We start from the raw sequence: 57,671 nt of genomic DNA on the forward strand, positions 1-57,671 counted from the left end.
GGGCCGTCACTAAGCACATCTCCGATTCCTTCAATCTGCCCGGCGGCCTCTCGGGCCTCCGTCCCAGTCCCGTTCGGCCGTTCAGGCGTCTCGTTCGTGGGTGAGGCCAATTATAGAATTTTCAGGGAGAATGTCAAGGGGTTTTTTGAAAAAAAATGAATTTTTTTAATTTTTTTTGAATTGACCGGAAATAATCCACGTTATATCCAGCTTATCAACATATTGTCAACGTTTATCGTTTTTATTCGCATTTTCGCATTATTTGGAAACACGCCCAAACGCCAATATAATGGCATTCACAGCGAACGCAGCGACCATAAGTATATCTCCCGTGTGCGCACCAAGCGTTCCAGGCAGCGCAGGGCACAGTTTTCCGGCCAAAGCAAGCGCGCCGCCAGCGACAATAGCCGCCGCAACGAACCTCGGCTTGGCCCTAAGCCCGAGAAGCCCCCATAATATAGGGACAGTGAACGCGCCCGCATATACAGCAAGCGCAAGCAGCAACGTGCCGATGATGTCGGTAAATACAAGCGCAAGCAACAGCGCCACGATACCGTTCAAAAGAATCACGATGCGCGCACGCGCAACGCCCGCCGAGCGCTTCTCTACGCCGAACAGCCCGCAAATGATTACGGAACTGCTGAGAAGCGTAGTGTCGGCACTGCTCAAGACAACGCTGAGCAAGGCAAGTGCAAACAACGGAATGAGAAACGGCGGCAATACTTTGTCTGCAATAGCAGTGATACGCGCGCCAGACACATCGCCAAGCCCAGCACCATACACAGCCAAGAAGCCAATGACGAACGCAACCGGGATAAGCGTACAAGCCGCAAACGCAATGCCCTTCTTCGCCGTGGCCACGTCCTTCGCGCAGAACATGCGGCTAAAAATGTCGGGACCCGCCGTGTACGTAGTGCCGTAAGTAAGCACCAGCAAGAACAAGTCGAACGGAGAGAAGTTTGTACTAAACGGGAACGCCGGAGCAGAAGAACCGCTCAAGAGACTATCCGCAAAGCCGACCGACGGCCCGCCCACGCCGAACAGCGCAAACCCCGCCACAAGCAACAACCCGGCAATAATCAGGCAAGCCTGGAAAAAGTCTGTACGCAAAATCGAAAGCTGCCCGCCCGCAAGCGTGTAACCCGTAAAGACAGCCGCCGCCACAATCGCCGCAGTAGTGTAGCCCATAGGAGTAAAAGTCATCAGGAGCTTTGCCGCCGCAATAATCTGGGCCGCGACAATGCCCGTCCACGCAACAGGAATCACGACGGAGGCCACCAAACGCGGACCCTTACCGTAGAGATTCTCCACCAAATCCGGAAGCGCATACTTTCCGTGACTATACGCGCGGCCCGCAAAAGGAATCAGAGCCAAGAGCCCGAGCGCCCCCACGAGCATGAACCAGCTGGCAGCCCCGCCAAGCCTTGCGCCGGAATCCACCGCACCGATCACCGCCGACCCGCCGAGAATCGTCGCGACGAGACTCCCCGCCACCGCCTTGGCCGACGCGCCCTTGCGCGCCACGAAGAAATCAGGAACATCCTTGACACGCCGCGCACTGCGAACCGCAATCAATAAAAGGAACACGAGATAGACAATCAAGGCAATAGTCATAAGAATCTCCCTTTTGCAAGAAATATGCAAAAATTCCAGCGCTCCTCGCAAAAAAAGCTATAGATTAATACATAGAAACAATATGAAACGATATATATGCACCACCCTGTTTGCCGCTGCGGCCACCTTCGCACAATCCGCGCAAGGGGCCAGCGACACCGTCTCGTTTGTCGACTTCGAAAACCGCGAAGTCGGCGTGTACGGCAATGCAGAAGCAAAAGAAGACTTCAAGCGCAACGACTACGACAAAAGTTGGTGGTACGCCATGGACAAGAACAATGGCGAAAATTCCAAAATCGTGTACGACGGCGAAGAACACGGCAACGTACTGCAACTCAAGTACCCCAAAGGCTGCGTGGGCCCGAGTGACAACGACACCCCTGCCTGCGCCGCGCAAATCATCCAGCCGCTCGTGAAAACCGCCGATACCATGTGGAGCGCCTACGACATATTCTTCGAAGACGGATTTGAATTCCAGCTGGGCGGCAAACTCCCCGGCCTATGCGGCGGAAAGTGCTACACCGGCAACGCCCTCCCCGAAACCGGCGACGGCTGGAGCGCACGCATCATGTGGCGCAAAGACGGCAACGCCGTGCAGCTCATCTATTTCATGGGGCAAAGCTCCGAATACGGCGACGATTTCAAGTGGGACCTGAACGGCACCATCACGCAAAAGCAGTTCACCACCGGCACGTGGCACCGCATTGTGAACAAGGTAAGCATGAATACCATAACCGCGCCCGGCAACGGCGACAAGAACGGCCGCGTGCAGGCATGGCTCGACGGCGAACCCGTACTCGACGTAGACACGCTCAGGCTCCGCGACTACGACACCGTGAAAGTCGACAAGTTCTACCTCTCCACCTTCCACGGCGGAAGCAGCGCCGAATGGGCCCCCACCCACGACTGCTTTATACGATTCGACAACTTCACCGTTTCGACGGACTCAATTGCTGTTACAGCAAGCGCTGCCGACACCAGCGAGACCTGCGGAGGCGAAAACTGCGGCCAAGGCACGGACCGCATCTGGACGCAACAGCAGGACCACTTTATGCAATGGCAATACCGCGCGGGAATAACGCCGGCAAGAACAGCACCCGCCAAAATGTTCCGCATCAACGGAAGCCGCCTCGGCGAGAAGAAAGCGAATTACGAAGTGAAGGTGGGAAGATAGGACCTAGTTACATTTCAACTGAAGATCCTTTAATTCTTCTTTATATTCCGCACCATCTTGTCGAAATCGGAATCAATCTTTTGCGTACGATTGAAAATATCGTATTCACCAAAAGCCTTTTCATCCGCCTGGTCCCTACTGATCTTCCCGTTGCCATCGAGAATGTCGTATTTTCTGAATTCAAGGAACTCATTCACGCTGGCAGCAAACTGCTGCATGTTGAATGGAATTTCGCGTTCAATCAAGTCTTCGATATAGTCAAAGTAGCCGCTCACCGCCCGCTCTAGCTGGCGAATCTGCTTTTCCGACAGATAATTCTTGGCAATATTCACATCGCTTTTCAGCACACGACCATTCGGCGAATTTTTCCAGGTAGTCAAGCCCATATGGTCTTTTTTATGGTCAGCTCGTTCATACACAATTTCTGCCGCAGTCTGGCCCGTAATTGCGTAATGGAACTTGTTCTGGACGGTAGCAAAAAACTTTTTCGTTATTTCGGAATCCTTACTGTAATCTATAGAGCATTCCGCAAAAATATCCGTTATCTGCTGCCAAATGCGACGTTCGCTCGCACGGATAGAGCGAACCCTTTCCAAAAGTTCCTTGAAATAGTCCTTACCAAAAACCGCCTTGCCTTGCTTAAGCCGTTCGTCATCCAGAACAAAGCCTTTTTTTATGTATTCCTTCAGGATTCCCGTTGCCCAAATGCGGAATTTCGTCGCTTTTGCAGAATTTACGCGGTAGCCCACAGAAATGATCGCATCGAGATTGTAGAAGGATACATTGCGCTTTACAGAACGAGAACCCTCTTTTTGAACTACCGAGATTTCCTCGGTAGTTCGATTTTTTTCCAACTCTCCGCTTTCATAAACATTTTTCAAATGCAATCCAATGTTATCAGCAGAGCAATCAAACAGCTCGCTCATCGCCTTTTGCGTCAGCCAAATGGTTTCGTCCTTGACCAAAGCCATGACCTTGACATCTTCTTCTGGACTGCTATAAAGAATATATGATATTTGTTTGGCCAATTCGTTTGACATTACAAACCCTCTTTTCTCTAAATATACATTCCCGCTAAGACATATTTTGACATTTCGATTTTATTTGGAATGGGAGGAGCCTCTACCCAAACCTCCAGGTACTTTTTCAGCGTAGCAGCGACTCGAAGTTTTTTTGCGTATTCCGTAAGTTTAGGGAGGTTCCTGCCGGGGCGACGTAGATATGTCCTGAGGATTTCGGCACACACGTCCAACCCGATTTTATTGCGGTATTTGATGGCATCGCAAACAGACCGTTCCAAATCAGTGATATGAACATTGTGCCCGTGGACCTCCGCCTGTACAGTTCCAAATTCAAGCAAATGATCCGACCAGTAATACAGCGTTATCGGAGGGAATTCGGGCAGTACAAGTTTGCGCTTGCGAGGAATTGCGACGCAAAACGCATTCGGAACTTGCGTAGAAAGCTCATAATGTTCCCACGCCGAGTACATGCAAACCACACCGCCAGGAATAAGAACATCCATATCGAGCATCGTATCTGCCAACGAGACGGGTTCCGCAAACACACCCGGACGCAGGCGAAGCAGTTCGCCCGCCTGAACCTTTTGCAAGGTTTGGTGATATTGGTAGACGCTCATGTTGTCGCGAAGCATGAACCCTTCCGTGTGGCGAATTTCCTTTCCATCATATTTGGGCATATTCATAATATAACAAATCTACGGCACTTTTGCAAATATGCCGTAGAAAATTACCATTTTATCGATAGCAATGCGTATTGTTGAGATTTAGTCCATTTTCAACATTGCCTTTTGTTGGAAGTGATGTAATAAGGGTATATTTCATATTAAATATGAGGCCGACAATGAAATTGAAGCTCCTGTCCATATTGTTCCTTTTGGGATGTTCACTTTCGTGGGCGTACAGCCTTCAGTACCATCCCCTATTGCTGAAGGTCAGCGACAAGAAGGGCAAGACCCTGGCAAAAGCGCTGGACGAAGTTTACGGGGACAAGATCAAAGTCAAGGACGGACGCTGCTACTTCTTCGAGAAGCAATCCAAAACGGCGAAGAAGCCGGCATCGTGATCCAGGAAAGTGAATCCGGCAAAATCGTCATACAGGAAAGCCGGTAATATGATAACGATTCTCTTCATTTTAGCTGCGATTGTCTTTTGCATGTGGTTCTTCCAGAACCAGATTGTCGGGCATATCGGCGAGAACTATACGGCAAACAACATCAAGTCCGTAAGCAAGGGGATTATCTTTAAAGACGTCTATGTGGACGGGAGTCACGGGGTTCAGCAAATCGACATCATCGCCGTAACCGAGAAGGGCGTCCTCATCGTAGAAAAGAAAACGTACATCGGGCTGATTGTCGGCAGCGCCTACGACAAGCAATGGACAGTAATCGTGAACTGGGGAAAAAAGAAGTTCTCGATGAAAAATCCTCACCACCAGAACTACGGGCACATCCAGGCGTTGTGCGAAAAGTTCCCGAAACTGAAGGACAAGTTCATCGACCTCGTGATTTTCGGGAACAACGCAAAGATGGGCGACAGAATCCCCGAAGGGACCATCCGCGACAAGGATTTTGAGAGGTACTACAAGAGCTTGCCTGCAAGACTAAACCCGACCGAAATAGAAGCGATTGCACGGGATATTGCTTCGCTCAACGCAGACCGAGCAAGGCTAAAGGCGATGCACAAGGAAAAGATTAAGGGGATGAAGAGGGGGTAAAAAGCCCTTCAATGCTATTTTTCACTATTTGTCCCAAAATACTTGACTTTTGTCCCAAGATTATTTATATTGATGAGCAAGGTAGGTCAAGTCCATGAAAAAGAAGAATATTATCAATCTGATTCGCTATTACGCCGAAAAAAACGATCCCGCTTTCCGCGAGGAGGCATACGAAATTGCCCGGGATTTTGATGCTAGCGGCGATTTCCAGCTTTCAGAATACATCATGGCCCTTATGTCGAGCGCGAACGCCTTTGTGCCACAGATGCACGAAGACCAGATGACCTTTTTCAAGAAAATGAGCCCTTCTCAAGAATCGCTCCCACTCCCCACTTCCATCGAAAAAGACATTCTCGGAATCATCAACGCCATCCAGCGGAACATGGGCATCAACAAATTCCTGTTCCAGGGAGCCCCCGGAACGGGCAAGACCGAATCTGTCCGGCAAATCGCTCGCATCTTGGAACGCGACCTGTTCTGCGTGGATTTCGACACCATCATCGACAGCAAACTCGGCCAGACGCAAAAGAACATCGCCGCACTTTTCGACGAGCTGAACCACTTTGCACACCCAGAAAAAATCCTCGTGCTGTTTGACGAAATTGACGCCATCGCACTTGACAGAACCAATTCGCAAGACCTTCGCGAAATGGGCCGCGCCACATCGGCAATCCTCAAAGGCTTCGACAACCTCAACGAGCAAATCACCATCATTGCAACGACAAACCTTTTCAAGCATTTTGACAAGGCGCTCTCCCGCCGTTTCGATTCCATTGTTGATTTCAACCGATACACGCAAGACGACCTGCAAGAAATTGCAGAATCCATTTTGAATAATTTCCTGACCAAGTTCAAGATAGCAGGACGCAACACAAGATTGTTCTTTAAAATCATCAGCAAAAACGGAAGTCTCCCCAATCCCGGCGAACTCAAAAACATCATCAAGACTGCTGTCGCATTCAGCGATGCAAGTATCGAATGCGATTACCTTAGACGCCTGTACGAAAAATTCATTGGGCACATTCCTAGCGACCTGCAACAATTGCAAGAACAAGGCTTCACCGTCCGCGAAATTGAAATACTTTCCGGTGTATCCAAAAGTCAGGTCGCCAGAGCTCTACAAGGAGATAAATAATGAATGATGTTCTCCTTTTAAAAGGGCGATTTGAACACGCTCAAAATCCAACAAAACCAGGGGCTCCAAAGCTCCCCAGTAAAGGTTCTGTTTCGGCAGAGCACGTCGGCTCATTAATCCAAGGACTAAAAATAGAACAATCAAGATGGTTGCATGACTCAACGCTGCCCAAAGCCTTGTTAGACGTTCACTATAATCGTATTATCGCCAAAAGCAACCGTATGCGGAATATTTTCGCATTTGACTGCGACGAACATATTGTGGGCGCAAAATTTGACAAGACAAAGACGAAACACATTATCACCTATTGTTTTGACAAAGACGAATTCACCAAGGCAATAGAACGCCTTGACGATTGCCAAAAAATCATTGAAAATAATTTCGGAGGCGAAGTCACTGCTGAAGATTTAGAGCAATTGTCTACGGGCACTTGGCCAATTAAAGTCATGTCCAAAACGATGTTTATGCAGTGCGTCAAAGACTGCTTTTATATAAGCCACTTCGCAAAGGACAGAGCACCTAAAATATTAGACGAGACATCGCTCATTTCCATCTATGATATAGGCGAAGATACCACTGATTTATTGAGAGGTTTCGGCATTGTTATAACCAATGACAGAATTATCAACGGAACCACACTGCAATTATTGCCACACGAAGTGAATATCTTGAACAACAAAGCACCATACCTTATTGCGATGGTTGTTTCTGATATTTCTAAATACACTAAGGATGACTTTGAGACAACAGAAGGCGTAATGCCCCATATTGCAGAACCGACAAACGAACCGATTATCGGTGTTATCGATACAGTATTCGACACAGGTGCCTATTTTTCGAAATGGGTCGACTATGTCAATATGGTTCCCGACGAAATTGACATCAAGAAAGAAGACTCTGAACACGGAACCACCGTCTCTTCGATTATCGTAGATGGTCCGGCACTCAATCCAGAACTTGATGACGGTTGCGGCCGCTTTCGTGTTAAACATTTTGGTGTTCTTGCCGGGAGTGTCGGCAGTACATTTACCATACTAAAAGCCATCAAGCAGATAGTCTCCGAAAACAAGAACATCAAAGTTTGGAACCTTTCGCTCGGTTCAAAACAAGAAATCCCGGAAAACTACATTTCTCCCGAAGCAGCCATTCTCGATAAAATCCAATACGAAAATGACGTAACATTCATTATCGCAGGAACAAACAAGGATGTCAGCGAACAAGGGGAAAAGCGAATCGGCGCACCGGCGGATTCCATCAATTCTATTGTTGTAAATTCGGTAGACTTTGAAAGAAAACCGGCTTCTTACACGCGTACAGGGCCCGTCCTTTCTTTCTACAATAAACCGGACATATGCTATTACGGTGGCGACTATAAGAAAAAGATTGCCGCGTTCGGCCCCAAGGGCAAAACGCTCGTTTCTGGAACATCTTATGCCGCCCCCTGGATTGCCCGCAAAATGGCCTACCTGATTTATGTCATGGGATTGCGCCGTGAAGTCGCCAAGGCTCTGCTCATTGATTCTGCCGCAGGATGGGATCCAAATGAGGAAACATCAATAAAAATCGGCTATGGATTAGTTCCTAGAAGAATCGAAGACATTATCCGTAGTAAAGATGACGAAATTCGCTTCATTTTAACAGAAAAAACAAAAGAATACTGCACATATAATTATGGCATCCCCATACCTATTGCAAACGGAACACATCCCTTTGTGGCAAAGGCGACTCTCTGCTATTACCCCAATTGCGAACGAAACCAAGGTGTTGATTACACCAACACCGAAATGGAGCTTCGATTTGGGCGAATAAATGACAGAGGCAAAGTTCAAAGTCTCAAGGGCAACAAGGAGGAACCCGAAGAAATCGAGGACTTGTATGATTTTACCGAAGAACATGTTCGTCGGTATTTCCGCAAATGGGATAACATCAAGTACATTTCAGATCACTTGACAAGCCGAAGCAAGCCACGCAAGGTATATGCCAACGCCAATGGGAACTGGGGAATCAAACTCACCACAATGAACCGTTTAAGACAAAACGATGGCGAAGGGCTCCCCTTTGGCGTGGTTATTACACTCAAAGAACTCAGCGGAAGGAACCGCATTGACGAATTTATCCAGCAATGCAGCCTACGCGGCTGGCTTGTGAGTCGCGTAAATGTTCAGAACCTTATGGAAGTTTATAACAAGGCAGAAGAAGAAGTGGAATGGAAATGATTTTAAAATTTTGCTAAAACAATATTCATAAATTAAGTTTGGAGGAAATATGAAAGAACCTGAAAAAAAGAATGTTTTCATTAGTCACTATCATGGTGACGAAGAAAACATAAAAAAATTAAAAAATCTAATCGGAGATAAATACGATCTTCGTAACTACTCAGTCACCTCAGAAAAATTCAATAACGCCAAAGATGACGACTATATCAAAAGTCTATTACGTCCTCTAATTTCTAAAGCAGGTGATTTTATTTGCCTAATTGGTCCACATACACATGATAGCGATTGGGTTAATTGGGAAATTGAACAAGCTATGAAAATGGGGAAAAACATTGTCGGCGTTTTTTGCAACGGGGCCGCAGATTCAGACATTCCTGAAAATTTACAGAAATTCGCAAGTTCAATTGTCGGATGGCGAAGCGATAAAATAATAGACGCATTAAATGGAGTTCCATCCTTTGAAAATGCCGATGGAACACAAAGAGTTAGTCAATCACACAGGGGGGTATGCTAATGAAAAACTCTAATAATGGATACGCATATATCGTTTCACGAGATTACGGTTTTGCCCCTAATCCCTTTTATAATGTTTTAACATTAGCCACATGCAAGCCAGTCATCAGAAAAAATGCAAAAATCGGAGACTTTATTATTGGAAATGCACAAAAGAAAAATAATCACAAACTAATTTACATCGCAAAAGTATCTAAAATATTATCATTCGATGAATACTGGAATTCTCCAGAATACGCCTGTAAAAAGCCCGTAATGAATGGAAGTTTGATGAAATTATATGGAGATAATATTTATCATCATTCAGACTCAGATAGCAGTCAATGGATTCAAGAAGACTCCCACCATTCTTTAGATGACGGCTCTCCCAATCCTAAAAATCTCAATCGAGATACTGGCAAAACTGATCATGTTTTAATATGTACTGAATATTATTATTTGGGAAAATCAATGATTTTATTGCCCGACAAATTTTCAAAATGTATTTGTAAAAACAGAGGACATCAAAAAGTTGATTATGCAGATTGCGAGAAGCTTTGGAATTATATATCAAAAAAATACTCCGAGAATGGCTTAATAGACATCCCCTTGAAATTCAAATTTGAGGATTTTAAACGATATGAAGGCGAAGCGAAGTAGAATTCAGCCAAATGAAGAAATACTTAAATATTACTTTTATTTCATTCAAGAAAGAATGAATGTTTTTTGGCATAAGTTAAATGGCGAATCAAATCTAACAGAAGACCCAATTCTTAAAAAATATAAATTCACTAACGTATATAGAGCTTGCGATAGAACAAGTCAATATCTAATAAAAAATGTAATTTACAAAGATATTTCCGCTTATTCCGCAGAAGATGTTCTATTAAGAATTCTCATTTTCAAAATTTTTAATAAAATTGAAACGTGGGATTATTTGAGCAAAGCCCTTCCTGAGCCCATTACAATAAAAAGCTTTGACCCTCATTTTATTAGTCAGATATTAAGTAAAAGGCAAAAAAATTATCCTATTTTCAACAACGCCTATATGATGACAGGCAGTCACCAACTATATAACTATTTGTCTTCAAAGCACGAAAAATGGTTGACAATGGTGAAAAAAGAATTCATTGATACATCTACTTTTTCTAGAATACTTGAAATATCTTCCTTGGGAAAATTATTTAACCTATTGCGAGCAAAATCTTTCCTTGGAGACTTCCTAGCTTACCAATACTCAATAGATTTCAACTATTCTCCCTTTATTAATTTCAGTGAAAATTCATTTGTCAAAGCCGGCATTGGTGCAATTAGAGGTATAAAAAAATGCTTTAAAAGCAATGGGAATAATTTTGAAGATGCTATAATTTACGTCCATGAAAATTTTGATGACTTACAAAAAAAGTATGGTTATACAGAATTCAAGCCCATCCCTGGACATCTCCCAACCTTAATTGATTTACAAAATTGTTTTTGCGAAACAGACAAATATTTACGAGAAAAGAAACCTGAGTTGGTTGTTGACAATGTGCGAATTAAACAAAAATATACGCCTCAAAAGAAATCATTATGTTTATTCTTTCCGCCTAAATGGAATGTTGGAGACAAAAAATGTATACTGCAGAATTTCCAGGAATAAACACCTTTTTAAGAGACACATGTAGGCTTTTATTAAAAGAAGGCATTCGTCGAGAAACACGTGGGAAAGTATGCTACGAGCTACCTGAGCCCTACATGTTTAAAATAACCAACCCTACTGCTCGCCTGATTACAATTTCAGAAAGACGAAATAGTCTTGTTCTCCCCTATGCAGAATCATTGTGGTTAGCATCAGGACGAAACGACATGGCTTTTGCCAGATTTTATTGCCTAACATTGAATAATTTCTCAGACGATGGATTATTTATGAGGGGAGGGTATGGTCCTAGACTAAGGCACTATAATGGGAGTAATGAGGATTATAAGATTAACAACCATCTCATTACTCAAACCCAAGACATAGATCAATTTCTTTTCGTTTCAAAATGTTTTGAAAGAGATCCAGAAACAAGACAAGCTGTAATAAATATAGGCGACCCAACAAAAGATTGTTTTGAGACAGACAAAACGACAATAAAGCGAACGAAGGATTTTCCATGCACACGGATGCTTCACTTTATAAAAGACGCATCTGAAAATAAATTAAATCTTATTGTTACTATGCGATCAAATGATTTAATTTGGGGTGCTAGTGGCGTTAATATATTCAACTTTACTTTTATGCAAGAATACTTTGCATCTATATTAGGTTTAAAATTAGGGAACTATTATCATACAGCGCACAATATGCATTTCTATGAAGAGAAAAAAGACCTTGTCGAACGAATTGCTGCCATTGAAAATGTGAAAGACGAACCTTTCGAATACAAGACAACATTTTCATCTTTAAACGAGTTTGATGCATTACTTAAAATTTTATCTACAGAAGAAGAAAAAATGCGTCAAAAAGCGCCTGATTACCATTATTACAAATTTGAGGACGATTTCTTTTGTGATTGGTATAATGTATTATATTACCGCCATACAAAGAAAAAAGTAAAATTCATCAATCCCTTTCTTGATGATCGAATAAAAGAATTAAAGAACAGGAATGATCAAGAAACACTTCCTTTTCACGCATCATCCTTATAATCTTTTAGCAAGTCGTTAAAAATTTGATAATACGCAAAGCTTTCTGTCAATTCAATTTCATCTATTTTTTCTCTTTCAAAGACCTCCTTTGAAACTCCTCCAGTACTTGCAAAAGGCAACATTCTTGTTTTAGGAGACATATCTTTAAGCATTTTGTATTCAGTACGAACACCATCTGATCCACCAATAAAAATTGCTGCTATCGTCTCATTTTCACTAAACATTTGCTTTCGCAATTCCCTAATACTATCATTTTTATTATTTCCAATACTTTTAGTCCATACAATATTTTCAAAATAATCAACCTCACGAGGAGTACTGCCCTCAAAAAATCGAGACTGATATATTGTGATAAGAGGTTTTTTTTCTTCGCTAAAATCTTTTGCTACAGACCACACTAAAGGTGTAATTGCAGGCTGTCCACCAAAATAGAAGGGAATACTATATTCTGCACATACTCGTGTAAACGCCATAACAGCTGCAGCCACAGCAGCTCGATTTGTAGTTTTAAAACCTTCTCTGCCTTCGTCAGGAATTCCTGCTGAAAGAAAAATTCTTGTATTCTTATTTAGCATTGAGATCCCTCGTTTGAATTGTATTTGGCATTTGTATATTTAACCATTTTAAATGTTTAAACAAATCTCTTCTACAGAACTGAGCATCATATAGTAAAATCTTATTACACATCAATCCATTTTTAGAACAATAAGCGCTCAAGTCCATTTCATTTTTTTCTAAATCTGTAGATTTCGGGATGTGTACACAAAATGCCGATAATTCGCATCCATCCAATACGAAATTATTTCTCTCTCCAACAATCTTAGCCGCAGGATGTAAAATTCTATACGTATCAATTAAAGCCTTTCTCCTATACTCAAAAAATGCAGCACGTTTTTCTTCGATTTTAGCAATAATATCCATTAACAATTCTTTTCGAATCCCTAGCCTATAATTCATATTTTTCCTAGGTTCTATCACGACTTTTGCACAATTCAATATATTCCATTCTTCTACACACCCATCAAAATCTATTTGAACAATACCCAAATTTAATTTTTGAGCACATTCAATTTCCTCTATGGTAAATTGACTTTTAGGATAATTTTTCGAATTCAAAAAAACAAAAACATCGGAATCAGACAATTCATGTTTTAAGTATTCCTGAAAATCAACACCAGGTTCTATTGAGTACGAATCCAAGAAAGGACGATATCCTAATTTTGTAAGTTCATCAAACAACTGAATCGCAACGCCACTAGTGTCCGAACGCTTATACGAAATAAAAACTTTTCTATTTTGCTCTATTAAACCAAAGTAAGCCAAAATGTGATTTTCTAATTTTTTATCTCCATTAGCATCATATATAAAAGCATGCACACTTTCTAATGCTTTGGGGACAAAATCTCTAAATTTAGCAGCATCTTCTACTATCGGAAGAATTGAGCCAGCACATACCATTTTTCCAAAATCAACGGGTCCGTTATATTGAGAATCGGCGTTACTTGCTCCCCAATACAAATATAGACATGGATAATTACCATCTACATTTGCGTCTTCCACAAAATCAATATTATGGCTAGACAATTCTTTTGGAATGTCTTTCCATTTAGGAGTTCCCAAATTAACAATTTGATATAATACAGATTTCATTCCTATTCTCTCTTATTTTTTTCATTTTTTTGCACAGTATTGAAAAAGTTATCATTCTTACACAACCAATCTTTTAAAGGTACAAATAAATCCCAATTTCCGCGATCTTTATAATATCCAACAAACAAATCGTTTTCATCCGATTCAATGTCTAAAACTTTTTTGTCCCAGATAAACGGATACAATCCAACATACTCATTTTTATCATAAATACCACTTTTGGCAGGATGATCGTTCATTACAAAAAAAGCAAGATGTCCTTTTAAGTTCTTATTATTGGCAATGCCAAGTTCCCAATTACACCATTTCGACTTAAATGAATTCTTTGTACCAACAAAGATGAATCTATCATAGGTTTCTATTTTTTTACTCAATCTTCTAGCAGTATCTGAATTCGTTGATGAAGGCATTAAAGAATCAAGTTCATCAATATAAACATCAACATTGTAGTTCTTTTTCAAATATGAGCCCACACGATATGTATATTCAAAATCTTCATGACTATGCGATAAAAAAACTTTCTTTTTTCTAGAATTATTTGATTCACTAATTATATTCTCCAGTCTATCATTTAGTACTTTATATAATTGTTTATAAAAGTCATTTTTTTCCTCAGAAAAATTTTTATCATAAAACAAGTCGTAATCACAACAATGAATCCGGTAATAATCATAAACATCTTGAATTGAAGAAGAATTTTCTACCCAATTAAAGCGTTCAAGAATTGAATCAATATCCATTATTTTGCTCATAAAGTTCCTTATTATTGTTGTTTAAAAAAGAGGGCGACCACTTAGTGTGCCACCTAATCCAACATTACAAATAGATTCTTCTTCATCTGTTTTGGCACTATCGTATAAGAGTTTAAAACAATCTTCGTTTCTAGAAATACCATCCTGCTGATAATGAGGATGAAAAGCATATTGCAAGTTTGCTAGCGTAACATTTTTCAAATGACTTGTAGTTACATCGCTATAGCCCATGCGTAGTTGAACCGAATCCAACAAGATGTTTGACTTGTTATCCGAAGCTTTTGAGTGAGAATATAGAATATCCGACATAACACGGCTCATGCACAATTCCGAGTAAATCCATGACGAATATGTCCAATCATCGGCAGTCATATGTTTTTTTTCTAAAGAATTATTTGTTTGCAAAAACAAAAAAGCTGTCGCAGACTGCATCGTTTTCATCAGAGCTGAATTTAACATAATATGGACATGAGTCACAATGGCATTATAGAGTCCCTTATCAATTTGTTCTTTCGCTATGTAATACTTTTTCATTTTTTCTATCAATGTATCCGCATAACCCCAAGTACACGAATCCACAAAACATTTCAATTGGAATTTTTCTTGTAAATAATATGAAATCGCAATTGACATTTTTTCGTCATCATCATTATGCGAATGAGAAAGAAAAATATCCCATTTTTCCACAGGAAACCAATCATTCATTACTTTTGACAAATCAACTTCATTTACATTTTCAGGAAATGAATATGCCTTCAATCTTTCTTCTATCTCTTTCTTTTTTTTACGTACCTCCAATAATCCCTGTTGATAAGATTCATCAAAATCAAATGTATAATCAATATTATTCACATTTTCCTTGTCGCCATTACAAGCATCCTCCTTTACCTCAATTTTAAAAACATCACCCGCATCCTCAATCTCTTTTATTTTAAAGAAATACTTAGCCATATTCACTTTCCTTTTTTTATCAAACTTTTAGTCTTTACCGTATCAACAATTTGAATATCCATTCTCTTTAATTCATCAATTTTTAAAATTAACGAATCAATCTTATCTAAATTAACTTTTATTGAATCAAATTCTTTCAACTTTACTTCTAAAGGTATACCATCTTTTTCATTGGTCACTTTTATCTTTTGCGTATCATCTCCATTTATACAAAATGATACTACTGACAAGATTAAAGTACCAACAAGCATGCATCCATAAAAAGGGCCAATACTAGGAGATTTCAAAACTTCTTTGAAAGATTCTTTGTCTTTATAATCTTTTATAGATGTGCTATACAAAGAAACAACTTTTGGCGGTTGATTATCATTCCCTATTTCAACAACATCATTATACAAACGCCGAAAGCGGCGTTCTAGTTGTAAATAGAATACATCTAAGTATCCAAAAAGAATAATAACTAATATCGTAATAGTACATAACCAAGGAATATTCACTGTAAAAGATATTCCAACAACTCCGGAAACCAAAGCAATACACCATTCTTTCATTTGCTTTGAATTTTCACTCATTCTGGTTATGATAGCTTCAACAATATCAATATGTTGTCTTTTTTTTTCTTTTTCACCAAGACTTGTTGTGTCACTCATTATCGACTCCTTTTTTTGACGCTACAATACGCTTTTTATCAACGTAAATATGGATTACATCCTTTAAGCCATTCTTCAAAAATTATATAGTGTCTTTCGTCATTATTCACCCACAGAGCATTTTGGCCTTTATCTGTTTTAGTTTCAGAAATATAAGGATATATCCCTAAATATTCTTGTCCCCGATAAGCATCACTTTCATATACCTCTCTTGTTAAAGGGCATACAGCAACTCTATCTTTTAACCCATCCATTAGTCCCAATTCCCACGGCATCCATTTAGAACTTGGAGCATTTTCGGAAGTTACATAAAAAAGACATTTGCAGTTTTTCATCCGAGTTTTAATAACATTCGCAGTTTCTTTTGTCACACGAGAACGATCTAATGTATTATCTTCAATCCAGTCAACATATATTTCATAACCATATTGCTTTTTCAAATATTTCACCAATCCCGCAACAGCTACTCGATCCTTATAGCTATGCGACAGAAAAATATCATACTTTTTTGAATCATCAAACTGAGAAAAACAATACATCTCAGAATTGAGTCTAGCAGATTCTTGTGCAACACTTTCAACAATTTTACCGCGACTTTCACTTGCAATTTTTTCAAAGCGATTAATATTAAATAAAGCCATTCTTTAACCTCTCGCCTTAACTGCTTGTTCAACCCATTCTTCCAAATGTTCCGCTATATCATTATACGCATCGGACGGATTTGGTCTATAACACGGAACAATAGACGACAACGGTCGCCCATCTTTAAAGAATATTTTATCAAAGGGGTTTTCACCCATGTTTGAATACCCAGAAAAACCTCGCCGACAAAGCAAAGGGTCTTTTATTCGATGAATATATATACCAAAAACACCCATTCCCTTATTCCATGCTTGTCGAATTTCGTAATCAACCCAGGGTCTTTCTGAAGTATGTTCTCCAACAAGAACAATTAAGCAAGATCGGTATTGCAAATTGGAATCAATCCATCGACAAATTGCATCATCTCCACCTTTTTTTACTTCTTCCCAATCATTGTCGGATACAGGAGCATTTCCTTCAATAGCCCCAATATTTCGAATCTGAGCAACTCGACGAGAATCTTGTTTGTAATGGAAACTGTAAAAAACCTGATGTTTCATAAGTCATCCCCTTTGGGTGGAAATTTTTCATAAAGCCAGTTCAATGATTTTTCCCATTTTTTCATTGGGGGATATGTATTGTCTGGTTCAAATAGTCGTTGTAATAAAGAACTATCATGAACATCAGAACAACATGACTTCCAATTTTCAAGATTTTTCTTTGCTAAGGGAACAAGTCGCTCACATGACACTGGATAAAAAACTTTTATTTTTTTCATTCCTTCATCACATTCGAGCCTCCTTGAAGAACAATTCAGCTGCAAATGTTTTGGTATAGAATCTCTATTTTTATTTTTTCGCATTATATCCATCATGGATAATTCATGGAAAATCCATGGAGAAAATGTTCCTTTTTTACCACTTTGATTTGAATATGAATTAGATGATCCCAGAAATATAAAGCACTCAGCTCTATCAATCATATGTGTTAATGCTTGACATAGCATTATATGAACATGCGTAGTACTTTCATATTTATTTGCATTAAAAGGAGTCCCCGAACAACGTGATTTAATGTATTGTTCTAACCATCGCTTACTCGCATTCTCTTTACATTCTTGATCAATTTCCCGTTGTAAATCCGTTATGCACCCCCATAAATCTGAATCAATAAATGAATTTATTTCAAAATTTTTCTTCAACCATTGCGCAAACTGTTCAACTCTACTTTTATCTGAACCTGAATGAGATAAAAAAACAGGACAACATTTAGATGGAAAAAAAAGTTTTATTAATTCATCTCCGTTCAAAAAAGTTGCATTAGCCTTTAAAATATCTTTTAAAGAAGAATTGATTTTTTCTCTATCTACATTATCATAAATGGATTCAATAGATTCATCCGCTATTAAAGAACCTATTTCATCTAAATCTAACGCATAAGCTCCAAACATAAAAATTCTCCATTTATATTACCGTTTCTCCACGGATTCGATTTCTTCGGGATCGGTGATATCGTAGAGTTGATAGACTAGGGTGTTGATTTGTTTTTCGAGGTCAGCGGTGCGATTCTGGATTGTTGCTGACGGCCCTTCGGCAAGCTCAGGGACCTTGTTCTCTTGCGATTCATCACTAGATCCTTCGACTTCGCTGACTCTCCGCTCAGGATGACACGAGGCTTGCTTCTTTGCAGCGATGATTTCATCGGCCAATGTGGCGAGTTGCGAAAGGAGTTCGGGGTTGTCGAGGGGGATGCGGAAGTTTTCGAAATAGACTTTGCGGATTTCGCGGGTGCCGCCCATGAGTTCGGGGCAGTTGTACCATATCCAGAGTTTGGCGAGGTTTGAATTAAGAATTGCGAGGAGGGGTTTCAGGATGGATTGCTTCACCCCTTCGGGGTTCGCAATGACGTTTTCCGTAGCATTCGGCCCTTCGGCAGGCTCAGGGACCTTATTGTTTTCCGTGATGATGAAGGCTTTGTCGTTGCAGAGGGAGCCGATTTCGTCGTAGGTGAATGGGAACACCGAAGTCATATTCGGATAAACAATTTTCGGCTTCGCAAATTCCTTGTAATAATCTGCAGCCCAACGCTGTAAAGCATACCATTCGTAACGAATGCCTGTTTCGGCTTTATTTCGTGCAGAGAGTTTTTCTTTGTGACTCAACAGATGCTTGTAAACAGCAGGATATTCCTTTTCAAATTCTAATTCAGCCTCTTTGGAACACCCGACAATGTTCGGATTCAAATGTAACGGGAAATGCCAAGGAACGAACAAAATATATTGATCTTCTTTTTCCGTACTCCAAGCTTCAATATCTCGCCCTCGTAATAGCGGCTTTATTATTTCAGCACTTTTCGCATCTTCAGATATCAACGCGTCTCTTGTTTTACCATCAATAAAGAAAGCGTCATTATAACCAGTCTTTAAGCCGTAATTAATCGTAATCGGCATATCCTTCAGCGGAGTTCCAACTTGCATTTTCTGCAAAACGGAATCATGGAGTTTATTTCGAATACTCCATTCACTTGCTCCAAAATTATCCGCAGGGAATTCAAATGATGACGCGTTGATTTCCTTCTCAAAATCGCCCTGATAGTTCTTGCTGTTCAACGAACATGCCAATACAGGAGCCTTCTCGTCAGATTTCTGGGCTACGAAAATGCACACATAGATGGTCGCATCCGCAAAGAACTGGATATCGCCAAAGTTGAGGATTTTCTTGAGCGAAACCTGGCTCATGAACTGTCGCAGTTCTTTACCATAATCCACAAGCATCCATTTGTTCGGCATAATGAACGAGAAATGTCCATTCTTTTTCAACAGGCTATGGGCGCGTTCCACAAAAAGGCAATACAAATCTGCCGACTTGTTGTAGCAACTATAATCTCGCTTGCTATAAACATCGCTCATTTCGCCCATGCTCTGAAGCTGCACATACGGCGGGTTACCAATGATAGCGTCAAATCCGGTGAAGCGGCCTTCGTCATCAAGGATTTCCGGGAACTCGAACATCCATTCCAGCGAATTCGAAAAGTCAATGGTTCCGTCAGCCTTGTTGGCATATTCCTCGAACAGTTCAAGGGAGCCGCTTTCTACGATACGGCTCTTGAGGCTCGCAATTTTTTGGCGGAGCATGACCTTGGAATTCTGCGAACCGCCCGACTTGTAATCATATACACATCGCCTGTACTCGGCAAGGGCGTTTTTCAGGCTGTCTTTTTTGCGGTCGCTCTTTTCTTCTGAACTCAGGTAGTCCGCAATCACATGCCCGTTATGCACCGGATACTGCGATAGCAACGAATCGCCGACTTTGATATTGATGTCAATATTCGGGAGTGTTTCAAGTTGCTTGTAGCCACTTTTTTCGGTGTAGTAGGCGTTCTTCAACAATTCAATCCACAGACGCAAACGGCAGATGTTTACAGAATTCGGGTTGATATCCACACCGAAAAGGCAATTCTCGATAATGCGGCGTTTCTCGTTGAAAAGAGCCTCTTGAATGCGCTGGCGTTCCGGGTTTCCGGGGCGGTATTCAAAGGGTTCGCCTTCGTCATCAAGAACAGAGAGTTCATCATTATCGACTTTCAGCACCAAATCGGTGCGGCGAATACGTTTACCATTTACATCGCACAAAATGTTCAGTTCAGACTTGACGGCAAGCAGACGATTCAATGCAGAGACAAGGAAATGCCCCGAACCAACAGCGACATCCGCGACACGGATGGAGTCAAAAATTCGGTTCGCTTCGGCAACCCTGTTCTCACTATCCATATCCGCTATCTTGTCTGCAACGTTCTCAAGATTCTTGCAGTTCCAGCCTTTTTCTTCGTTGAACTTTTGGACCACCGAGCGTTCCAAAACTTCGCGAGCCATGTAGTCGGTGATGAACCCCGGCGTAAAGAAACTGCCGTCTTTGTAGCCGTTGATTTTTTCAAAGATGAGTCCGAGAACCGACGCGTTGATGAGCGTCTTGCTCGTAGAGGTCACGCCGCCTTGGGCATCGCTTGCAAAGTTGTACGCATCGAGGAACTTGAAGATGTAATCCAGATTCGGGAGCGTGCCTTTTGCGCGTTTGCCGCGTTCGTCCTTCAAAACGGTCTTGTTGAAAATTTCCATCTGGGCATCGGGAATGCCGCGGATTTTCAGGTGCTTTTCGTCTTCGGTCGGTTCGAACAGCGAACTATTCAGGTAAGGGACATTCGGGTAACGTTTGAGTATGTCTTCGTCGCGGTCCTCGATTTTCTTGCCGAGCACCTTGAAAAAGAAAATGTTCAGTTCGTCGAAGTTCGCTATTTTGTCTGTACTCATGAACCGATACGATGCATCGCCCTTTTGATACATGAGGATTTGCGATTCGACAAGTTTCAGGAACAGCAGGCGGTTCACCCATGTGATGCAGAGACGGAGTGCCATTGCCTCGCATTCTTCCTTGTTCGGGAAATCGTCTTCGAGCTGGTAGATGGCACTTTCGAGGAGGCTCGCCTTGTCGCGATTTGCGGGTTTCTTGCGTTGAATGACTTTCTTGCCGCCTTTGTCTTCTTTCACTTCTTCGAGGCCAATGATGTGCAAGAGTTCCGCATAAAAATTGCGGTCGAGACTGTTGCTGTCGTTTGCGAAAGGCTTCGCGAGGAGAGTCTCTGGGGAGAGAAATTTGTAGAGAGGGAGGAGCGGTGTGGAGTGCGAAATGTGAGATGTGAAATGGATTGCTTCGTCGCTTGCGCTCCTCGCAATGACGTCTAAATTAAAATGCACAACGTTGATGTCGCAGGAGGCGAGGAAATCGTCGATGGCGGGTTTCGCGATTTCGTTGTAGAAGTCAGATGTCTTGTTGCCGCTCATCTGATTCGCCTTGAATTTTAGGAACTGATCGTATATCGGTTTTGACTTGTTCCCAAAATAGCGGATAAAGTCCTTAACGTCGAAGAAATACCATTCGTCAAAATTTGTGATGGCGAGCCACTTGATTTCGTGATTGCCCGAATGCACGTATTCCAGCATAAAGTAATAGACGAGTTCCTGCAACGATTTTACGTTCGGATGCTCCGCCGAAAACATTTCGGCCGCATTCGTCGGCGACTTCGCTTCGATAATCACTGCCGGCTTTGCACTTGCCGTATTGCCGTTAAAAATCGCAAGGTCTATCGGGCGGTTGACCTGCACCGAATAATCAGGTTCAAAAATCTTGCGTAAAAAGTTCCAGATTTCGCCCTTGTGGTATTCTTCGTCCTGTACCGGATTCCGCTTGCTATAAAGATTCTTGAGCGAAAGCTTGAAATCCTCCATCTTTTCGACAGAAACAGGCAACTTGAGGAACGCGGAATTGACGGACCTTTTCGGCGAAATTAATTTAAATGACATACAAGTGAAATATACCCTAATTTCGTGTCACAAGAATTATTCCATTGGTATTTTTTTGCGATTATTACCCCTTCAAAAAAAATCCAATTCCCTCTCTTGACAAATAGTGCACAAAAGTGTAGTTTTAAGTAGAACCTTTAACAAAATATTCTGCGTCCCCGTCTGTTAAGCCCCATTCGCATGTACGCAGGAAGGAGCACAGAATGTACAGCACTGCCAATGGCGTCGTCACCGATGCCAAATCCGCCGAAAGCGCAACAATCCATCCGCTTGCAGAGTCAAGTGTCGGCAAGCTGATCCAGGTCATCCGCGGCAAGCAAGTCCTGCTCGACCGCGATCTGGCAACACTCTACGGAGTGGAAACAAAGGCACTGAACCAAGCGGTTAAGCGAAATCAAGAACGTTTTCCTGAAAGAAATTGCTTTCAATTGAACAAAAATGAATTGCCAAAATCTCTAAAGTCACAACTTGTGACTTTAAACGAAAGCGGCAATAAACGCGGCCTCCACATCAAAAAAATGCCCTTTGCGTTTACCGAGCAGGGCGTCGCCATGCTAGCCTCCGTTTTGCGCAGTGAGACTGCAATTCGGGTTTCGCTCCAAATCATGGACGCTTTCGTCGAGATGCGACACTATCTGATGCAAAACGGAGGGCTGGTTCACCGTCTTTCCAACATAGAAACAGAGGTTTTAGACCAAAGAGCCAAGCTTGTCGACCACGACCGCAAACTAGACGAAGTCTTCGAGGCGATGGACCGCGGCGAGCTCAAGTCAAAGGGATTGTTCTGTTGGTGCCGACAAAAACGGCTATTGGAAAGTTTCCGCAATTTTGTCCAATTTTTCCATATACCCCTTCGTATAGATTTCGGGCATAATCGCGACACGGTTTGCAAAAGTCGCGAACGAAACACTAACATAGGAGTAAAATCATGGAAAAAGCTATCCTCGGCAACGATATTTTCGAAAAATTCAACGAAGGCGAGCTCAAGCTCCCGGGCAAAACAATCGCTTTTAAGGACATCGCCTGGTCCAAGCACCCGACTTTCGAGGGCGTAGAACTCAAGCATATCATCACCGCGAAAGAAACCGGCGGCATGTTCAGCTATCACTTGGTGAGAATTGCGCCGAACAAGAGCATCAAAACGCACATTCACGAAACCCAGCTCGAAACGCATGAGGTTATCGCAGGCAGCGGCACTTGCATCAATGACGGCGCCAAGCTCGAATACACTCCGGGAGTCATCTCGATTATGCCGGCGAAGGTCCCGCACCAGGTTGATGCAGGCGATCAAGGGCTTTATCTGTTCGCGAAGTTCATGCCGGCCCTGTGCTAGGAGATTGCGTCGCCCCTACGGCCTCGCAATGACGTATTAGTCATCCGTCTTCACGGCACGTTTATATTCCTTCGGAGAAAGGCCGACAACTTTTTTAAAGCAACGATCCATGTGGCTTTGGTCGTAAAATCCGGCGTCATACGTCACCTCGGCCGCGGGCCTTTCTTCGAGCAATCTTTGCGCCTTGCGGACTTTGCACTGCATCTGGAACTGGTGCGGCGTGAGTCCGAAGGCCTTCTTGAATTCGCGTATCATGTGAAACGGGCTGATACACGCGTCATGCGCCATTTGCTCTATCAAATAAATGTTCTCGGGATTTTCGAGAATGCTTTTTTGCAGTTCATCTAACCGCGCGACGGTACTTTCATAATCTCGCGCGCAGCCCTCGGCAACAATCTCGTTGGACTCCAAGGCGATACACAGCACCACCATCGAATAGCATTCATCATCTACGGTCTTGATTTCGTGCAACGTATTCGGCGGAATCTGGAACTGTTCCCCGGCGCCATAAATTTTCGCCTCGCCGTTCAGCACAATGCAAACGCGGCCCTCTTCAATATAGCCCACAGTCATGTGCCCGGTATGCGTGTGCGGCGGGTACGACTTGCGCCAATCCTTGTAACGCACGCATTCAATATGGTCGTTCTTTTTGCTGTACGAAATCTCGCTCATTTTCTATCGCCATAGATAACAAAAAGGCGCCAGGAGAATTTTTCCTGACGCTTATTTATCCTGCTCTGGATCCTTCGCTTAGAACTGCGTGATGAATTCCCAGGCGGTGGGTGTTGTCCACACCTTGCCGTCGTCGTCGCGGGGGTTGTATGAGTGACCGCCGTCGAATGTGCACCACTTCACGGGGAAGCGCGGATCAACGGTCTTGTAGTCGTAACACACGTGCTTGCCACCGGAGTATTCCTCCGCCTTTTCGCCCCTGGCGTCGGTGAAGTTCCCTTCGGCGTCAGGTATTCCGTTGTTCTTCAGGATCCTGTCGCGGGAACTGCGCCCGAGCTCTGGCGTACAAAGTTCGTCGCTCATGCCGACGGTTCCCATCCATGCGATGGGGAGTCCCTTGTTCTTGGGGATGTAAATCACCATGTCCATGGTCGAGAAGACCACCACGCCGCGCAGGCGGTGCTGGAAATCCTGCGCAAGCGCATTGCTGAACATGGCGCCGAAACTGAACCCGACGGAGAACACGCGCGAAGTATCCACGCAGAGGTTCTCGTTCAGGTAGGTAAGGAATTCATCGAAGAAGACGTGGTCCTTGTCGTCGCCGCAACGCCAAGGATTGCTTTTTTCTTTCCCAGATCTATCTGTTTCGGTCGTGTAGCCGTGCGGAGCCACGAAGATGGTGTTCTCCTTGGCGCCTGACTGGTTTCGGAGTCCGTAGTAGGCTTCCCTCTTTGCCACTGCCTCGGCGGAACCGCCCATGTAGTGCATGCCGAACACGAGGCGGTAGGGCTTGTTCTTGTCGTAATTTTCGGGCATGGTGAGGTAAATTTCGTGATCGATGCCCTCGCTGGTGAACGTGAAGTTGTCCTTGAGCGTATTGTCCTTGCCGCAGCCCTTGCTAGGCGTGGGCGCATTGCCCATCGCGTAGCCGAAGGCGTATGTCTGCTCGCCAGGTTCTGTAGAAGCCGCTTTTTTGAGCGTGAGGCTCAATGCGGTGTCGAGGTTGGGCAGGGCAACTTTGAGAGGGGCGAATCCGGAAGCGACAACACTGAGTGTGTCCCCTTCACCGGGTTTCAAAAGGGCCTTGTGGCCGCGTCCCTGATAGGTGGCGGAACTAATGCGAGAGCCGTTCACGGTAAAGCGGACCGTCTCGACGGCGTTCCCTACGCGGACTTTCGCGAAGTATGTACCTCGGGCTGTCACGCCCTGCCTCAAGTCCACCTGGCCCGAACCGAGCAAATCTTGGCGGAGGACAAGGTTGCCCACCATGTCGAAAATACTCACCTGCACGGGAGCGTTGCTGCTCTGCGAAAAGCGGAGCACGCCATCGACAATGTCGATATGGCCGGGCACGAAACCGCCAGAATGCAGGGCCAGCTGATCTTCACTTTTTATCGTGAATTTGCCGTCTTGGTCTGTAGAGGTGGAGTCGCCCTTGGCGAGAAGTTTGACGAGTGCGCCCGAAATAGGGCCTCCGGCTTCGTCGTTTACGGTTCCGGTCAGCGTAAATGCTGATGCCGTAGTGAATGCTGTCGCCAGCGCAATAGGAAATACGAAAAAGATTACCCTTTTCATTTTATACTCCTTAGCCATACCGCCATTTTGCCATCGATTTTATTCGATAGTTATTACAAATAAATATAATGCCCAAAGAAGGGGAAAGTACAACGTAAACAAAATTTTTTATAAAATCATGCCGCAGCGCAGTTGCTGCACGCGCTCGCCCAAGATTTCGCGCAATATTGCGTAGGCGCGGTCACCGGTACAATGCCCGGTGTAAATCCTCTGCACATCCAGTTCGCGCAGCCTTTCTGCGAAGGCGCGCACTTCCGCATCTTTATAGCGAAACAGGTGAAAACCGCCCAAAATGGCGTAAATTCGCTTGTCAGGGAATGTCATCTCGATTTCTTTCACAATGTTATCTGCACCGGCATGGCTGCAGCTGTTCATAATGAAGAGTCCCTGCGGCGTGTCGAAGACCAGGCTCTGCTCGTGGTCAAAACTGTCGTAGCGGTACATGCCGTTTTCCTTGACGGAGAGGCCTGCCGCAAGCCCGATGCCGGCGCGGCTTTCCGGATTCATGACGTTATCTTTGTGCGGTACCAGGTAAACATTCGGTGCTATCTGCATGTCGCCTTCGGCATAACGGATGCGGTCGGCAAAGCGTTTGAGCCATCCTTTATGGATTCCGATGTACTCGTGGTAGGTCAGGCGCCCGAACAGTTTATGTGCATGGTAGCAGTTCTCGGCGGCTCCTTTGCGCAAGTAAAAAGGCGCCGTCTTGTTAAGCGAAAAAAATTTGGCAAGTCCGTTCGCGTGGTCGTAATGGGCGTGGCTCAAGATGCCGACATCCACCTTCGAGAGGTCCACCCCCATAACGCCGGCATTTTTTGCAAACAGGTGAGACGCGCCGGTATCTAAAAGATAGTGCTTGCCCTCAAATTCCACATATACGGAAAGCCCCCACTCGCCGAAGAGTTTGCGGGAGCAACAATAGCCTTCGATGTTGTCTATAAGGACGCGGACTTCCATGGCGCTACAAAACTACTCGCAGTTAAGGCAGGTCCATTCCACGATGCCGTCGCAACCTTCCTTGGACCCGGAGAACTTCTCGCAAGTATAGCTTTCGATGTCGATGAGGAAGTCGAGCTGGCCCGCGTTCTGCGTGCAGCATCCGTCGCAGTCGCTGTCGGCGCACTTGTCGTAAACAACGGCGTCGATGGTATGGCCGTTCTGGCGCAGTCTGAACGTTTTCCCGTTGTACTTGTCCCAATCTTTCTCGTGGATGGAGATGATGTTGTGCTCGCTGACCCATTGCTCGGTTTGCTGGCCCTCGATGCCCGCAAAGTAACCCGCCCATTCGCAACCGTTGTACTTGACGCACTCCTCGCTGCCGGGGTCCGGCCAAGAAATGTACCAGGTCAGGTAAGCCTTGTTCCATACGGTGTCGGCGGGAGCTGCTGCTGTGGTGGAACTGCTGGATTCAAGCACTGCAGAGCTTTCGGGAGCCGCAGAAGACGGGTCGACCGTACCCGCAGACGATACGGCGTCACTTGACAAAGCCGTCTCGCTCGATGCCGGCGTATTCCCTGCGTTCACATCAGTCGAGACGCTGCTGGAACTGCTGTCGGCGCAGGCAGCAAAAAAGAACAATGTCGAGAATATACAGACAAGAGAAATTTTTTTCATAAGATACTCCGTATCAGCTATGAGCCTTGAGTTATGGGCAGAAGGTCTTGCCGTCGCTGAAGGCGTTGCCGACTCGGCGTTCCATCACATAGTAGCCGTGCCCTGCTGTGTCGTAGCACACCGGCGCAAGCTTTTCGACGGAGAGTTTTCCATCGCTGTCCAGCACGGATTCGTCGGCAGTCACGTTCACGATTTCGCCGAGCAAAAGTTCGGATTCCTCATCGTAGCTCACCATCTTGCATTCCAGCGCGAGCGGGAGTTCGGCAATCAGCGGGGCATCCACGTTTTCGCTCTTGACGGCGGTGAGGCCCGACTTTGCAAACTTGTCCGCGACCTTGTTGCCGCTGGTGACACCCAGGTAATCAATAGCCTTGATGTTCTTCGCCGTCGCCATGCTCACGGTGAAGGCCTTGCGGGCAAGGATGTTCGGCATGGTCTTGTGACTCTTGGCCACGTAGATGGCAATCTGGTTCGTATCGCTGACGCTGCCCCAGGCGGCCACCATCGCGTTCGGGGTGCCGTCTTCGTTGTATGTCGCGATGACGAGCGTCGGCTGCGGATAAAGGTAAGTCTTGACTCCGAGATTTTTGCGCATGATAAATCCTCCAGTTGGTCAGGATGTTCTATTGACAAGATACAAAAAAAGAATTTAAATGGTCATTTTTTATCAAGAACAAGCACCAAATTGACTGCAATATAGCGTTAAGCATTGTCTTTTTTACATACATCCTATTGACATACAAACTATCAATTTATATTCTTATAAACAGTCCCATGAAAAGGCTATACGTCTTATTTTGATTAACTATTGCTTAAAATATTTTGGAATTTCTTTGTTTTTATATTATGGGATTGCATTCCCTTCAGAAAACAAAAGAGATCCGTCTATCGCGGAATTTTGCGCAAATATTCTGGATGTTAACAAGTATGAACTTGTTTTAACGAAAAATATTGAAATTCCAAAAAATAAAAAATGGAACATTCCAGATTCACTTGATGGAGGTTGCACTTCTTGGGAATACAATTATCTTCTTGAGGCTCCGCAATCCACAAAAGAAGATGATTTCGAGTTGTTCATGCGAAAGGGTGGACATTTCTGTTTTTCAGCGAATTTCCCAAAAAAGCGGAAAGTCGAGCCATTAAAGACAGAGTTGGTAAAAGGAAATTCCTATTTGGGTTATTTCTTGGAAAATGCGAAAGAGTCGTTGAAAAATTATTATGGGAAAAAGATTAAAGGCCAATGGCTTGCTCAGCTTTATAATAGCAAAATAAAGCTGTCTGCCAATTTTACAGCGGTAATTACTGGAGAATGTTCAGAATTTCAAAATATTGAAGAACCCGATAAAAGAAACATTTCTTCCTCAGAAGATGTGTTTGGTGAATATTGCTTCACAGAGGACGATGACAAAACGGATTATTGGGTTTTGGAGAAGTATAAGTCGAATAAACCGTATTTGTTTTCGTATTCCCAATGCTCGTATGATTATCGTCATTCCATACTTCCGGATTATGATTACTTCTTTTCAGGTCCTATATCGATGATTGTGAATTCGCTATTTGACAAGGCAAAACCGGCAAGGTGTATGCCGAGCTATTATTCAGAGAAAATGGTTTATGAATCTTATGAAAAAATTTTATGGTTCTCAAAAAAATATGAACTTGAAACAGACAGCCTATTTGGACACTACTTTAATATAAGATGGAATGTCGATTATGATTCAAGTTATGTTCGGTTAAACGCTTCCGGCTCCGCAAGATTCTACATCTCCGGTTTCTGCACCGAAGAACAGTTGGAAATTATCAGGAAACGGAAAAAAGAAAGTAGCAACTAAATGCAATACGATTAATGGATTAAAATGACTTGTAAACACTTTAGTACCCCACAAAAAAGCAACATTACTCTTTCCTGCTATGCATTAACAAAAAAAATGACAGATTCCATTACCTATAGCGGTCATAAAATTGGTGAGTCAGTTGTTGCCAAAGTACAAAATGCCGATTCTGTATTAAGTCCGTACATATATCTGTCTGACGGCATTACGAATCTTGGAGAAAAAACAATTACAAAACAAATTCCCATTAACCTTGAATCCATGTCTTTTCATTATTTTTCTAAGGATTCTGCATTTGTAAAGAGAATGTTCAACACGCAGCAATATGTTTTGTGGAATTACTATCTCAATACTGATTCATCAAAACAAACCATATCAGGAAAAGAGCCCATTTACATCTCCGGTTTCTGTACTGAAGAACAGCTGGAAATTATCAGGAAACGGAAAAAAGAAAGCAGCAAATTAGAATAAACGGAAAATGCCCTTAAGGGGTAAAATGAATTTATTCTAAAATTTAGATTTCTTCTAAAGGTATTTTTACCGCCCTTCGCGGAGGCGGAAGGCAACGCAGGCGATGTCCACTTCACGCGGCAGGCTCATTTCGCGACTCAGGCCCTGCGGCAAGTTGCGGAACCCGACGTTGCGGATGCTTTCGCACAACTTGCTTGCAGCATCCGAAACCGAATCGCTTGCCATGCTGTCGGCATTGCTCGCCGCGTTCTGCAACAGGTTCAAGAGCAAAAAGCCGGCACCCAGGCGCTGCGACTTGTCCACCAGCGTGTTGAGGCGCGAAGTGTCCGAGACGAGGAAGCCGATTTGCAGCAGGGAATCTCCGGCAAGCTTCACCTTGACCTGGCGCTCCACGGCAGAGGCGGGGCGCACGGATTTTTGCAGGGGCTGCATGTAGTCGGCGAAGGCGCGGGGCGCAGGCAAGTCCACTGAGCTTGCCGAAGCGGACTTGGCTGTTGCGTTCGCTTCGGCGGGCTCAGCGAACTTATTTGCCGAAGCGGACTTGCCTGTTGCGTTCACTTCGGCAAGCTCAGTGAACTTTGCGCATTCGGCCTTGTAGTTCGCCATGACGACGATGTTGTCCGCGAGGTCGAGATAGTCGCCGCAGGCGCCCGCCACCAGGATAAAGCTGTAACCCGCCTGCGCAATGGCGCGGATGCGGTCGGTCAGCGGTATCAGGGGTTCGCGGTCATCGCCCAGGAGTTTGCGGACGCGGATGTCGCGGATGAGGAAGTTCACCGCCGAGGAATCCTCGTCGATGAGGAACGTCCGCGAGCCCGCCTCGATGGCTTCGAGCAGGTTCGCAGCCTCGCTCGTGGAGCCCGAGGCCGAGAGCGTGGTAAAGTCCTTGGTGCTCACGCCACCCGGAAGGTCGCGCACGAATATCGAGAGGTCGGTAGCGCGCACACTGCGCCCGTCCTCGACGCCGACGCGCAGGGCGGTCTCGTCCACGACGATTCCCTCGCGGCCGTCACCCGGCACATGCGGGAACACCGAGCGCGTGAGCGCTTGCAGCAGCGTCGACTTTCCGTGGAAGGCGCCGCCCGTAATGACGGTGACTCCCCTGGGAATGCCCATGCCGCGAATTTCGCGGCCACAAATTTCAAGTGTCACCGCCATTTCCGGCGGCGCCACGAACGGCACCGCGTCCTTGAGCGGGGCCTCGCTCAGGCCCGAAGCCCGCGGCAGAACCGCCCCGTCGGGCACAAATGCACAAAGGCCGCGTTTGTCGAGTTCCGCAAGGATCTCGACGCGATCGGCGAGCACTCCGTAATGCGCTTCCAGTTGTGCCGCCCGCGACGAATCGTTGTACAGGCTCGCCGACACGAGGTCGGGCAGCACCATCGTCAAAATTTCGGCCGCAGCCTCCGATTCTATCTTGCGACCCTCGCCGGGCAAGCGCACCTGCAAGCAGACGCGCAAATCGCCGTTATCGACCCACAGGGAGTTCCGCACCAGCATCTCGGGTCCCGGATTCTCGATGGCCACGGGGGCATTTTTCTCGGGGAAATGCTCTTGCACAACCGCACTCAGGCGGCGTAACAAAAAATCCGAAAGCGCAAGGCGCCGTTCAAAACTGTTCCCCCAAACGGGGGCATACCCGAGTTTTTGCAAACTTATCTTCAGCAGCACCCTGGAGGCAGGAGCAAACGGGTCGCCTTGCACATGCAGGAATTCCAGTACAAAGTCGCCAAAATCCCACGATTTTTCGGCAAGGGACTTGTATAAACCGTAATTTTTTCCGTTTAATGCGCGGATTTTTTGGTAAAGGGCCTTCATGATAAGGAAGATAGTAATTAGGGGTGAGGTGAGTAGGAAGTAGACAGTGATTAGTGGTTGGTGGTTAGGGATTTGTCATTGCGAAGGGCGAAGCCCTGAAGCAATCTCCGTCAGAGAATCTAGGGGCTATGAGATGCGAGGTCGGGGCTAAAGCCCCTCTGAGCAGTCAGCGATGAGTAGTAAAACAAAAATTATACATCACACCTCACTGCTCACCGCTCATAGCTCACTGCTACCCCCCCCTTTTTTCCTTTAGTTACCAAACTTTTGCAAAAAAAAATTATAAATTCGTAGAAAACTTTGTATTTTAAGAACAAACAAACAGGAGCAATCCATGAAGAAACTGTACATTTTTGCCCTTATGGTGGCTTTCCTTGTAACCGCAGCCGTCGCCGACGAAGATCCACCTCCTCGTGGCAAGGCCGCTACCATCACCATCATCACCAACCCGCCTAACAGCGAAGTTTACTTGGGTGGCGAACTCCTGGGCAACAGCCCCATCGAGAACCGCGCCGTCAAGTCGGGCCGCCAGACTCTCGTCGTGATTGACCAGGGTTACGAGCTCGTGAACCAGCGCGTGAACGTTTGGCCGGGCAACGACAAGCGCAACACCTTCGACTATGGTACCAAGATTCCTAAGGGCCATATCAAGGTGACGACCAAGCCGGGCAAGTGCCTCATCTTCGTCGACGGTGAAAACTCCGACAAGACCGATGGTGCTCCGCTTACCATCCACAACCTCGATGCCGGTGACCACGTGGTCCGCGCAGAATGCAGCAACCGCAAGTCTGCCGAAACCCTCGTGACCGTCAAGGGTGAAGAAACTATCGAAATCGAACTTGACGCCACTGCCGGCGGCAAGAAGAAGAAGTAATTTCATCGCCTTTCGGCAAAAAACGGAATTACAGGAGCCCCCCTTCGGGGCTCTTTTTTATATTTAAACCTGTAAAACTTAACCAGGAGAAAAACATGTCCAAATTGTTCAAAGTCTGCCTGTTCGCATCTCTCGCCCTCTTTATCGGCTGTAGCGACAGCGGCAAGAAGGTCACCCGTATCGACACGAACTCCGTGACGGACCTCTCCGGGGCCTGGAACGACACCGACTCCCGCCTCGTCGCCGAGGAAATGATCAACGACTGCCTGGGCCGTCCCTGGTACGACAACATGATCCAAAACAAGGGCGGTGTAGTCCCGACTGTCGTCATCGGCAAGGTCTCGAACAAGAGCCACGAGCACATCAACATCGAAACCTTCATCAAGGACATGGAACGCACGCTCATCAATTCCGGCCGTGTTGACTTCGTCGCTAACGCTCAGGAACGTGCCGAACTCCGCAACGAACTTGCCAGCCAGGCCGGCAACGCCACGGCCGATACCCAAAAGCAGGCCGGCCAGGAAATCGGCGCCGACCTCATGCTCACGGGCACCATCACCTCCATCGTCGACCAGGAAGGCGGCGATCAGGTGGTGTACTACCAGGTTGACCTCGAACTCACCGACATCCAGAGCCACCGCAAGGTCTGGATCGGCGACAAGAAGATCAAGAAGTTCATCTCCAAGAACGGCGTGAAGCTGTAAATTAGTGGTTAGTGGTTGGTGATTAGGAACGTCATGTCCATAAAACGGATTGTTCTTCTAGCTTTCTCGTTGTCACTCCTTGCGGGTTGTGCGAACAAGTCTATGACCCGCTACGAGGAGCTTGCGCAACCCCTCGAAAAGAAGGGTATCGACGCGACAATCGAGAAGATGAAGGAAGACCAGGACGATCTGTACGGATCGAACAGTGAATTCCTCTACTATTTCGACCTCGGTTGCCTTAACCACTACAAGCGCAATTTCAAGGAAAGTGCGGCAAATTTCGCCAAGGCGGAGCAAATCTACGAAGACCTCTACACCAAATCGGTGACGAACGAGGCCGCGGCCATCGTCACGAACGACAACACGCGCCCCTACAGGGCAAGGCCCTTCGAACTTTTGCTCATGTACGAGTTCCAGATACTCAACTATCTCGCCATGATGGACTTGGACGGGGCGATGGTGGAGGTCCGGCGCTCCCAGATAGCGATGAATGCTCTCTATCAAAAGGACCAGAAGAAGGTCAACGATAACGGCCTTTTGCGCTACCTTTCGGCCATGGTTTACGAACTGGATGGGTCACCGGACGATGCGGCTATCGCCTATATCAACACGGTAAAGGCGTACAAAGAAGGCAAGCTCAAGGTACCCAACGAGGTGCTGGAATTTGTTACCGAGGGCTTGCGCAGTGCCGATCGCGAAAACGATCTCGTTGCACTTGGTACACCGGTGCCCGGCATAACGCCCAAGGCTTCCGCTGTCCGCCAAAATGGCCAGGAAATCATCGTCATCGGGTATGCAGGCCATAGCCCCATACTGGGCGAGCTTTACATGTCGGGCACATTCATCAGTGGCGGCGTGATGAACCTCTACTACAAGGACGGCGAGACCGGCGAAAGGAGGACCTTCACGATGGTCGCTCCGCCCGTTTCGGGCGCAGGCACTGGCGAATCCTTCCATGTCGGCTTTGCGCTTCCCGAGATAAAGAAGCTCTACAACAGGGTGGACCATTTCGAGGTATCGTTGGATGGCTCCCCGCGAATCCGCCCTGAGAAGGTGATGGCCGTAGACGAGGAACTCAAGCAGAACATGGAAGACGAGAAGTCCTCGACAATCACGCGCACGGCCGTCCGTGTCATTTTGCGCACCATTGCGGCGCAAAAGGCCAAGCAGGCCATGAAGACGGATAACATTCTCCTGAATTTACTCACAAGTATCGGCACCGACGTGGCACAGAGCCAAATTGAGCAGGCTGACCTCCGCGTGGGGCTCTTTATGCCTCATTCCCTGCACATGACGCGCATTCCTGTTTCCGTCGGCACACACAAGGTCGTCGTTACGGCAAACGGCTCCGCCGGCGAAACGGTTGAGTTGTTCGAATTCGACAAGCTGAACGTCGCCAAGGGGCAGAAAGTCTTCCTCATCATCCCCTCGATACGGTAAGACGCACCAACCAAGCGACCCCACGCCACCCCGAGCGTGGTCCCCTCCCGCATTTTTATAAAAAAAAATAGCCTTTAGGCAACTTTCCACAAAAAAAGAGGTATTTTTAACCCGGCCTGTGTTCCGACCGGCAAATTTTCTTTATTTTTAATTTGAAAATAGGAAAGTATTTAATCAGGAGCGCAACATGAACTTCAAAATTATCGCTACAGCGGCAGCACTGCTTGCAACTCAGTCGTTTGCAATCATTGGCGTCGGCGCGCATTATGCCCCCGGCTTTGGCACAAAAATGAAGGCCGGCCCCAAGGCCCCCGTTAATAAGGAAGGTTCTATCAAATTCAGCCACGAAGGCTTTGACGAGATGATGCAGGGCTTCGGTTTCAAGCTCTGGATAGACCTGCTCCCGATTATCGACATCGAAGGAACCTTCAACATCCAGTTCGGTTCTTACGATGCAAGTCTTTATGTTTTGAACCCGACTTCCGGCGTCGAATCGGAAATCCCTCTCGAAATCGAACTGGGCGGGACCCCGTTCGCCAAGGCCAACCCGAAGTACGTGGCCATGAACGGCGACCTCTCCATCACCTACCCGATTACTTCTCTCCCGATCATCCGTCCCTACATCGGCGGTGGTCTCACTGTGTTTGCCAACAGCTTTGTGTTGAACCAGGCCTACGTTTCCGCCCTGGTTGACGACCCGGCCATCCAGACATTGATTGCAGATGCCGCCGCCGGAGCAACTCCAGAAGCACAAGCTAAACTCCAGGAAGCCGGTGAAGCTCTCAAGCAGCGCGTTCAGGACAAGGCCGCGAAGGAGAGCATCAACACTAGCATCGGCGGTCATGCCCTCGTCGGTTTCCGCCTGAAACTCCCCATTATCCCCATCGCCGCGTACTGTAACTTCAAGTACTACTTCGGCGGTGAATATCCGAAGGAAATTGATGCCGGACACATGACTCTCGAAGTCGGCGGCGGCCTAGCTATTTAGAATTGAGGTCAAATAAAGGAAAAACAATGACACAGAATACGAGCAGCACGAATATTCTCATTATCGAAGACGAAATTGCAATCGCCGAAGGTCTGGTGGACCTTTGCGAATTGAACGGCTACAGCGTCAAGCACGTGGCCGACGGTGAAAGCGGCCTTAACGAAGCCTTGACAGGGCAGTATGGTCTTGTTCTCCTCGACCTCATGCTCCCGGGCATGGACGGCTTTACTGTCTGCGACAAGATTCGCGAAAAAGACAAGAGCCTCCCGATTATCATCCTCTCTGCAAAGAACGCCGATGAGGATATTATCAACGGTCTCAAGTACGGCGCCGACGACTACGTCCCCAAGCCGTTCTCCGTCCCGATGCTGCTCGCCCGCATCGAGGCTGTGCTGCGTCGCAGCCGCCAGACCATGGAAAACGAAGGCAAGCTCGTTGCTGGCAACCTCCGTGTGAACTTCCGCGAATACACCGGTACCCGCGGTACCGAAGAACTCGCGTTCACCCGCAAGGAAATTGAAATTCTCGAATATCTGTGGAACAACCGCGACCACGCCGTTCCTCGTGCCGAACTCCTCAAGAAGGTCTGGGGCTACGAGAATGCCGAATCCGTGGATACACGCACGGTCGACATCCACATCACCAAACTCCGCAAGAAAATCGAAGACGATCCCTCCCACCCGAAACTGCTTGTCACGTTCCGCGGCGAGGGCTACCAGATGCGCTCTACGCCTGAATGCGAAAAATCCACCTAATATTCGTCGCGATATTTGTTGCCATTGCGATACCGGTCATCGTCTTGTTGGCCCATTCGTATTCGCAATTGCAACAGAATGCGCAATACGCCTACAGGGAACATGCCTTCCTGGTTCTGCAGATGCTGAACCAGCGTTTTGTCGATGACATGACCATCGAGGACCAGCGGTCGTATTCCGAATACCGCTTTATCCGCGCGGTCCCCGTGATTGGCGGCGAAGAGATTACGCTCTCGGAACTCGCGAACTTCCCCCTCCGGAGCCACTTCAAGGGAATCGTCGGGCATTTCCAGATGGACCCTGACGGCACACTCCGCACGCCTATCCTCCCCGATGGTGTCCTTGAGAAAATTCCGATGGCCGACCGCAACAAGCGCGAGGCGGTGCTCTACAAGATCCAGACAATCCTCATGAAGCAGAACTTCAGGATTGGCGAAATCAACAACATCAAACCGCAACCCCGCGACTCCATCGAATCCATCCTCGACCAGATTTACAAGCAAGACCTTGGGCTTTCTGCAAGCAAGAACCAGAAGAAACCATACACGCCCAAAAGGGAAAAGCGTTTTGAACAAACTTCCGAAAAGGAATCGTTTGCGTTCAACGTCGAATCGACCCGGATGGACGCTTACGGCCTCTTGCGCACCAATATCGATACGACCCATGTAATGGAAGTAGAAATCGAGCCGTTCCAGGCAACGTTCGATAACACGTACATCATCTTCTACCGTAACGTCAAGCGCGGCTCCGAGATATTTGTGCAAGGCTTCATCGTGGAACTGCGCACCTACCTCACGAACCTCGTCATGAACGAAATCAAGTTCTCCCCTCAAGAACAGAACCTGGTTATCGAGTTCGTAGGCCAAGACAAACCGCTCGTCTCTTACGGCGACCTCAACAAGTCCTCTACACTGTTATTGAGCACACCTCTGCCCTCGCCGCTCGGCAGCATCTCGCTCAACATGTACGTCACGCAAAAGCAGAGCGCACCGGGTAGCGGAATCCTCCTGTTCCTCGGCATCGCCATGTTGGTCGTGTTGGGCGGCGGTCTCATCTGCATCTACAAACTCACGCAGAGCCAGCTCGCTCTTGCTTCCAAGCGCCAGGACTTTGTCTCTGCAGTCAGTCACGAACTCAAGACTCCGCTCACCGCCATCCGCATGTACGCAGAACTCCTGCAGAATTCCTGGGTGGCCAACGAAGACAAGCGGCAGAAGTACTACAACCAGATTGCAAGCGAAACGGAACGCCTCACGCGCCTCATCCAGAACGTGCTGAACCTCTCCAAGCTGGACGGCAACCGCTGGAACGTGCAGCTCCGCAAGGAACGCCCGAAGGGCGTACTCGACGACTTTGTCGCGACATACAGCAAGAACGTGGAAAAGCAAGGCTTCGAGCTCACTGTTTCTTCTGATACCGACGTCAAGGACATCACGCTGATGATGGACCGCGACGCCATCATGCAGATTCTCATGAACCTGGTGGACAACTCGCTCAAGTTCTCGAAGAACGCGGACTACAAGATGATCAACATCGAGTTGCGCCTCAAGGATACGGACCTCTACCTCGCCGTGCGCGACTACGGGCCAGGTATCCCGCAGGCCGAAATGACGAAGGTGTTCCAGGAGTTCTACCGCGTCGAAAACGAGATGACGAGGCAGACGAGCGGTACGGGTATCGGCCTTTCCATGGTCAAGAAACTTTGCACGCTCACCAACATGAAAATCGAGCTTGAGAACGCGAATCCCGGCCTGCGCACGAAGATTCACTTCCCGCCTCTGTCCATCTAGGGCATTGCAGTTCCCGTAACAAAAAAGTTTCACTGGCATGGCAATACAAGCCTGCCAAAAAATTTGTATTTTCATTACGGCTTTCAAGTGCATAGCCAGAGGTATTTATGACACAGGAAGATATTCTGCAGAACCCGGAAAAGTATGACCTTTCTATTGAATCCGTTGGCCAAGGGACGCTTCGCTCGCCCATGAGCGGCGTGCCCTTCGTCTCCGATTCAGACCGCGTCGCGCTCACTACCGACACAAAGAAATTGCAGGATTTTTTCAGCAAAGGTATCGAAGTCCCCTCGCTCGAGACGGCCGGCCCGCGCGAAACCATTTTCCACGACCCGGCATGGACACGTGCCGGCATTGTCACCTGCGGCGGCCTTTGCCCGGGTTTGAACAACGTTATCAAGAGCCTCGTTACCGTGCTCTGGTTCGACTACGGTGTGCGCAACATCTTTGGCATCCCTTACGGCTACCGTGGGCTCAATCCCTCTTACGGCTACCCGCCCATCATGCTCAACCCGGACGTGGTTGACGCCATCCAGGACGACGGCGGCACCATCCTCGGCAGCTCCCGCGGTAACCAGGAACCCTCCGTCATGGTCGACACCCTGATGCGCCTGAACATCAATGTGCTGTTCTGCATCGGCGGCGACGGCACGCTCCGCGGCGCGCACGCCATCGCGCAAGAAGTCAAGAAGCGCAAGCAGCCCATCTCGGTCATCGGCATCCCGAAGACCATCGACAACGATTTGAACCTCATCGACCGCACGTTCGGTTTCGAGACCGCCGTGCTCAGCGCGACCAACGTCATCACGAGCGCCCACAACGAGGCGAACGGCGCCTTCAACGGGCTCGGCCTCGTGAAACTCATGGGCCGCGACTCCGGATTTATCGCCGCCTACGCGGCACTTGCCACCACGGTCGTGAACTTCTGCCTCGTCCCCGAAGTCCCCTTCACGCTTGAAGGCGAAAACGGGCTCTTCAAGGCGCTCGAAAACCGCTACGACTGCGGCAAGACGCATGCCGTGCTCGCCGTCGCCGAAGGCGCAGGCCAGCACCTGTTCGACGGCCAAGAAGAACGCCGCGATGCAAGCGGCAACATCCTCAAGAAAGATATTGGTGAATTCCTGACGCTCAAAATCAAGGAACACTTCGAAAAGGTGGGCAAGGAAATCAACATCAAGTACTTTGACCCGAGCTACACCGTGCGCAGTATCCCCGCCAAGGGCACCGACGCCATCTTCTGCTACCAGCTCGCCGAAAATGCGGTACATGCCGCCATGGCAGGCAAGACGGACATGGTCGTCGGCAGCATGAACGGCACGTTCTCGCATGTGCCCATAGAATACGCCGTGAGCGAACGCCGCAAAATAGACCCCAACGGAGCGCTCTGGCACGCCGTACTCGGCGCAACACGTCAAGTAGACTATTTCACAGGCAAACGCCGCAAAAAATAACCCACTTTTCTGATTGTTTTACTAAGTTGTTTTTATGCTGAAAAAAGAAGAAAGAATCCTCATTCGCACGGCACTTATGGAGTACAGGAAAAACCTGTTCAAGACTTTCCACGGACTTGACGAGGAAAAAAAGACCCTCGCTGGAGTCAACCACATCTTGCAGAACTGGAAGGTCTAGCCCGCAAATGAATGCCCGCATCCATCTTCTTTCACTGATTCTCCTTTGCGCAGGAGTCGCCACGGCAAACGAAGACCTCCGTTTTGCTGATTCCTGTTATGCAGCGAGAGCCGAACGCTCTGTCGAAGACAGGGCGGATGCAGAAAATGCGAAGAAGATGATTGCCGCCTACAAGCGCGCCCAGACAGACCCCGCAGTCGCCGAAGCCGCAACGGCGGGCGTCGTGAGGAGCATTTACTATGCCTTCCGGTTTGTCCCCTTCGAAAAGAAGCAGCGGGCTGCACGTCTCGACACGCTCAAGAACGTTTCCGAGGCCGCTTACGCCAAGTACCCGAAGAACAAGGAAATCGCCCACATCTACGCCTCATCGCTTTCGATGTGGGGGGCAGAACGTGGCCCGCTCATCTCCGTCAAGGAAGGCGTCGCCAACAAGGTCCGCGATATCGCGACTGCGGCAAACAACTACCAGATTCTCGGGCGAGCCCACCAGCTTTTGCCCTACATTCCCATCATCCTCTCGTGGCCCGACAAGGCGCTTGCCGAAAAGTACCTGGTGATGGCACTGGAACAAGATCCCAAAGATTTGTACAACTACTTCTTCCTCGCAGAACTGCGCTTTGACCAGAAGCGCTATGCCGATGCGCTCAACATCATCAACCGCGGGCTTGCCAGAGGAATCCGCACCAGCGACTTCCTCGAAGACAAACGCGGACGCTGGAAGCTCAAAGAACTCCAGAAGAAAATCAACGCAAAGCTAGATAAGAAACAGGCGAAAAACTAGTTCTGGCCGGAGCCAATCACAACGGGTATGTCAGAAGGAAGGCTAGCTTCAAGCAAATTGCAACGAGGCTTTAAAACCTCCACCTTCATCTCGGGGGTGGTGTACTGCTTCTTTTGTTGTAAATCCATGTTCTTAAGAGCATTTTCCATATAAAGCCTCACCTATTCATAAATAAAAATAATAAACAAGTGCGCGGCCATGGCGGGTTCTGACCCGCCATCACCGGCACAAATTTCGCTATTTAGCGCTTTTTCCCGACGTACACGCCCTTTGCCTTGGGCTTTGCGTTCAAGCTGCGGCCCTTGAGGTCGTATGTGCGGGTAACGGGCGTGAACTCACCAGTGCGCGTATTGATGCGGCCAATGACGGTCGTCTTCTTTTCGCTACCCGATTCGCCCGAACCGATACTGGCACGGCTCTTGCCTTCGACAACCACGACCTCGATTTCTTCGGGGAGTTCGTTGCTACGATCACGCCATACGGACACATGGCCTGCTGGGGCGGGCCTCGGCTCTCCATTGGGAGTGCTGTACTTCAGGTAGGCGCGCAACGGGCGGATAAAGGCGCCGGAACCCGCCTTGACAAACTGCCCGATTTCGGCACCGTTTGAGGCTGTCGCGGCAAAACCATAGACACTGCCTAGGTCGGTATCGCCCTCTTCCCATTTCTTGTACGCATAGGTTCCGATGAACTGCCAGTCACCCACCTTGGCCACTGCCGGCTCGGTCTTCTTGATGGTATAAAGCGAACGATTAAAGAAAAGCGTTGTATCGGTCATTTTCAACATGTAGGGCGTATTCGCCTTGATGAGGTTCCCCATGTAAGAACTGCAATCCCTATCGGGCTCACCGTCACGGCACCAAACCCGGTTCATCTCAACCTGCAATTTTCCATTTTCTTCAATCATCTGCGAGAATTCAAGGATATCGTCTAAGCCGCCGACGCTCGCGGGATGGAATCCAAACGGGAAAACAATCGTGGAATACTTGCCCGAATCATTCGCCGTTACCGCAAAATTACGGATAAATTCAATATCGGCAACGTCAATGTCTTCTTCGATATTCACAGTATCCTTGCCATCGTACAAGCCATCGATACGGGCAAGCCTGTTTCCATTAAAGGATTGGTAAATTGCGATAGCAGAGGAACCCGATTTTTTCAAGACATCCACCTGCAAATCCGGATATTCGCCATTTCCTTCACCATTCGATTTCAGCTGGAATGCTAGGCTCCGGCCTGTACTGTATACATTTTCAATGTAACTATTGCTATTAGACATTTTTGCGAGTACTTTTGCATCCGTATTCGCGCCGTCGTAAATGAACAAGGAGTCCTCTCCGTCAGCAAAATATGTGTTGCCTCTTACACGGAGCGAATAACCTTCGGGAGCTGTCAACACGAGGACGCCATCGCTATTGTTGCAATAATCCCAGTTCCCGCAATCTGTACGGACTGTCAATTCTCTGATACCTTCCTCTGGAATATCAATCCAGGACGTATCGGTTGCCGGAATCCACGTCGTGAAGTAACCATATATCAAAGGACTGAAATAGGCATCAATTTCAACATTGCCTTCCGGCATTACAAACTTGGCTTCGTTTCCAGAATACCATGTTCCACCTATCGGAGTAATAGTGGAGTATTTGCCATACACATCCCTCCACCATATAGCGAAATTATCGAGCAAATAGCCGTTATTAGGAGTCGCCACAAGCGTAACAGTATCGCCTACCATAGCCGAAAGCGTGTCAGCAACCATGCTACCGAAGCTCGCATCATTTAAGGTTATAGAATATATCCCGCTCGCATTTACAAGACGTATGTTAGCGTATATACCACGACCATTCCCTTCTCCATCCGATTTGAATTTGAATGTAAGAGTACGGCCCGTACTCCGCAATTCGTCTATTTCACCACCAATCGATACCTTTACGAGTTCTCGCTCGGCATCTATTCCATCTCCATCGTAAATAATCAAGGAGTCGCCTTCATCAGAAAGATCAACTTCCCCGTCAGTAATCATCAATTTATAACCTTCGGGAGCCGTCAAGACGAGTACGCCATCGTTATTATTGTAATAGAAATAATCTTCGCGACTGTAATCATTATAGACCTGAACCGATGCCATTCCTTCCGGAATATCCACCCTAAGTGTATCCGCTCTGGGAATAACCGCATCACCATATTCTGCTTCGAAGATATATACTTTGAGAGAAAGATCTTTTTCCGGCATTACAAACTTAAACTGGTTCTCATACCATGCTGAAAAATTGCAGTTTTCAAATTCATACAATGTCGTTTTCAAATCATATGCTTCAACACAAACATTGTATGATTTTATGTCCGTCGTTATATTCAATGTGACCGTATCACCCGGCGCTGCGCTTTCTGGATAACCGTCAATTGTTCCACCCTGAACTTTGGCAAACTCAATCCTATATTTTTTATTGGGATCAATAATCGTTACAAGCAAATTCATTCTCATATAGGAATCACTAGATTCATAATGGAGTGTCAATGTATCTCCAGAACTATTCAAATAGATATCGTTACCTTGGTCCAGCTCCCAAATTTTTGTCGCACCTGTTCCGGAACCATCAAAAACCGCCATTCCAGCACCGTCGCCATAGGTTTTCACATCTCCAGTCAACTGGAACTTGCGCCCTTCGGGTGCCACCAGCACAAGCGTGCCTTTGCATGCATCATAAACACATTCACCATTAACATTAAACGACTCTACATCCGCAGGAATAGTGGCAAATACAGAATCCCGTTGCGGCATCTCGATAAAGAGCCCTTCGTTAGCCGTCGTCACCTTTTCGACAAATTCAACATTGACCCTGACATCTGCATAAGGCATTGTGAAGGAATAGTCGTTACTTGTATACCATGTACCACCAGTTATAGGGAGAGACCACGATTCATCGTTCAAATCCAAATAAGCCTCCGCATAAATACTGCCTATCATGTAACCTTCGTTAGGTGTCGCCGTCAAATTAATCGTATTCCCCGTCGATGCCGATGAAAGGTCACCTCCAGCATAACCATTCCCGCTATAATGCACATCGACATTGTGCGTAACACTTGCATCGACAAGCCTTACAGGTATAGACATGTCATATTCACCTGTCCCGACATAAACAAGAGTCAGGTCCCGCCCAGTCGTTATTCCCGACATCAATTCAGCACCCGAACCAACAGGGTCCGCGAATTCACCATCGTAAGCGTTAAATCCAGAAGTATATTCATGATTCATATTCTCAACTAGGAACCAATAACCTTCCGGAGCCTTCAATATGAGAGGCTTAGCCGCTTCCCACACGCCAACTCCCTGTCCATTCACGTAAAATTCTTCGAATCTAGCCGGGATTGTTGCCCTAATGGTTTCGTACCGGGACACAGCAATGTTTGGCGTTTCTGATTCGCTTGCAAAGTAAGGCTCAATATTAACATCTTCGCCTGGCATCAAGAACGTCACCTCGTTCCCTTCGGAATACCATGTTCCACCTGTCTTAGAAATCTCCCATCCAGTATTTTCGCCCCAAATTCTCACGTGATGGAGATAATACCCAGGATCAGGCGTCACCGAGAAAGAAACAGGCGTGTTCACCTTGGCAGAAACCGTATTGGGAACGATATTGCCATTACTGTAATCCCAGAAAGAGACTGCATAATCTTTGTTCGGGTCGACAACAAGGAATATCAAAGCTAAACCATTGCGCTTTTGAATAGATTCACCCATTTCTTTATAATGGATTGTCAAATCATTGCTAGAAGCAACCCTGCTGCTAATATAAATCCCGTTAGGTGCCTTCAAGAGTGTATCGCTACTATTGTAGATATACAAGGAATCAGCGGAGCCTCGGCCCGAAAAATCTCCCATCACCTGGAGCACTTTTCCTTCTGGCGCAGTTAATGCAAAATAGGCGTCGATTTTTTCATCTGTATAATCGTCAGAAATCGTGAACGTTTTTATTCCATCCGGAATGGTCATATTTTCTGTTCCCGAATGGTTCATACTTAAATAAAAATGCCCATAAGTAAGATTTTCAAAATGCGGGGTAATGGTTACATCTGTTTGCGGCATCACAAACGAGATTTCATTATTGGAGTACCAACTGGCAGTATGCTCTACATTGCTCAAATATTCATCCCAGACATTTTCATCTTGAACAAGGGCCTTGTCAAGAATATAACCCGCATCGGGAGTTGCCGTCAAGGTCACCACTTCGCCAGGCATCGCCGTTGCCGGAGGATTGACAAAACCGCCATGTTCTGCTGTCTCGATATTGATGGCATGGGGACCATTCGGATCCACAACTGTTACGGTCAAGTCAAGACCATCATAAGTCGTGCCGCCACTCGTTTGGAAACTGAGCATGACATTTTCACCTGTGCTCAATTTTTTCGGAACATTCCAAGTGCCATAAGAATCGGCCGTAAACCATGAGCCCACATTGACATTATCTCCGTCATACGCGGATAATAGTCCCGTCCCAGAAGAGTTATTACCGCTCCGGACTTTTATTGTACCCGACAAGCGAAGCTTTTTCCCGCTGGGAGCAGTCAGCAACAGGTATCCATCACAGTTAGGGCTATACTTACCTGTTTCGCCTCCATTGTCATAGACCTTGATGGTATTGATTCCTTCAGGAATTGCCAGCTCGAAAAATCCATTTTTCAACATGTTGATGCTTGGGCCGTCTTCAATGCGAACAAATACAGGCTTAATCTCTACGGCCGAACCGGGCATTTTGAAGGACATTTCACCGGATTCATACCAAGTGGCATTGCTTACTTCTACTTTCAATCCTTCTGCATCAAAGACTTCGACATAGTCAAGCATATAACCATTGTCCGGCGTCGCAGTCAAGGTGACAGAGGTATTTGCAGTAGCAGAACTGACTGACGGCGAAACCGTTCCTCCTGTGCCATTCGTGACGGTTATATTATTAACTTCATTAGGATCTAGAACGGTCACGCGGAACGCATCACGGGAACGAAAACGTCCATCGGCCCTGTAATGCAGAGTCATAACATTTTGTGTGCTGATAAACCTTCCCATGTCACGAACCGGCACTTTTCCCAAAAGATTCGCATCGTCGTTGATTCCATCGTACACATAAAGAGAGTCGTTGCCACTGTTTGAATTATCTTCGCTCATTATCTGAAGAATTTTTCCTTCAGGGGCGTTCAACGCGATATCAATGTCTTCAGTTCCGTCGCCTTTCGGTTCAATCAAGAACGTACTTACCTCATTTGGAATGATTACAGGAAGCATTCCCGATTCCGGCAAATCGTATTCTGATATTTTGAGATACTTGTCAATTTCTTGAAATCTTAATTCTACCGTAGCATCGGTATTTGACATTGTGAAAGTAGCGGTATTACCAGAATACCATTGACCACCGGTAAATCCTTCTAAGAAACGTCCGTAATCATCGTAAACTAAACTGTTGCCAAGTTCATCCACAACATTTATTGATTGCAAAACGTAACCTTCATTAGGGGTCACGGATAAAGAAATCTGCGTACCACCTACAGCCTCCGTATGTGATGCTGAAACACTCCCGTTCGCTACTTCACCAATTACAATGGCATGGGGTACAGTTAGATCGACTAGTGTTACAGTTAAAAACAAGCCTGCATTTGTGTAATCTGGTAATGTTTCAAAATTAATAAGCATACGCTGTCCAGAACTAAGCGTATTAGGGACATCTTCATATCCGTCTAAATAAGAGATCTTTCGCCGGCTTGCTATATTATCGCCATCATAGGCACTCAAAAATCCGTATGTCGTCCTTATATACCCCGTTAAACGGAGTAGATAATTTTGAGGCGCAACTAATACAAGGTTGGTTTCGTTACTAGAAGAGGGGATGCTGTAATTACCTTCCGCTCCACCATCATCATACACCTTGAACGTCGTCACGCCATCGGGGATTACCAGCGTGTCGGTCCCGGTCGCGGACATGTTGATGTAGTAGCCACCATTGCCATCGTCACTCAGTTCTCTTTGTGCGGCCCATGCGTTTGTTACCGTCATTGTGGCAAATGCTAAAAACAGGATTGCACTCCAAATTCCCGGTCTTGTTTTCACTTTTCTACTCCTTAGAAATGTTTTGTAATAAAATTATATCATCAAAGAAATGTTGTCAATAAAAAAATGACAATAGAGCGAAATTCCTATTGCATACAAAAAAAGCCCGGAACTTTATCCGGACTTCTTTGTGAATTTCTTGGCTTTGCCTGGAATGGCAGCTTGCTTACCCGGCCTGCACGGCGGTGAGCGCAATCGTGTAGACGATGTCTTCAACGAGGGCGCCACGGCTGAGGTCGTTCACGGGCTTGGCGAGGCCCTGGAGCATCGGGCCAATGGCGATGGTGCCATGGGCGCTGCGCTGCACGGCCTTGTAGCCGATGTTACCGGCAGAGAGGCTCGGGAACACGAACACGGTCGCCTTGCCGGCGACGGTGCTGCCGGGGGCCTTCAGGGACCCGACACTGGGCACGGTCGCCGCATCGTACTGGAGCGGGCCGTCCACGAGCATCTCGGGGCGGGCTTCCTTCACAATCTTGGTGGCCTCGCGCACGAGGTCGGCATCGGGACCCTTGCCGCTATTCATGGTGCTGTAGCTCAGCATGGCCACGCGACTCGGCAGGCCAAAGGCCTTGGCCGTGTCGTCGCACTGCATGGCGATTCCTGCAAGTTCTTCGGCGGTGGGGTTCAGGTTGATGGCGCAGTCGCCGTAGATGTACGTCTTACCGGGCATACACATGAAGAACACGGAGCTCACGGACTTCACGCCCGGGGCGCACTTGATCACCTGCAGGGCCGGACGGAGCGTGTCGGCAGTGGAGTGGATAGCGCCGGAGACGAGGCCGTCCACTTCGCCCATCTTAAGCATCATGGTACCAAGCATCACGTTGTCGGCGAGGGCAGCGCGGGCCTGGTCTTCGGTCATGCCCTTGGACTTGCGGAGTTCCACGAGGGTCGGTACGTACTTTTCGGCAAGTTCGGCAGAGGGTTCGATGATTTCGATGTCGGCGGGGAGCTGAACGCCCTGTTCCTTGGCAACGGCGAGGATTTCGTCCTTCTTGCCGATGAGGACCGGCACGGCAATCTTGCGGTCGATCACGAGCTTTGCGGCCTGCACGGTACGCGGTTCGGAGCCTTCGGGGAGCACGATGCGCTTCTTGGCCTTGGAGGCCTTGAGGAGGAGGCCGGCGCGGAACATGGCCTGGCTCGTCTTGCGTTCGGCGGGCTCGGCGGCGAGGTCGGCGGCAAGGCACTTCCCGCACTTGAGCAGGCGGCACGGGCAGAACAGGTCGGCGTCTTCGCTGTCGGAATAGATTTTCGCATCCAAGGCGGTCGCGAGGGAGTCGTTGAAGCTCTGGGCGACCACGTCGCTCATGCCGGTGGCGCCTTCCACCACGACGGCGTCCACGGAATCAAAGCCTTGCTGCAAGAAGTCGGCGCAAATCTTTTCCATGAGGGTGGCAGTCTTGCCGGCCTTGATTTCGGCAGCGGCATCGGCGGCGGCCACGAGGGAAAGCGGATTGTAGGAACCCACCACCAGGCCAGCCTGGGCGGCGGCATCCTTGACTTCTTGGACCTTGGCGGCCATGCTAGAAGCGGCCGTCACGACTAGGTAAACTCGATTCATTTTTAACTCCATTTTTGGAAAAATTGTTTTTTATGTCCAAAAAAGTAGCGAAAAATGGGCAAAAAAGTGTGAAGATATTCACCGAAAAGTGCCCTTTTCCCGACCCCTCCAGGAAGTCCACCCCGTTTCCCTGTTTGTTTTCGCAAAAACGGGTTCTCCCTTGAGGTTTTCTCAACAAGTTTTACCTTAGGCTACTTTTTGTTTGCTTGACTTCGCTATTTCTTGAATATATATTTAATATGTAATTGTATTTGGGTTAATCATTTATCAACGTAATTAGTCGCCCCACTGGTTGGGATTCTAGGAGCGCAATAATGAAGAATAAACTTCTATTCGGTATTGCCCTATGCTTAGGGCTGTGTTCCATGGCCTCCGCGCAATTTGGAGGTCCTGGAGGGCGAAACAACGGGCAGACCACCGAAGAACCGGCGGCCGATCGGGGCGGTGCAGGCACTGAAGCCGACGACCCAGCTGAAACCACCACGCCTACGCGTCCTGGTGGCAACACGGGCCGTCAGACCTCCAATACCGTTACCATCCGTTTCATGACCCCGTGGACGAACTCCTCGGCCATCATGCACGCAGGCAACGCCACCGACTCGATGAAACTCGTCAAGAACTATTGCGGTTGGTTCGAGTCCAAGGTCCCCGCCCCCGGCGAGGGCCAGAGCGCACAGATTTACTTCACCCAGACCCTGGGCGGAACACCCTACGGCGCGGGCGGTCTCAACAACACCGACCCCATCTCGCTCGATAGTATCCTCGCTACCGGTGCAACGACCGTCTGGATTAAGCCGGTCCCGTTCCCGAATGGTACCCCCACCCTCTACAGCGACTTCCCCACTGGCTCCCTGGGTGTTTGCACCAAGAAGCTCCCCGTCATGGTGTTCGACTGGTATCACGGTGAAAATGGCGATGGAGGCGTCAGGACATCAACAAGAACTAATAGAGACTCCACAGTCACAACAACAACAACGTATGGCAATGGCGCCAAGGACCAGGACCCAACCCTCGGCCCCCTCTACGCCACTAGCAATGACTTTGGTTCCGGTGGCTGCGGTCGCCGTACCGCCGGCATGGTCGAACCCGTTCTCGGCCCGAACGGAGTCCCCGTCCGTGCTGCCGTGTTCCCCGAAAGCTGCCAGCTGACCGAACATATCAACAACTGGTTCCTGCCGCAGGTGGTGGCGCACGATGCTGCGGGCAAGGAGTACACGAACGCGACTTGCCGCGAAATCGAACTCGAAATGGACGAAAACGGCATGTGGCTCGGACAGAGAGACAAGAACAGCCCCGCAGGCGGACTCTTCCTGCTCGACGACTTCCAGTTCCTAGACCCAGCTGAAACAGTCAAAAACCCCTTCTACGACAACCTGAGCGGACAAGGCGCCAGGGGCGGCAAGCATAATTTCGGCTTCACCATGAAAATCCAGGCCCAGTTCGAATATGTTCCCGGTCAGTACTTCTCGTTCTTCGGCGATGACGACGTGTGGGTGTTCATCAACAACCGCCTCGTCGTGGATATCGGTGGTCAGCACGCACAAGAAGAAGGTGCAGTCGACCTTGACACCCTAGGCCTCACTCCCGGTGTGACCTACCCGTTCCACATTTTCTATGCTGAACGCCACATTTACGAATCCAACTTCAAGATGCTCACCTCCATCGACCTCCAGACGGAAGCGAGCCTGCTCCTGAACGACCTCTCTACAGACGAACGTAACCTCCAGTACGACATTTGGCAGATTGTCCGCGAACAGCAGCTCTCCTGCGACTTCTCGAACACCATGCAGACCAAGGATACCACGAGAGCGCCGTCTAACTTCAACCTGACCGGTGGTAACCTCCCGGCCAATGGCGTGTACCTTGACTCCGCAGGCACCTGGTACGGCGGCATCATCATCAACAAGGATATGTCTGGCTTCAAGGTGAATGTCGACGCCATCAAGGAAGCTCGTGCCCTTGCTCCGGGCCAGTACTGTGTTCGCTTTACCCTCCAGGCCGACCCGACCCAGGGTGACGAAGTCTGGTTCGAAGTGGATGCCTACGCACTCCCGACCGTGGTATTCGCCGACGAAAAGTGGAAAATCCTCGGCAGCAACCTGAACAGCCAGGTGACCCCGATTGGCGAATGGGCTTTCCAGAAGTATCAAGTCAACGTCCAGTACGAAGAAGAATGGGCAGCAGAATACAACGACGAAATTCTCTACATCAACGCAACAGATGAGCTGATCAGTGTCGTTGACGAAGCTGGTAACCCGATTTCCTTCATCACGCTCACAGCAGGCAAGGGAACCTTCTATATCATCGGTAAGGGCGAAGTCGTGAACGCCACCTTGATGGTCAGGGGCGCCGCCTCTGCCAATACCGCCGCCTGGACAAACATCAACCTCAAGCTCCCGCCCGTACCGCTTGTTGACTACGCCATCATGTACGACCGCGACGGTGATGGACGTGCCGATAGCCTTTATGTCAAGTACACGAAGGAACTCATGGGCAAGAGCAAGATTGACTCGCTGCAGTTCACCTTCGGCGACCAGTTCCCGGTACGCACCACGTATAACCGTGCCGGAGACTCGGCCCTCGTTCTCGTCGCCGACAACGGCGGATTCGGAAGCGCCGTGTTCACAGGCACCAACGACACGCTTTACCATGGCATAATCGAGACCTGGTTCACCTTCTCCGATAACGGCGGCAAATCGGTATTCCCGGTTACCGGCGACATCATCGACCGTGTGAACCCGATTATCACCTCTGCCGAAGTTGAAATCACGGACCACAACACGAACCTGGTCATTACCTTCAGCGAAGGCATCGCCGACAGCAGCAAGGGCTACTACCTGGATATGTTCTATTACAAGTGCTGGCGTGCTGGCTCGTTGAAGGACCCCATCAGTCCGATGTCTGTGAGAGCCGTGAAGCCGAATATTTGGAAACTGCCATTCAACGGCGGCTTGAACGATGTCGTCCCGGCTGTGGGTGACTCCATCCGCCTTGTTCCTGGCAATGCTCCCTTGTACATCACTGGCACCAACGTAGCTTACGACTTGTCCGGAACTACGCCGCACTTGCTCAACCCCTGGGTCCGCATCACCGGCGACCAGGAAGTCCAAGTGACTAGCGCTCCGGTCGCATCGGTCAGCGCCGATAACGAATTGACCCGTGCAATCGTCACGAACAAAGAAGCAACGGTGCCCCAGCTGATTACGGATCTGACCAAGGACGTGAAGGAAATTGTCAACGAATACGGCGTGCAGGGCCACCTCATCGGCTTTGACATGGCGCAGCTCGCCCAGAACGAGAACGCGGCCGTCGTTGCCGATATCGACAAGGGCAAGCTCACGGTTGACATCCTCCGTCAGATTGAAAACAAGGAAATTTCCCTCAAGAAGGCAAAGAAGACTTACGGTTTGAGCGATGCTACCGTGAATGCCATCAAGGAAGGTACGCTCAACTCGAACAACTTTGCTGGAGTCAAGAACGGCACCGTGAAGGTGATGAGCAAGGACAATATCACGCTCCACTACGAGACGACCTACTTTACGAGTCTCGGCCACTATGTGAACGGCGAATCCGGCACAATCGCCTGCGCCGACACAATCTATAACGGTGACTGCTTGAACAACGGCGGCAACCTGTTCCTCGCCTGGAACATGAGAGCAACCGACAACCGCCTTGTCGCAACTGGCGTGTACATCGCCCGTCTGCAAATCAAGGTGAAGGCCGGCAAGAAGGTCATCTCCGAGATGACGCGTGACATGCTCTGGGGCGTACGCCGCGGCAAGGTCAATGCGCTCGACCTGGACATCAAGTAAGTTTCTCTACACGACAAATAACGCCTCGCTTTGCGGGGCGTTTCTTTTTTATACAAAGAAGGCCGGACAATGTCCGGCCTTCCACATAAACTAACAGAATCGTTACACGAAGTTGTACAAGTCCGTGATGTCTTCGTTGTTCTTGTCGTACATCCAGAACTGGTTCACGTGGGCGCTTTCGTCTTCCACGAGAGAAATCTTCATGTTGTGCTTGTATTCCAGGTAGTTGAACATGCGGTTGAGGTCGCGGCAGAGCACGTCCACCACGGCAGGGCTCACCACGAGGGTCACCTCGCGCAGCTTGCCCTTCGCCTTCGCACGCGCCATCCAGCGGTCGATCATGCCGAGCGTGGATTCCAGCGTAGCGATACGTCCACCGCCGTTGCACACCGGGCAGCGTTCCGTCTTCTCGGTCATCAGGTTCACGCGGACGCGCTTGCGAGTGACTTCCATGAGGCCGAACTGGCTGATGGGGGCCGGGCTGATAGGCGCCTTGTCGCGGCGGATAGCTTTGCGGAATTCCTGGTACACGGCCTCGCGGTCGGCATCGGTCTCCATGTCGATGAAGTCGATGATGATGAGGCCGCCCACATCGCGCAAGCGGAGCTGCTTTGCGATTTCGTGGCAAGCGTCGATGTTTGTTTCGAGGATGATCTTGCTCTGGTCCTTGCCGTGAACCTTCGGTCCGGTGTTCACGTCGATAGACACGAGCGCCTCGGTCTGCTCGATCACGAGGTTACCACCGCGCGGCAGCGGGACCTGGCGTTGCAGGGAGCGCGCATAGTCGTTCTCGATCTTGAAGTATTCGAACAGGCTTTCGCTGCTGCTCCAGAGTTTCACCTTGTCGAGCTTGTCCGGCGAGAGCACCTTGAGGTATTCGCGGAGGGCAAAATATTCGTCGCGGTTGTCGATATACACGTAGTCGGTATTATCGCTGAAGTATTCGCGGACGGTCTGTTCAATAGAATCGGATTCTTCGTAGATGCAGGTTTCGGCAGGCTGGTTTTCGAAGTTGTACTTCGTCTGTTCCCACTTGCTTTCGAGTTCGCGCATCTGCTTGTTGATTTCGAATTCGGACTCGTTCAAACCGTTGGTACGCACGATATAGCCCACGTCGCGGCCCTTGAGGCGGCGGACCACCTTCTTGAACTCGCGGCGCTTTGCCGGATCGCGTTCGCGCTTCGAAACGCCGATAAAGTTGGTGCCAGGCATGCAAACGAGGAAACGGCCTGCAAAGCTCAGGTGCGTCGTCAGACGGGCACCCTTGGTGCTGATCGGTTCCTTGACAACCTGGACCATGATTTCCTGGCCTTCCTTGAGCAGTTCGTCGATGGAAATTTCCTTGGACGGTCCCCCCTCGTCGTCGTCGTCGCCGTACTCGCGGCGGAGGAGCTCGTTTCTGTCCATCGCATCGTCCTGGTGCAGGAAGCCGGCCTTTTCAAGGCCGATGTCGATGAAGGCGGCCTTGAGTGCGGGGAGCACCTTCTGGACAACGCCCTTATATATATTGCCCAGAACTCGGTTAGACGAAACACCTTCAACAACTAGTTCAACGAGTTCGCCGTCTTCCATTATGGCGATACGCTTCTCGTAAGGTGTTTTGCTAATCAAGATTCCGCGCTTACACTTATTTGCCATTAAAACTCCTAAAGGGTAAAGCAAAACTTGATAGATATCCCCAAGACAGGCCCAAAAGTATGGACCTCGTCCGAGCCTCCGGTGTTTCTTGACGGAAAGTACCGCCCGCCCGCATCGCAAGACCTGGGGACTTTAAATATAATAAGTGGTTGGTGGTTGGTGGTTAGTTGTTAGGAGGAAATAGGGGTAATCAACCTAGATGAGGCTCGAGGCTCCAGGCTCGGGGCTCGAGGTGCGAGGTTCCAGGCCCAAGGCGGGGCGCGGGGTGCGTGCCGTGAATTGTGAGATATAAAGTTCCAGGCGCGAGGGCAGAGTTCGTGCCCCCGAGGGTGGGGTTACGTTACTTTGTTATAAAAAAACCTTCCGGGTCAACCGGGGTGCCGTCGATGCGCACCTCGTAATGCAGTCCGATGCTGGACTCGCGGCCGCTCTCGGCAATGAGTGCAATCGGGTCGCCACGGGAAACCTTCTGGCCCGACTTGACCAGCGCGGAACCTAGGTGGGCGTAGAACGTGCGCACGCGCTTCGTGTGCTCAATTTTCATCGTGAGCCCGAACCCGCGATGCGAGCGAATTTCGACGACGGTTCCCCCTCCCGGGGCAAAGACGGTGTCACCCTCTGCCGCAACAAAGTCAATGCCTCGGTGCGGCAGGTTCTGCTGCGTAAACTGGTCAAAAATCATCTCGAAGCGGTTCTTGACTGTCGGGGAATTCTTGATGGGGTGCAACACTGGGATGCTTGCTGCCAAAGCGGAATCGGCCTCCAGGAGCTTGACCGCCTTGCGCATGGAGCGCTCAATCTGGAGGACTCCCTTGCGGTCTTTCGCCATCGGGGCCATCTCGTCGTCGGCACCGGCGTTCTCCAGCGAAAAGCCCATACCGCTCAGCACCACCGTGCTGTCGCGCAAAATGCGGGCCTCTTCGGCCTTGAGGATAGACTCGTCCACCTTCTCGCGGATTTGCTTAATCTGCTTCTTTATAAAAGAATTCTGCTTGTAAACATCAACAACGTTCCCGTCGGAAATGCGTTCGGCAATCTCCGCCGGGGAAAACAGGATAAAGCCGAGCAAGGCAATAATGCAGGCAACAACGCCCACGACCAACTTCCACACTGGGAACCTGTAGTTCCTGGTGCCCGACGTGTTCTTGGAAAAAACGTGTACTTCTATTTTCTTCACGGCTTACCGGATACCCTTCAGTTCTCTGAGTTTTCTCAGGCGTTCCTCGATGGAACCCACCAATTCCACGATAGCCGGATCGCTCTTCATGACCGACACGAGGTCGCCCAGCACGGCGTGGTACACCTTTTCGCCCAGATTGCGGTAGTCGGCAGCCAGCTTAGCCTCTTCACCTGTAACATCGACGCGATTGCGCACCATGTCGGCATAAGACTTGGCTTTATTTTTCAGCATATTTAGAGGGATTTTGTGCATGGTTTTTTCCTCACCGCTCTCTAAAATAGTAGATTTTTGGACATAAAACAATGGAGATTCCCTATGAGTCGTAGTGAACGCAGGCGTGCAAAGCAAAATGCCAAGAATTTTGTCCCCAAGAAGTCCAACGCTCTTGATAAGCGCGTCATTGTCCTTCTAGCGGTTATCGCAGTAGTGTTTTTCGTAGGAACAATGCTTATACAAAGAGGTGCATAATCCATGAAGTTTTCTATTGACAAAACCGTTCTTCAGAATGTTCTGAAATCGGCCATTACCGCCGTGCCGAACAAGTCCACCATTCAGGTGCTCAACAACTTCTCCCTGCGCCTCGAAGGCAATTTCCTCGAAGTCAGCGCAACCGACCTCGACCTCGGTATCAGGGTCAAGGTCGAAGTCCAGGGCGAACGAGATGGCGCGGTCGTCATTAACGCACGCAAGTTCTCCGACCTTATCAACAACTTGGTGGACCCGAGCATCACGACCATCAGTCTCGACGTGCAGGACTACCTCGCCAAGATCCAGTGGAGCGAGAAGGGTAAGGCCTCCATCACCGGTTTTGACGCAAGCGACTTCCCGCCGTTCCCCGAAATTGAAAACGGCGAGACCTTGAACTTCGCGGCTAGCGAACTCGCATTCCTCGCCGAGAAAACCTTGTTCGCAACTTCCACCGACTCCACGCGCCTCAACTTGAACGGCGTCTATCTGGAAGCCAAGGACGGAAAGATTTCCATGGTAGCGACCGACGGTCACCGCCTGGGCCGCGCCAGCATCGACCAAGAAGGCGCCAACCTCGAGAACGGCGTCATCATCCCGAAGAAGGTGCTGCAGCACATCCTCCATGTCGCCAAGAGCGATTCGAACATCGAAGTCCGCACCTCCGCGACGCACATCCTCTTCAACACGGATTCTACGCAGGTTATCTCCAAGCTGTACGAAGGTCCGTATCCGAACTACCGCGCCGTGATTCCGCAGAACTTCGAACGCACCATGCAGGCCAACACTCAGGACTTGCAGAACAAGATCCGCAGCGTCATTTCCATGGCGAACGTGCGTACGCGCCAGATTCGCCTGCAGATGGACGGCAACAACCTCGAACTCAGCGCAACCGACCCGGATGTCGGTGGCGATTCCCGCGAAGCACTCGCCGTGACACACAACGGTGAAGGCAGCTTCTGCATCGGGTTCAACGGCCAGTACCTGTCCGAAATCCTCGGTTTAAGCAAGAGCGAAGAAATCGTGATGAAGATGAACGCCCCCATCGGCGCCTGTGTCATCGAGCCTGTCGGCGAGAACATGGGATTCAGCTTCCTCCTGATGCCGCTGCGCCTCGTCGAGGACTAACAAGGATAAAGAATAAACTAATCGGGCTTCGCGAAAGCGAGCCCGTTTTGTTTGAGACGCGAGCAATGAGCAGTGAGCGATGAGTCTTTGAGAGACTAGAGAATAGAGGCTAGTGAAAAGAATCACGCACTTCGTGCGTTAGTAACAGACGGCGAAGCCGTGATATTTCTCCCTAGATCCTAACCCCTAATCACTTCCTACTGTCTACTTCCTACTGCCTACTTCCAACTTCCTACTATTCATGTCATCAGCAATTCGTAAACGTATCAGCAAAAAAATCACCAAGGCGCTTCACGATTTCAAATTAATCGAGGACGGTGACAAGGTGCTCGTCGCAGTGAGCGGCGGCAAGGATTCGAGCGTGCTGCTGATGGAACTGGCAAGCCGCATGGGCAAGTTTTTGCCGAACTGCGAAATAGGCGCCATCCATATCCAGAGCGACTTTGCCGACAAGGCCCCGCGTGAATTCTTGCAACGCATGGCAGAGCAATACCCGCAAATTCCCTTCTATTTCAAGGACGTGGCCGTAGAAGGACGTCTCAAGGAAGGCCGCAAGCTCAACTGCTACTGGTGCAGCACGCAACGCCGCACCGAACTCATCAAGTTCGCCCGCGAAAACGGTTACAACAAAATTGCGCTCGGCCACCACATGGACGACATCGTGGAAACGCTTTTGATGAACATGCTCTACAAGGGCGAGTTCAGTGGCATGCCGCCGATGGTGCCCTACGAAAAATATCCGTGCAGTATCATCCGCCCGCTGTGCTACTGCGAAGAAAGTGAAATCATTGAATACGCCGAAGATGCCGACATCCGCAAGTTCACCTGCACCTGCGAGTTCTCGAAGGCATCCCACCGCAAGAGCATCCGCGAAGAAATCAAGAGCCTCACCAAAGGCAACTCCACGCTGAAAGCTAACTTGTTCGAAAGCATGCGGAACATCCGCATGGATTATTTGCTTTAAAAAAATTTAGAAGGTGCGAAGGCTATATTGACTTCACCTTGATGTTGCTCTGTTCGCGAATGCAGCGCACGGAGCGGAGTTCGCCCCTGCCCGCAGCGTCCATCACTGCGGTGTTTCTGCTGAACTCCAGCATCAGGAATTCAGCGCGTTCCAGCGGTGCGCTGGAGGCTGTCCAAAAGTGTGCGTAACCGCCGATACCGTCGAAATCTCCGCCCGCCTTGCGGAAACCCGCAGGCAACGCCTTGAACCCGAACGCATCGGAACCGTTCTTTTTCTTGTACCAGCCACGCTTTGACTTGAGCGCCTCGCCGGCGACATCGGCGCCGCCCACGTTCGCGATGAGTCGCCCGAAATCCGCGCTGTTGGGCAAGCGCCAGCCCTCGGGGCAAAAACTCCGCGCCATTTCCCAAGTGTAGAGGCGCCCGAACTTGGAACAGTTGCGCTTGTCGCCTTCCGGGCACACGCTCCCGTCGATATCGTAATTTAAGTTTTCGGCCATCCAGACATCCGAGCCGATTTGCACGATGTCGTAGCTCTGCTCGTCGCGCGGGTCAGTGAACGAT

The 57,671-nt window shown here is 48.2% G+C and carries 52 protein-coding genes and 1 pseudogene (1 of these 53 running past the window's edge); 25 read left to right on the top strand and 28 right to left on the bottom strand.

Annotation, left to right across the window (positions count from 1 at the left end; translation table 11 throughout):
• Nucleotides 1–258 precede the first annotated feature (258 nt).
• Nucleotides 259–1,614: a hypothetical protein gene (locus tag Q0Y46_RS08415; protein ID WP_297946602.1), complete on the bottom strand. Its 1,356-nt coding sequence runs from the start codon at nucleotides 1,612–1,614 to the stop codon at nucleotides 259–261.
• A gap of 82 nt (nucleotides 1,615–1,696) precedes the next feature.
• On the opposite strand from Q0Y46_RS08415, the gene Q0Y46_RS08420 reads away from it, so the two are divergent.
• A complete protein-coding gene (locus Q0Y46_RS08420) occupies nucleotides 1,697–2,788 on the top strand; it encodes a polysaccharide lyase (RefSeq protein WP_297946604.1) in 1,092 nt (363 codons plus the stop codon).
• Nucleotides 2,789–2,817: 29 nt separating this feature from the next.
• Here the strand turns inward: Q0Y46_RS08420 and Q0Y46_RS08425 are convergent, their stop codons facing one another.
• Nucleotides 2,818–3,828, bottom strand: coding sequence for a virulence RhuM family protein (locus Q0Y46_RS08425; protein ID WP_297946606.1), 1,011 nt, complete (start codon nucleotides 3,826–3,828; stop codon nucleotides 2,818–2,820).
• A gap of 17 nt (nucleotides 3,829–3,845) precedes the next feature.
• A complete protein-coding gene (locus tag Q0Y46_RS08430; protein WP_297946608.1) occupies nucleotides 3,846–4,493 on the bottom strand; it encodes a hypothetical protein in 648 nt (215 codons plus the stop codon).
• Between the two features lie 158 nt (nucleotides 4,494–4,651).
• Between Q0Y46_RS08430 and Q0Y46_RS08435 the strand changes: the two genes are divergently transcribed.
• The 8 genes from Q0Y46_RS08435 (at nucleotide 4,652) to Q0Y46_RS08470 (ending at nucleotide 12,037) form a co-directional block, all read left to right on the top strand.
• Nucleotides 4,652–4,873, top strand: coding sequence for a hypothetical protein (locus Q0Y46_RS08435; RefSeq protein WP_297946610.1), 222 nt, complete (start codon nucleotides 4,652–4,654; stop codon nucleotides 4,871–4,873).
• A gap of 48 nt (nucleotides 4,874–4,921) precedes the next feature.
• Nucleotides 4,922–5,524, top strand: coding sequence for a nuclease-related domain-containing protein (locus tag Q0Y46_RS08440; RefSeq protein WP_297946612.1), 603 nt, complete (start codon nucleotides 4,922–4,924; stop codon nucleotides 5,522–5,524).
• A 94-nt stretch (nucleotides 5,525–5,618) separates the two neighbouring features.
• Nucleotides 5,619–6,659: an ATP-binding protein gene (locus Q0Y46_RS08445; protein ID WP_297946614.1), complete on the top strand. Its 1,041-nt coding sequence runs from the start codon at nucleotides 5,619–5,621 to the stop codon at nucleotides 6,657–6,659.
• Nucleotides 6,659–8,875, top strand: coding sequence for a S8 family peptidase (locus tag Q0Y46_RS08450; RefSeq protein WP_297946616.1), 2,217 nt, complete (start codon nucleotides 6,659–6,661; stop codon nucleotides 8,873–8,875). The genes Q0Y46_RS08445 and Q0Y46_RS08450 overlap by 1 nt, the downstream gene beginning before the upstream one ends.
• Before the next feature lie 49 nt (nucleotides 8,876–8,924).
• Entirely contained in the window at nucleotides 8,925–9,389 is a 465-nt protein-coding gene (locus Q0Y46_RS08455) for a TIR domain-containing protein (RefSeq protein WP_297946618.1), read from the top strand.
• On the top strand, nucleotides 9,389–10,027 hold the full coding sequence (locus Q0Y46_RS08460; protein ID WP_297946620.1) for a hypothetical protein: 639 nt from the start codon (nucleotides 9,389–9,391) through the stop codon (nucleotides 10,025–10,027). Before Q0Y46_RS08455 ends, Q0Y46_RS08460 begins: the two co-directional genes overlap by 1 nt.
• Nucleotides 10,008–11,006, top strand: coding sequence for a nucleotide kinase domain-containing protein (locus Q0Y46_RS08465; protein ID WP_297946622.1), 999 nt, complete (start codon nucleotides 10,008–10,010; stop codon nucleotides 11,004–11,006). The genes Q0Y46_RS08460 and Q0Y46_RS08465 overlap by 20 nt, the downstream gene beginning before the upstream one ends.
• Nucleotides 10,979–12,037: a thymidylate synthase gene (locus Q0Y46_RS08470; protein ID WP_297946624.1), complete on the top strand. Its 1,059-nt coding sequence runs from the start codon at nucleotides 10,979–10,981 to the stop codon at nucleotides 12,035–12,037. Before Q0Y46_RS08465 ends, Q0Y46_RS08470 begins: the two co-directional genes overlap by 28 nt.
• On the opposite strand, the gene Q0Y46_RS08475 is transcribed toward Q0Y46_RS08470, so the two are convergent.
• From Q0Y46_RS08475 to Q0Y46_RS08525, 11 genes are all read right to left on the bottom strand, one after another.
• Complete coding sequence (locus tag Q0Y46_RS08475; protein ID WP_297946626.1) at nucleotides 12,019–12,612, bottom strand: hypothetical protein; 594 nt, start codon at nucleotides 12,610–12,612, stop codon at nucleotides 12,019–12,021. The genes Q0Y46_RS08470 and Q0Y46_RS08475 overlap by 19 nt on opposite strands.
• On the bottom strand, nucleotides 12,602–13,687 hold the full coding sequence (locus Q0Y46_RS08480) for a toll/interleukin-1 receptor domain-containing protein (protein ID WP_297946628.1): 1,086 nt from the start codon (nucleotides 13,685–13,687) through the stop codon (nucleotides 12,602–12,604). The genes Q0Y46_RS08475 and Q0Y46_RS08480 overlap by 11 nt, the downstream gene beginning before the upstream one ends.
• Before the next feature lie 2 nt (nucleotides 13,688–13,689).
• Entirely contained in the window at nucleotides 13,690–14,427 is a 738-nt protein-coding gene (locus Q0Y46_RS08485; protein WP_297946630.1) for a toll/interleukin-1 receptor domain-containing protein, read from the bottom strand.
• Between the two features lie 33 nt (nucleotides 14,428–14,460).
• Nucleotides 14,461–15,390, bottom strand: coding sequence for a hypothetical protein (locus Q0Y46_RS08490; RefSeq protein WP_297946632.1), 930 nt, complete (start codon nucleotides 15,388–15,390; stop codon nucleotides 14,461–14,463).
• A gap of 2 nt (nucleotides 15,391–15,392) precedes the next feature.
• Nucleotides 15,393–16,040 (bottom strand): hypothetical protein, encoded by a 648-nt coding sequence (locus Q0Y46_RS08495; RefSeq protein ID WP_297946634.1) that lies wholly within the window; start codon nucleotides 16,038–16,040, stop codon nucleotides 15,393–15,395.
• Nucleotides 16,041–16,078: 38 nt separating this feature from the next.
• The gene (locus Q0Y46_RS08500) at nucleotides 16,079–16,681 is read right to left on the bottom strand and encodes a TIR domain-containing protein (RefSeq protein WP_297946636.1); all 603 of its coding nucleotides are present in this window, start codon (nucleotides 16,679–16,681) and stop codon (nucleotides 16,079–16,081) included.
• A 3-nt stretch (nucleotides 16,682–16,684) separates the two neighbouring features.
• Complete coding sequence (locus Q0Y46_RS08505; protein WP_297946638.1) at nucleotides 16,685–17,182, bottom strand: TIR domain-containing protein; 498 nt, start codon at nucleotides 17,180–17,182, stop codon at nucleotides 16,685–16,687.
• Entirely contained in the window at nucleotides 17,179–18,072 is an 894-nt protein-coding gene (locus tag Q0Y46_RS08510; protein ID WP_297946639.1) for a hypothetical protein, read from the bottom strand. Before Q0Y46_RS08510 ends, Q0Y46_RS08505 begins: the two co-directional genes overlap by 4 nt.
• 18 nt (nucleotides 18,073–18,090) lie before the next feature.
• A complete protein-coding gene (locus Q0Y46_RS08515) occupies nucleotides 18,091–21,978 on the bottom strand; it encodes an Eco57I restriction-modification methylase domain-containing protein (RefSeq protein WP_297946641.1) in 3,888 nt (1,295 codons plus the stop codon).
• 124 nt (nucleotides 21,979–22,102) lie between these two features.
• The gene (locus Q0Y46_RS08520) at nucleotides 22,103–22,285 is read right to left on the bottom strand and encodes a hypothetical protein (protein WP_297946713.1); all 183 of its coding nucleotides are present in this window, start codon (nucleotides 22,283–22,285) and stop codon (nucleotides 22,103–22,105) included.
• Nucleotides 22,257–22,406, bottom strand: a complete 150-nt coding sequence (locus tag Q0Y46_RS08525; RefSeq protein ID WP_297946715.1) for a hypothetical protein — start codon at nucleotides 22,404–22,406, stop codon at nucleotides 22,257–22,259. The genes Q0Y46_RS08520 and Q0Y46_RS08525 overlap by 29 nt, the downstream gene beginning before the upstream one ends.
• On the opposite strand from Q0Y46_RS08525, the gene Q0Y46_RS14930 reads away from it, so the two are divergent.
• A complete protein-coding gene (locus tag Q0Y46_RS14930) occupies nucleotides 22,335–23,033 on the top strand; it encodes an ORF6N domain-containing protein (RefSeq protein WP_366522505.1) in 699 nt (232 codons plus the stop codon). The two genes, Q0Y46_RS08525 and Q0Y46_RS14930, sit on opposite strands and share 72 nt — an antisense overlap.
• Nucleotides 22,919–23,311, top strand: coding sequence for a cupin domain-containing protein (locus Q0Y46_RS08535; protein ID WP_366522506.1), 393 nt, complete (start codon nucleotides 22,919–22,921; stop codon nucleotides 23,309–23,311). Before Q0Y46_RS14930 ends, Q0Y46_RS08535 begins: the two co-directional genes overlap by 115 nt.
• Nucleotides 23,312–23,347: 36 nt before the next feature.
• On the opposite strand, the gene Q0Y46_RS08540 is transcribed toward Q0Y46_RS08535, so the two are convergent.
• The 5 genes from Q0Y46_RS08540 to Q0Y46_RS08560 all read right to left on the bottom strand — a co-directional run bounded on the left by Q0Y46_RS08540 (nucleotide 23,348) and on the right by Q0Y46_RS08560 (nucleotide 27,767).
• Nucleotides 23,348–23,983 carry a helix-turn-helix domain-containing protein gene (locus tag Q0Y46_RS08540; protein WP_297946645.1) on the bottom strand — a complete coding sequence of 212 codons (636 nt, stop codon included), beginning with the start codon at nucleotides 23,981–23,983 and terminating at the stop codon, nucleotides 23,348–23,350.
• A 78-nt stretch (nucleotides 23,984–24,061) separates the two neighbouring features.
• Nucleotides 24,062–25,558 carry a T9SS type A sorting domain-containing protein gene (locus Q0Y46_RS08545; RefSeq protein WP_297946647.1) on the bottom strand — a complete coding sequence of 499 codons (1,497 nt, stop codon included), beginning with the start codon at nucleotides 25,556–25,558 and terminating at the stop codon, nucleotides 24,062–24,064.
• A gap of 108 nt (nucleotides 25,559–25,666) precedes the next feature.
• Nucleotides 25,667–26,515: an MBL fold metallo-hydrolase gene (locus Q0Y46_RS08550; protein ID WP_297946649.1), complete on the bottom strand. Its 849-nt coding sequence runs from the start codon at nucleotides 26,513–26,515 to the stop codon at nucleotides 25,667–25,669.
• Nucleotides 26,516–26,527: 12 nt separating this feature from the next.
• Nucleotides 26,528–27,172 (bottom strand): hypothetical protein, encoded by a 645-nt coding sequence (locus tag Q0Y46_RS08555; protein ID WP_297946651.1) that lies wholly within the window; start codon nucleotides 27,170–27,172, stop codon nucleotides 26,528–26,530.
• 31 nt (nucleotides 27,173–27,203) lie between these two features.
• A complete protein-coding gene (locus tag Q0Y46_RS08560; RefSeq protein ID WP_295684540.1) occupies nucleotides 27,204–27,767 on the bottom strand; it encodes a flavin reductase family protein in 564 nt (187 codons plus the stop codon).
• Between the two features lie 202 nt (nucleotides 27,768–27,969).
• On the opposite strand from Q0Y46_RS08560, the gene Q0Y46_RS08565 reads away from it, so the two are divergent.
• The gene (locus Q0Y46_RS08565) at nucleotides 27,970–29,004 is read left to right on the top strand and encodes a hypothetical protein (protein WP_297946653.1); all 1,035 of its coding nucleotides are present in this window, start codon (nucleotides 27,970–27,972) and stop codon (nucleotides 29,002–29,004) included.
• 96 nt (nucleotides 29,005–29,100) lie between these two features.
• The gene (locus Q0Y46_RS08570) at nucleotides 29,101–29,475 is read left to right on the top strand and encodes a hypothetical protein (RefSeq protein ID WP_297946655.1); all 375 of its coding nucleotides are present in this window, start codon (nucleotides 29,101–29,103) and stop codon (nucleotides 29,473–29,475) included.
• 66 nt (nucleotides 29,476–29,541) lie between these two features.
• On the opposite strand, the gene Q0Y46_RS08575 is transcribed toward Q0Y46_RS08570, so the two are convergent.
• Nucleotides 29,542–31,293: an ABC-ATPase domain-containing protein gene (locus Q0Y46_RS08575; RefSeq protein WP_297946657.1), complete on the bottom strand. Its 1,752-nt coding sequence runs from the start codon at nucleotides 31,291–31,293 to the stop codon at nucleotides 29,542–29,544.
• 334 nt (nucleotides 31,294–31,627) lie between these two features.
• On the opposite strand from Q0Y46_RS08575, the gene Q0Y46_RS08580 reads away from it, so the two are divergent.
• From Q0Y46_RS08580 to Q0Y46_RS08620, 9 genes are all read left to right on the top strand, one after another.
• The gene (locus Q0Y46_RS08580) at nucleotides 31,628–32,167 is read left to right on the top strand and encodes a PEGA domain-containing protein (protein WP_295684550.1); all 540 of its coding nucleotides are present in this window, start codon (nucleotides 31,628–31,630) and stop codon (nucleotides 32,165–32,167) included.
• Between the two features lie 95 nt (nucleotides 32,168–32,262).
• On the top strand, nucleotides 32,263–32,871 hold the full coding sequence (locus Q0Y46_RS08585) for a penicillin-binding protein activator LpoB (protein WP_295684552.1): 609 nt from the start codon (nucleotides 32,263–32,265) through the stop codon (nucleotides 32,869–32,871).
• A gap of 102 nt (nucleotides 32,872–32,973) precedes the next feature.
• On the top strand, nucleotides 32,974–34,311 hold the full coding sequence (locus tag Q0Y46_RS08590) for a hypothetical protein (RefSeq protein ID WP_297946659.1): 1,338 nt from the start codon (nucleotides 32,974–32,976) through the stop codon (nucleotides 34,309–34,311).
• A gap of 187 nt (nucleotides 34,312–34,498) precedes the next feature.
• Nucleotides 34,499–35,299 (top strand): hypothetical protein, encoded by an 801-nt coding sequence (locus tag Q0Y46_RS08595; protein WP_297946661.1) that lies wholly within the window; start codon nucleotides 34,499–34,501, stop codon nucleotides 35,297–35,299.
• 26 nt (nucleotides 35,300–35,325) lie between these two features.
• Nucleotides 35,326–36,054 (top strand): response regulator transcription factor, encoded by a 729-nt coding sequence (locus Q0Y46_RS08600; protein WP_290956318.1) that lies wholly within the window; start codon nucleotides 35,326–35,328, stop codon nucleotides 36,052–36,054.
• Nucleotides 36,036–37,844, top strand: coding sequence for a HAMP domain-containing sensor histidine kinase (locus Q0Y46_RS08605; RefSeq protein ID WP_297946663.1), 1,809 nt, complete (start codon nucleotides 36,036–36,038; stop codon nucleotides 37,842–37,844). Before Q0Y46_RS08600 ends, Q0Y46_RS08605 begins: the two co-directional genes overlap by 19 nt.
• 107 nt (nucleotides 37,845–37,951) lie before the next feature.
• Nucleotides 37,952–39,295 carry an ATP-dependent 6-phosphofructokinase gene (locus tag Q0Y46_RS08610; RefSeq protein ID WP_295684566.1) on the top strand — a complete coding sequence of 448 codons (1,344 nt, stop codon included), beginning with the start codon at nucleotides 37,952–37,954 and terminating at the stop codon, nucleotides 39,293–39,295.
• A 34-nt stretch (nucleotides 39,296–39,329) separates the two neighbouring features.
• Nucleotides 39,330–39,473 carry a hypothetical protein gene (locus Q0Y46_RS08615; RefSeq protein WP_295684569.1) on the top strand — a complete coding sequence of 48 codons (144 nt, stop codon included), beginning with the start codon at nucleotides 39,330–39,332 and terminating at the stop codon, nucleotides 39,471–39,473.
• Between the two features lie 7 nt (nucleotides 39,474–39,480).
• The gene (locus tag Q0Y46_RS08620) at nucleotides 39,481–40,254 is read left to right on the top strand and encodes a hypothetical protein (RefSeq protein WP_297946665.1); all 774 of its coding nucleotides are present in this window, start codon (nucleotides 39,481–39,483) and stop codon (nucleotides 40,252–40,254) included.
• On the opposite strand, the gene Q0Y46_RS08625 is transcribed toward Q0Y46_RS08620, so the two are convergent.
• From Q0Y46_RS08625 to pta, 4 genes and pseudogenes are all read right to left on the bottom strand, one after another.
• Nucleotides 40,251–40,403 (bottom strand): hypothetical protein, encoded by a 153-nt coding sequence (locus tag Q0Y46_RS08625; RefSeq protein ID WP_295684575.1) that lies wholly within the window; start codon nucleotides 40,401–40,403, stop codon nucleotides 40,251–40,253. The genes Q0Y46_RS08620 and Q0Y46_RS08625 overlap by 4 nt on opposite strands.
• Before the next feature lie 92 nt (nucleotides 40,404–40,495).
• Nucleotides 40,496–45,625 (bottom strand): hypothetical protein, encoded by a 5,130-nt coding sequence (locus Q0Y46_RS08630; RefSeq protein ID WP_297946667.1) that lies wholly within the window; start codon nucleotides 45,623–45,625, stop codon nucleotides 40,496–40,498.
• A gap of 123 nt (nucleotides 45,626–45,748) precedes the next feature.
• A pseudogene (locus Q0Y46_RS14935) lies at nucleotides 45,749–46,300 on the bottom strand (hypothetical protein); the annotation flags it as partial.
• 220 nt (nucleotides 46,301–46,520) lie between these two features.
• Complete coding sequence (pta, locus tag Q0Y46_RS08635) at nucleotides 46,521–47,921, bottom strand: phosphate acetyltransferase (RefSeq protein ID WP_297946669.1); 1,401 nt, start codon at nucleotides 47,919–47,921, stop codon at nucleotides 46,521–46,523.
• A gap of 314 nt (nucleotides 47,922–48,235) precedes the next feature.
• On the opposite strand from pta, the gene Q0Y46_RS08640 reads away from it, so the two are divergent.
• Nucleotides 48,236–51,733 carry a fibro-slime domain-containing protein gene (locus Q0Y46_RS08640; protein WP_297946671.1) on the top strand — a complete coding sequence of 1,166 codons (3,498 nt, stop codon included), beginning with the start codon at nucleotides 48,236–48,238 and terminating at the stop codon, nucleotides 51,731–51,733.
• 102 nt (nucleotides 51,734–51,835) lie between these two features.
• Here Q0Y46_RS08640 and Q0Y46_RS08645 read toward each other — a convergent pair whose 3' ends face one another.
• From Q0Y46_RS08645 to Q0Y46_RS08655, 3 genes are all read right to left on the bottom strand, one after another.
• Nucleotides 51,836–53,371, bottom strand: a complete 1,536-nt coding sequence (locus Q0Y46_RS08645) for an Rne/Rng family ribonuclease (protein ID WP_297946672.1) — start codon at nucleotides 53,369–53,371, stop codon at nucleotides 51,836–51,838.
• Between the two features lie 340 nt (nucleotides 53,372–53,711).
• Complete coding sequence (locus tag Q0Y46_RS08650) at nucleotides 53,712–54,548, bottom strand: M23 family metallopeptidase (RefSeq protein ID WP_295685531.1); 837 nt, start codon at nucleotides 54,546–54,548, stop codon at nucleotides 53,712–53,714.
• Between the two features lie 3 nt (nucleotides 54,549–54,551).
• Entirely contained in the window at nucleotides 54,552–54,782 is a 231-nt protein-coding gene (locus Q0Y46_RS08655; RefSeq protein WP_295685533.1) for a hypothetical protein, read from the bottom strand.
• Nucleotides 54,783–55,022: 240 nt separating this feature from the next.
• On the opposite strand from Q0Y46_RS08655, the gene dnaN reads away from it, so the two are divergent.
• Complete coding sequence (gene dnaN, locus Q0Y46_RS08660; RefSeq protein ID WP_295685536.1) at nucleotides 55,023–56,144, top strand: DNA polymerase III subunit beta; 1,122 nt, start codon at nucleotides 55,023–55,025, stop codon at nucleotides 56,142–56,144.
• Between the two features lie 241 nt (nucleotides 56,145–56,385).
• Nucleotides 56,386–57,108 carry a tRNA 2-thiocytidine biosynthesis TtcA family protein gene (locus Q0Y46_RS08665; protein ID WP_295685491.1) on the top strand — a complete coding sequence of 241 codons (723 nt, stop codon included), beginning with the start codon at nucleotides 56,386–56,388 and terminating at the stop codon, nucleotides 57,106–57,108.
• A 22-nt stretch (nucleotides 57,109–57,130) separates the two neighbouring features.
• On the opposite strand, the gene Q0Y46_RS08670 is transcribed toward Q0Y46_RS08665, so the two are convergent.
• On the bottom strand, nucleotides 57,131–57,671 hold the 3' portion of the coding sequence (locus tag Q0Y46_RS08670) for a fibrobacter succinogenes major paralogous domain-containing protein (RefSeq protein WP_297946674.1). The gene runs 20 nt beyond the window's last position; 541 of the gene's 561 nt are visible here — the last part of the coding sequence; its start codon lies off the right edge, out of view; its stop codon occupies nucleotides 57,131–57,133.

The sequence above is a fragment of the uncultured Fibrobacter sp. genome, from assembly GCF_947305105.1.
GTDB lineage: Bacteria > Fibrobacterota > Fibrobacteria > Fibrobacterales > Fibrobacteraceae > Fibrobacter.

Bases quoted from the DNA above. Each gene is read 5' to 3' on its own strand.
- Q0Y46_RS08510 (WP_297946639.1), bottom strand. From the start codon at position 18,072: ATGTTTGGAGCTTATGCGTTAGATTTAGATGAAATAGGTTCTTTAATA.
- pta (WP_297946669.1), bottom strand. From the start codon at position 47,921: ATGAATCGAGTTTACCTAGTCGTGACGGCCGCTTCTAGCATGGCCGCC.
- Q0Y46_RS08505 (WP_297946638.1), bottom strand. From the start codon at position 17,182: ATGAAACATCAGGTTTTTTACAGTTTCCATTACAAACAAGATTCTCGT.
- Q0Y46_RS08545 (WP_297946647.1), bottom strand. From the start codon at position 25,558: ATGAAAAGGGTAATCTTTTTCGTATTTCCTATTGCGCTGGCGACAGCA.
- Q0Y46_RS08485 (WP_297946630.1), bottom strand. From the start codon at position 14,427: ATGGATATTGATTCAATTCTTGAACGCTTTAATTGGGTAGAAAATTCT.
- Q0Y46_RS08475 (WP_297946626.1), bottom strand. From the start codon at position 12,612: ATGCTAAATAAGAATACAAGAATTTTTCTTTCAGCAGGAATTCCTGAC.
- Q0Y46_RS08600 (WP_290956318.1), top strand. From the start codon at position 35,326: ATGACACAGAATACGAGCAGCACGAATATTCTCATTATCGAAGACGAA.
- Q0Y46_RS08500 (WP_297946636.1), bottom strand. From the start codon at position 16,681: ATGGCTTTATTTAATATTAATCGCTTTGAAAAAATTGCAAGTGAAAGT.
- Q0Y46_RS08490 (WP_297946632.1), bottom strand. From the start codon at position 15,390: ATGGCTAAGTATTTCTTTAAAATAAAAGAGATTGAGGATGCGGGTGAT.
- Q0Y46_RS08575 (WP_297946657.1), bottom strand. From the start codon at position 31,293: ATGAAGGCCCTTTACCAAAAAATCCGCGCATTAAACGGAAAAAATTAC.
- Q0Y46_RS08560 (WP_295684540.1), bottom strand. From the start codon at position 27,767: ATGCGCAAAAATCTCGGAGTCAAGACTTACCTTTATCCGCAGCCGACG.
- Q0Y46_RS08620 (WP_297946665.1), top strand. From the start codon at position 39,481: ATGAATGCCCGCATCCATCTTCTTTCACTGATTCTCCTTTGCGCAGGA.
- Q0Y46_RS08430 (WP_297946608.1), bottom strand. From the start codon at position 4,493: ATGAATATGCCCAAATATGATGGAAAGGAAATTCGCCACACGGAAGGG.
- Q0Y46_RS08415 (WP_297946602.1), bottom strand. From the start codon at position 1,614: ATGACTATTGCCTTGATTGTCTATCTCGTGTTCCTTTTATTGATTGCG.
- dnaN (WP_295685536.1), top strand. From the start codon at position 55,023: ATGAAGTTTTCTATTGACAAAACCGTTCTTCAGAATGTTCTGAAATCG.
- Q0Y46_RS08455 (WP_297946618.1), top strand. From the start codon at position 8,925: ATGAAAGAACCTGAAAAAAAGAATGTTTTCATTAGTCACTATCATGGT.
- Q0Y46_RS08460 (WP_297946620.1), top strand. From the start codon at position 9,389: ATGAAAAACTCTAATAATGGATACGCATATATCGTTTCACGAGATTAC.
- Q0Y46_RS08580 (WP_295684550.1), top strand. From the start codon at position 31,628: ATGAAGAAACTGTACATTTTTGCCCTTATGGTGGCTTTCCTTGTAACC.
- Q0Y46_RS08655 (WP_295685533.1), bottom strand. From the start codon at position 54,782: ATGCTGAAAAATAAAGCCAAGTCTTATGCCGACATGGTGCGCAATCGC.
- Q0Y46_RS08610 (WP_295684566.1), top strand. From the start codon at position 37,952: ATGACACAGGAAGATATTCTGCAGAACCCGGAAAAGTATGACCTTTCT.
- Q0Y46_RS08435 (WP_297946610.1), top strand. From the start codon at position 4,652: ATGAAATTGAAGCTCCTGTCCATATTGTTCCTTTTGGGATGTTCACTT.
- Q0Y46_RS08615 (WP_295684569.1), top strand. From the start codon at position 39,330: ATGCTGAAAAAAGAAGAAAGAATCCTCATTCGCACGGCACTTATGGAG.
- Q0Y46_RS08425 (WP_297946606.1), bottom strand. From the start codon at position 3,828: ATGTCAAACGAATTGGCCAAACAAATATCATATATTCTTTATAGCAGT.
- Q0Y46_RS08585 (WP_295684552.1), top strand. From the start codon at position 32,263: ATGTCCAAATTGTTCAAAGTCTGCCTGTTCGCATCTCTCGCCCTCTTT.
- Q0Y46_RS08570 (WP_297946655.1), top strand. From the start codon at position 29,101: ATGACAGATTCCATTACCTATAGCGGTCATAAAATTGGTGAGTCAGTT.
- Q0Y46_RS08450 (WP_297946616.1), top strand. From the start codon at position 6,659: ATGAATGATGTTCTCCTTTTAAAAGGGCGATTTGAACACGCTCAAAAT.
- Q0Y46_RS08625 (WP_295684575.1), bottom strand. From the start codon at position 40,403: ATGGAAAATGCTCTTAAGAACATGGATTTACAACAAAAGAAGCAGTAC.
- Q0Y46_RS08555 (WP_297946651.1), bottom strand. From the start codon at position 27,172: ATGAAAAAAATTTCTCTTGTCTGTATATTCTCGACATTGTTCTTTTTT.
- Q0Y46_RS08590 (WP_297946659.1), top strand. From the start codon at position 32,974: ATGACCCGCTACGAGGAGCTTGCGCAACCCCTCGAAAAGAAGGGTATC.
- Q0Y46_RS08445 (WP_297946614.1), top strand. From the start codon at position 5,619: ATGAAAAAGAAGAATATTATCAATCTGATTCGCTATTACGCCGAAAAA.
- Q0Y46_RS08480 (WP_297946628.1), bottom strand. From the start codon at position 13,687: ATGAAATCTGTATTATATCAAATTGTTAATTTGGGAACTCCTAAATGG.
- Q0Y46_RS08540 (WP_297946645.1), bottom strand. From the start codon at position 23,983: ATGAGCGAGATTTCGTACAGCAAAAAGAACGACCATATTGAATGCGTG.
- Q0Y46_RS08515 (WP_297946641.1), bottom strand. From the start codon at position 21,978: ATGTCATTTAAATTAATTTCGCCGAAAAGGTCCGTCAATTCCGCGTTC.
- Q0Y46_RS08595 (WP_297946661.1), top strand. From the start codon at position 34,499: ATGAACTTCAAAATTATCGCTACAGCGGCAGCACTGCTTGCAACTCAG.
- Q0Y46_RS08495 (WP_297946634.1), bottom strand. From the start codon at position 16,040: ATGAGTGACACAACAAGTCTTGGTGAAAAAGAAAAAAAAAGACAACAT.
- Q0Y46_RS08665 (WP_295685491.1), top strand. From the start codon at position 56,386: ATGTCATCAGCAATTCGTAAACGTATCAGCAAAAAAATCACCAAGGCG.
- Q0Y46_RS08470 (WP_297946624.1), top strand. From the start codon at position 10,979: ATGTATACTGCAGAATTTCCAGGAATAAACACCTTTTTAAGAGACACA.
- Q0Y46_RS08520 (WP_297946713.1), bottom strand. From the start codon at position 22,285: ATGACCTGGATCAGCTTGCCGACACTTGACTCTGCAAGCGGATGGATT.
- Q0Y46_RS08465 (WP_297946622.1), top strand. From the start codon at position 10,008: ATGAAGGCGAAGCGAAGTAGAATTCAGCCAAATGAAGAAATACTTAAA.
- Q0Y46_RS08640 (WP_297946671.1), top strand. From the start codon at position 48,236: ATGAAGAATAAACTTCTATTCGGTATTGCCCTATGCTTAGGGCTGTGT.
- Q0Y46_RS08630 (WP_297946667.1), bottom strand. From the start codon at position 45,625: ATGTCAAATACCGATGCTACGGTAGAATTAAGATTTCAAGAAATTGAC.
- Q0Y46_RS08550 (WP_297946649.1), bottom strand. From the start codon at position 26,515: ATGGAAGTCCGCGTCCTTATAGACAACATCGAAGGCTATTGTTGCTCC.
- Q0Y46_RS08645 (WP_297946672.1), bottom strand. From the start codon at position 53,371: ATGGCAAATAAGTGTAAGCGCGGAATCTTGATTAGCAAAACACCTTAC.
- Q0Y46_RS08605 (WP_297946663.1), top strand. From the start codon at position 36,036: ATGCGAAAAATCCACCTAATATTCGTCGCGATATTTGTTGCCATTGCG.
- Q0Y46_RS08440 (WP_297946612.1), top strand. From the start codon at position 4,922: ATGATAACGATTCTCTTCATTTTAGCTGCGATTGTCTTTTGCATGTGG.
- Q0Y46_RS08420 (WP_297946604.1), top strand. From the start codon at position 1,697: ATGAAACGATATATATGCACCACCCTGTTTGCCGCTGCGGCCACCTTC.